General features: G+C 56.2%; 47 protein-coding genes and 2 pseudogenes (2 of these 49 running past the window's edge). 43 read left to right on the top strand and 6 right to left on the bottom strand.

The genetic code is table 11. The features are described from left to right. The 15 genes from thrS to K5554_RS10305 all read left to right on the top strand — a co-directional run. Positions 1 to 605, top strand: the final stretch of a protein-coding gene (gene thrS, locus K5554_RS10375) for a threonine--tRNA ligase (protein ID WP_221038405.1). It extends 1,324 nt beyond the left edge of the window; the window shows 605 of its 1,929 coding nt (coding positions 1,325-1,929); its start codon lies beyond the left edge, outside the window; the stop codon is at positions 603 to 605. Between the two features lie 181 nt (positions 606 to 786). After that, on the top strand, positions 787 to 1,314 hold the full coding sequence (gene infC, locus K5554_RS10370; protein ID WP_370636982.1) for a translation initiation factor IF-3: 528 nt from the start codon (positions 787 to 789) through the stop codon (positions 1,312 to 1,314). Position 1,315: 1 nt separating this feature from the next. Further along, the gene (gene rpmI / locus K5554_RS10365) at positions 1,316 to 1,513 is read left to right on the top strand and encodes a 50S ribosomal protein L35 (protein ID WP_221038404.1); all 198 of its coding nucleotides are present in this window, start codon (positions 1,316 to 1,318) and stop codon (positions 1,511 to 1,513) included. Between the two features lie 28 nt (positions 1,514 to 1,541). After that, positions 1,542 to 1,904 carry a 50S ribosomal protein L20 gene (gene rplT, locus K5554_RS10360; protein ID WP_221038403.1) on the top strand — a complete coding sequence of 121 codons (363 nt, stop codon included), beginning with the start codon at positions 1,542 to 1,544 and terminating at the stop codon, positions 1,902 to 1,904. Between the two features lie 185 nt (positions 1,905 to 2,089). After that, positions 2,090 to 3,442: a TrkH family potassium uptake protein gene (locus tag K5554_RS10355; protein WP_255565372.1), complete on the top strand. Its 1,353-nt coding sequence runs from the start codon at positions 2,090 to 2,092 to the stop codon at positions 3,440 to 3,442. Between the two features lie 12 nt (positions 3,443 to 3,454). Next, a complete protein-coding gene (locus K5554_RS10350; protein ID WP_221038402.1) occupies positions 3,455 to 4,105 on the top strand; it encodes a TrkA family potassium uptake protein in 651 nt (216 codons plus the stop codon). Between the two features lie 6 nt (positions 4,106 to 4,111). Then, positions 4,112 to 4,933 (top strand): RNA methyltransferase, encoded by an 822-nt coding sequence (locus K5554_RS10345; protein ID WP_255565616.1) that lies wholly within the window; start codon positions 4,112 to 4,114, stop codon positions 4,931 to 4,933. Between the two features lie 72 nt (positions 4,934 to 5,005). After that, positions 5,006 to 5,095, top strand: coding sequence for a YqzL family protein (locus K5554_RS14745; RefSeq protein ID WP_221038400.1), 90 nt, complete (start codon positions 5,006 to 5,008; stop codon positions 5,093 to 5,095). Between the two features lie 281 nt (positions 5,096 to 5,376). Further along, complete coding sequence (pheS, locus tag K5554_RS10335; protein ID WP_221038399.1) at positions 5,377 to 6,402, top strand: phenylalanine--tRNA ligase subunit alpha; 1,026 nt, start codon at positions 5,377 to 5,379, stop codon at positions 6,400 to 6,402. A 13-nt stretch (positions 6,403 to 6,415) separates the two neighbouring features. Beyond that, the gene (pheT, locus tag K5554_RS10330) at positions 6,416 to 8,839 is read left to right on the top strand and encodes a phenylalanine--tRNA ligase subunit beta (RefSeq protein ID WP_221038398.1); all 2,424 of its coding nucleotides are present in this window, start codon (positions 6,416 to 6,418) and stop codon (positions 8,837 to 8,839) included. Between the two features lie 88 nt (positions 8,840 to 8,927). Further along, a complete protein-coding gene (locus K5554_RS10325) occupies positions 8,928 to 9,212 on the top strand; it encodes a cell division protein ZapA (protein ID WP_221038397.1) in 285 nt (94 codons plus the stop codon). Next, on the top strand, positions 9,209 to 9,760 hold the full coding sequence (locus K5554_RS10320) for a CvpA family protein (RefSeq protein ID WP_221038396.1): 552 nt from the start codon (positions 9,209 to 9,211) through the stop codon (positions 9,758 to 9,760). The genes K5554_RS10325 and K5554_RS10320 overlap by 4 nt, the downstream gene beginning before the upstream one ends. Before the next feature lie 61 nt (positions 9,761 to 9,821). Continuing rightward, a complete protein-coding gene (gene polX / locus K5554_RS10315; RefSeq protein ID WP_221038395.1) occupies positions 9,822 to 11,564 on the top strand; it encodes a DNA polymerase/3'-5' exonuclease PolX in 1,743 nt (580 codons plus the stop codon). Further along, on the top strand, positions 11,548 to 14,061 hold the full coding sequence (locus K5554_RS10310) for a DUF3656 domain-containing protein (RefSeq protein WP_221038394.1): 2,514 nt from the start codon (positions 11,548 to 11,550) through the stop codon (positions 14,059 to 14,061). Before polX ends, K5554_RS10310 begins: the two co-directional genes overlap by 17 nt. Continuing rightward, the gene (locus tag K5554_RS10305) at positions 14,061 to 16,445 is read left to right on the top strand and encodes an endonuclease MutS2 (protein ID WP_221038393.1); all 2,385 of its coding nucleotides are present in this window, start codon (positions 14,061 to 14,063) and stop codon (positions 16,443 to 16,445) included. The genes K5554_RS10310 and K5554_RS10305 overlap by 1 nt, the downstream gene beginning before the upstream one ends. Before the next feature lie 40 nt (positions 16,446 to 16,485). On the opposite strand, the gene K5554_RS10300 is transcribed toward K5554_RS10305, so the two are convergent. Beyond that, complete coding sequence (locus K5554_RS10300; RefSeq protein ID WP_221038392.1) at positions 16,486 to 18,999, bottom strand: transglycosylase domain-containing protein; 2,514 nt, start codon at positions 18,997 to 18,999, stop codon at positions 16,486 to 16,488. Positions 19,000 to 19,589: 590 nt separating this feature from the next. Between K5554_RS10300 and K5554_RS10295 the strand changes: the two genes are divergently transcribed. From K5554_RS10295 to K5554_RS10235, 13 genes and pseudogenes are all read left to right on the top strand, one after another. Further along, complete coding sequence (locus K5554_RS10295) at positions 19,590 to 20,240, top strand: GntR family transcriptional regulator (RefSeq protein ID WP_221038391.1); 651 nt, start codon at positions 19,590 to 19,592, stop codon at positions 20,238 to 20,240. A 91-nt stretch (positions 20,241 to 20,331) separates the two neighbouring features. Then, entirely contained in the window at positions 20,332 to 22,314 is a 1,983-nt protein-coding gene (locus K5554_RS10290; protein WP_221038390.1) for an aldehyde ferredoxin oxidoreductase family protein, read from the top strand. 28 nt (positions 22,315 to 22,342) lie between these two features. Further along, positions 22,343 to 22,645, top strand: a complete 303-nt coding sequence (locus K5554_RS10285) for a hypothetical protein (RefSeq protein WP_221038389.1) — start codon at positions 22,343 to 22,345, stop codon at positions 22,643 to 22,645. A gap of 61 nt (positions 22,646 to 22,706) precedes the next feature. Beyond that, the gene (locus tag K5554_RS10280) at positions 22,707 to 23,606 is read left to right on the top strand and encodes an NAD(P)-dependent oxidoreductase (RefSeq protein WP_221038388.1); all 900 of its coding nucleotides are present in this window, start codon (positions 22,707 to 22,709) and stop codon (positions 23,604 to 23,606) included. A gap of 48 nt (positions 23,607 to 23,654) precedes the next feature. After that, entirely contained in the window at positions 23,655 to 25,568 is a 1,914-nt protein-coding gene (locus tag K5554_RS10275; protein ID WP_221038387.1) for a TRAP transporter permease, read from the top strand. 57 nt (positions 25,569 to 25,625) lie between these two features. Further along, a complete protein-coding gene (locus K5554_RS10270; protein WP_221038386.1) occupies positions 25,626 to 26,651 on the top strand; it encodes a TAXI family TRAP transporter solute-binding subunit in 1,026 nt (341 codons plus the stop codon). Positions 26,652 to 26,775: 124 nt separating this feature from the next. Further along, a complete protein-coding gene (locus K5554_RS10265) occupies positions 26,776 to 28,113 on the top strand; it encodes a M20/M25/M40 family metallo-hydrolase (RefSeq protein ID WP_221038385.1) in 1,338 nt (445 codons plus the stop codon). Between the two features lie 50 nt (positions 28,114 to 28,163). After that, positions 28,164 to 28,904, top strand: coding sequence for a DUF362 domain-containing protein (locus tag K5554_RS10260; protein ID WP_221038384.1), 741 nt, complete (start codon positions 28,164 to 28,166; stop codon positions 28,902 to 28,904). Positions 28,905 to 28,907: 3 nt separating this feature from the next. Further along, a complete protein-coding gene (locus K5554_RS10255) occupies positions 28,908 to 29,543 on the top strand; it encodes a hypothetical protein (RefSeq protein ID WP_221038383.1) in 636 nt (211 codons plus the stop codon). Positions 29,544 to 29,613: 70 nt separating this feature from the next. Further along, positions 29,614 to 31,608, top strand: a complete 1,995-nt coding sequence (locus tag K5554_RS10250) for an FAD-dependent oxidoreductase (RefSeq protein ID WP_221038382.1) — start codon at positions 29,614 to 29,616, stop codon at positions 31,606 to 31,608. 857 nt (positions 31,609 to 32,465) lie between these two features. Further along, positions 32,466 to 33,149 (top strand): RraA family protein, encoded by a 684-nt coding sequence (locus tag K5554_RS10245; RefSeq protein ID WP_221038381.1) that lies wholly within the window; start codon positions 32,466 to 32,468, stop codon positions 33,147 to 33,149. Further along, positions 33,142 to 34,221, top strand: coding sequence for an Ldh family oxidoreductase (locus tag K5554_RS10240; protein ID WP_221038380.1), 1,080 nt, complete (start codon positions 33,142 to 33,144; stop codon positions 34,219 to 34,221). The genes K5554_RS10245 and K5554_RS10240 overlap by 8 nt, the downstream gene beginning before the upstream one ends. 162 nt (positions 34,222 to 34,383) lie before the next feature. Next, a pseudogene (locus K5554_RS10235) lies at positions 34,384 to 35,492 on the top strand (transposase). Between the two features lie 97 nt (positions 35,493 to 35,589). Here K5554_RS10235 and K5554_RS10230 read toward each other — a convergent pair. Together K5554_RS10230 and K5554_RS10225 are read right to left on the bottom strand one after the other, a co-directional pair. Continuing rightward, entirely contained in the window at positions 35,590 to 35,781 is a 192-nt protein-coding gene (locus K5554_RS10230; RefSeq protein WP_221038379.1) for a nitrilase-related carbon-nitrogen hydrolase, read from the bottom strand. 84 nt (positions 35,782 to 35,865) lie between these two features. Next, positions 35,866 to 36,099: pseudogene (locus tag K5554_RS10225) on the bottom strand (magnesium chelatase); the annotation flags it as partial. Positions 36,100 to 36,309: 210 nt separating this feature from the next. Here K5554_RS10225 and K5554_RS10220 point away from each other — a divergent pair. Together K5554_RS10220 and K5554_RS14740 are read left to right on the top strand one after the other, a co-directional pair. Continuing rightward, complete coding sequence (locus K5554_RS10220) at positions 36,310 to 36,453, top strand: transposase (RefSeq protein ID WP_221038377.1); 144 nt, start codon at positions 36,310 to 36,312, stop codon at positions 36,451 to 36,453. Positions 36,454 to 36,774: 321 nt separating this feature from the next. Beyond that, positions 36,775 to 36,963, top strand: a complete 189-nt coding sequence (locus tag K5554_RS14740) for a transposase (RefSeq protein WP_370636981.1) — start codon at positions 36,775 to 36,777, stop codon at positions 36,961 to 36,963. A gap of 239 nt (positions 36,964 to 37,202) precedes the next feature. Here the strand turns inward: K5554_RS14740 and K5554_RS10210 are convergent, their stop codons facing one another. Then, entirely contained in the window at positions 37,203 to 37,967 is a 765-nt protein-coding gene (locus tag K5554_RS10210; protein WP_221038375.1) for an IclR family transcriptional regulator, read from the bottom strand. Positions 37,968 to 39,780: 1,813 nt separating this feature from the next. Between K5554_RS10210 and K5554_RS14735 the strand changes: the two genes are divergently transcribed. Genes K5554_RS14735 through K5554_RS10185 form a run of 5 tightly spaced genes read left to right on the top strand, consistent with a single transcriptional unit; the run spans position 39,781 to position 44,449 of the window. Next, on the top strand, positions 39,781 to 39,975 hold the full coding sequence (locus K5554_RS14735) for a 4Fe-4S binding protein (RefSeq protein ID WP_221038374.1): 195 nt from the start codon (positions 39,781 to 39,783) through the stop codon (positions 39,973 to 39,975). Positions 39,976 to 39,992: 17 nt separating this feature from the next. Beyond that, positions 39,993 to 41,054, top strand: coding sequence for a 3-methyl-2-oxobutanoate dehydrogenase subunit VorB (gene vorB, locus K5554_RS10200; RefSeq protein WP_221038373.1), 1,062 nt, complete (start codon positions 39,993 to 39,995; stop codon positions 41,052 to 41,054). Beyond that, on the top strand, positions 41,055 to 41,795 hold the full coding sequence (locus K5554_RS10195; protein ID WP_221038372.1) for a thiamine pyrophosphate-dependent enzyme: 741 nt from the start codon (positions 41,055 to 41,057) through the stop codon (positions 41,793 to 41,795). Next, positions 41,795 to 42,325, top strand: a complete 531-nt coding sequence (locus tag K5554_RS10190; RefSeq protein ID WP_221038371.1) for a 2-oxoacid:acceptor oxidoreductase family protein — start codon at positions 41,795 to 41,797, stop codon at positions 42,323 to 42,325. The genes K5554_RS10195 and K5554_RS10190 overlap by 1 nt, the downstream gene beginning before the upstream one ends. Before the next feature lie 18 nt (positions 42,326 to 42,343). After that, positions 42,344 to 44,449, top strand: coding sequence for an acetate--CoA ligase family protein (locus tag K5554_RS10185; protein ID WP_221038370.1), 2,106 nt, complete (start codon positions 42,344 to 42,346; stop codon positions 44,447 to 44,449). 99 nt (positions 44,450 to 44,548) lie between these two features. Here K5554_RS10185 and K5554_RS10180 read toward each other — a convergent pair whose 3' ends face one another. Next, the gene (locus tag K5554_RS10180) at positions 44,549 to 45,190 is read right to left on the bottom strand and encodes a transposase (protein ID WP_221038369.1); all 642 of its coding nucleotides are present in this window, start codon (positions 45,188 to 45,190) and stop codon (positions 44,549 to 44,551) included. A gap of 24 nt (positions 45,191 to 45,214) precedes the next feature. Beyond that, positions 45,215 to 45,442, bottom strand: a complete 228-nt coding sequence (locus K5554_RS10175; RefSeq protein ID WP_221038368.1) for a hypothetical protein — start codon at positions 45,440 to 45,442, stop codon at positions 45,215 to 45,217. A gap of 702 nt (positions 45,443 to 46,144) precedes the next feature. Here K5554_RS10175 and K5554_RS10170 point away from each other — a divergent pair. The 8 genes from K5554_RS10170 to tyrS form a co-directional block, all read left to right on the top strand. Then, positions 46,145 to 47,620 (top strand): L-lactate permease, encoded by a 1,476-nt coding sequence (locus K5554_RS10170; RefSeq protein WP_221038367.1) that lies wholly within the window; start codon positions 46,145 to 46,147, stop codon positions 47,618 to 47,620. A 113-nt stretch (positions 47,621 to 47,733) separates the two neighbouring features. Then, positions 47,734 to 48,798, top strand: coding sequence for an Ldh family oxidoreductase (locus K5554_RS10165; RefSeq protein ID WP_221038366.1), 1,065 nt, complete (start codon positions 47,734 to 47,736; stop codon positions 48,796 to 48,798). An 84-nt stretch (positions 48,799 to 48,882) separates the two neighbouring features. After that, positions 48,883 to 50,157 carry a lactate racemase domain-containing protein gene (locus tag K5554_RS10160; protein WP_221038365.1) on the top strand — a complete coding sequence of 425 codons (1,275 nt, stop codon included), beginning with the start codon at positions 48,883 to 48,885 and terminating at the stop codon, positions 50,155 to 50,157. Positions 50,158 to 50,298: 141 nt separating this feature from the next. Beyond that, a complete protein-coding gene (locus K5554_RS10155) occupies positions 50,299 to 51,309 on the top strand; it encodes a C-terminal binding protein (protein WP_221038364.1) in 1,011 nt (336 codons plus the stop codon). 56 nt (positions 51,310 to 51,365) lie between these two features. Further along, positions 51,366 to 52,526, top strand: a complete 1,161-nt coding sequence (locus tag K5554_RS10150) for a hypothetical protein (RefSeq protein WP_221038363.1) — start codon at positions 51,366 to 51,368, stop codon at positions 52,524 to 52,526. 78 nt (positions 52,527 to 52,604) lie between these two features. Then, positions 52,605 to 54,272 (top strand): dihydroxy-acid dehydratase, encoded by a 1,668-nt coding sequence (ilvD, locus tag K5554_RS10145; protein WP_221038362.1) that lies wholly within the window; start codon positions 52,605 to 52,607, stop codon positions 54,270 to 54,272. 2,130 nt (positions 54,273 to 56,402) lie between these two features. Beyond that, positions 56,403 to 56,780: a hypothetical protein gene (locus tag K5554_RS10140; protein WP_221038361.1), complete on the top strand. Its 378-nt coding sequence runs from the start codon at positions 56,403 to 56,405 to the stop codon at positions 56,778 to 56,780. A gap of 516 nt (positions 56,781 to 57,296) precedes the next feature. Next, positions 57,297 to 57,671, top strand: the start of a protein-coding gene (gene tyrS / locus K5554_RS10135; protein WP_370636876.1) for a tyrosine--tRNA ligase. 882 nt of this gene lie beyond the right edge of the window; only the first 375 of its 1,257 coding nucleotides appear in the window; its start codon is at positions 57,297 to 57,299; the stop codon falls past the right edge of the window.

Below are 57,671 nucleotides of genomic sequence, written 5' to 3'. Positions count from 1 at the left end.
AGGCCTTGGAACAGGCGGGGATGGAGTATAAGGTCAATGAAGGCGACGGCGCTTTCTACGGGCCGAAGATCGATTTCCACCTGCGCGACTGCCTGGGCCGCACCTGGCAGTGTGGCACCATCCAGCTCGACTTCCTTATGCCGGAGCGCTTTAACCTGGAGTACATCGGCGAGGACGGGGACAAGCACCGGCCGGTGATGATTCACCGTACGGTGCTCGGCAGTATTGAACGCTTCATCGGTATCCTCATTGAACACCACGCGGGGGCCTTCCCGACCTGGCTGGCGCCGGTGCAGGCGCGCGTTCTCCCCATCACCGACCGGCAGCTGCCCTATGCCCGGCACGTGGCCGCGGACCTCACGGCGCAGGGCGTGCGCGCCGAGGTGGATGAGCGCAACGAAAAGATCGGCCACAAGATTCGCGACGCCCAGCTGCAGCGGATTCCTTACATGCTGGTGGTGGGCGACAAGGAGATGGCGCAGGATGCGGTAGCCGTACGGCACCGGGAGCGGGGCGACCTGGGGGCCGTGTCGCTCGAACGCTTTACGGCCGGCATCAAGGAGGAAATCGCCGCGCGCAGCGTTGAAGGAGCAAAATGGTGTTGACGGCAGTCAATGCTTATGCTATAGTGAGGGGCGAAGAAGTAGAAGCCATCCGCTTCTCACCCTGCGCGCTGCGGCTGCTACCAGGGTTTGCTGGAACACGGTGTTAGTGTTTTTGGGGCGGGTGGCGGCTCGCCCCTTTTACTTTGCCATGAGTGGGGGAGAATACTGGAGGTGACACGCTATTACTAAAGACCTGCAGGTCAACGAGCAAATTCGCGTCCGTGAAGTGCGCCTTGTGGATGAAACAGGCCAACAGCTAGGAATAATGCTGACGCGGGAAGCGTTACGGTTGGCCCAGGAGAAAGGCCTGGACCTGGTCAAGGTAGCACCGGACGCCAGGCCGCCCGTTTGCCGCATTATGGACTTCGGCCGTTACAAGTATGAGCAGAGCAAGCGGGAGAAAGAGGCGCGCAAGAAGCAAAAGGTCATCACCATCAAAGAAATCCGCCTTCGTCCCACCATCGACGAGCATGACTATGAGGTCAAGCTGCGGAACATGCAGCGCTTTCTTTCTGATGGCGATAAGGTTAAGGTGACCGTGCGCTTCCGGGGTCGTCAGATGACGCATACGGAGGCGGGCCGCCAACTTTTGGCGAGGATGGCTGAACAGCTCAAAGACCTGGGTACAGTGGAGCGAGAGCCGCGCCTGGAAGGAAACCAGATGATCATGATTCTGGCGCCCCGGTCGGAGGAAAAGGGAGGAAAGTAAGATGCCGAAGATGAAGACACGCCGTTCGGCCGCCAAAAGGTTTAAGGTTACCGGCGGCCACAAGGTGAAAAGGGCTAAAGCTTTTCGCAGCCACCTTTTGGAGCACAAGAGCGCCAAGCGCAAGCGGCACCTGAGGGCGCCGGGGCTGGTGAGCAGGGCGGATTACGAGCGCGTGCGCAAGATGCTCCCCTACGCCTGATTTACGCGAATAAAGGAGGCCTTTCGTCATGGCGAGAGTAAAGCGTGGCGTCACCGCCCGGAGGCGTCACAAGAAGATACTAAAGCTGGCCCGCGGCTACCGCGGGGCCAGGAGCCGCTCCTTCCGGCCGGCCAATGAAAGCGTGCTTAAGGCGCTCTTCTACGCCCGGCGCGACCGCAGGGCCAGGAAACGGGAATTCCGGCGCCTTTGGATCGCCCGGATCAACGCAGCGGCGCGGTCGAACGGCATCTCCTACAGCCGGTTGATTAGTGGTTTAAAGCGCGCCGGGGTTGGTGTGAACCGCAAGATGCTGGCCGAGATTGCGATTCACGACGGCCATGCCTTCTCTGACCTGGTGGCTTTGGCTAAGGAGAAGCTTTCGGCCCAATAGAAACAACCCGGGCAGAACGGCCCGGGATTTCTTCTTCTTCAGGAGCTGGACAAAGAAAGCGCCGCCGGCAGCCCCAAAACACGCAGCGCAGTTGCAAGGTGCCAGTGGACATTTACTGCGGCGGCGGTTATAATTCCATCGTGTAGCAGGGCCGGCGGGGCCGGAACACGAGAGGAGCTAGAACGGTGCAGCGTTTCAAACTGGAGCTCGGATCCGGTTGGAGGCTAACCCCTCCCCAGGTCTTGGTGATTGGTTTTGCGGCTGTTATCCTTACCGGGGCCGTTTTGCTAAGCCTGCCGCTTTCTTCCACCGCCGGTAAGCCGACGCCGTTTCTTAACGCGCTTTTCACGGCAACTTCAGCCGTTTGTGTGACCGGGCTCGTGGTGGTGGATACGGCGACGTACTGGAGCCGCTTCGGGCAGGTGGTTATCCTGCTCCTCATCCAGGTGGGCGGACTAGGGTTTATGACCATGTCCACGCTGGCGGCCATCCTTCTCGGGCGGCGGATCATGCTGCACCAGCGCCTGGTGATTCAGGAGGCGCTGAACCAAATCTCCATTGAAGGTGTAGTCAGGCTCACCCGCGCAGTGATTGTGGTTACCGCTATTATCGAGGGTACGGGGGCTGTACTCCTCACCTGGCACTGGTGGGGGCTCTACCCGCCCGGCGAGGCCATTTTCCAAGGGGTCTTTCACGCCATCTCGGCTTTTTGTAACGCCGGCTTCGACCTCAAGGGGGAGTTCCGGAGCCTCACAGGGTACCGCACCGACCTTCTGGTGAACCTGGTGGTTACCAGTTTGATCATCCTGGGGGGCCTGGGCTTCAGCGTCTTGATCGAGTTTATCAACTGGCCCCGGGAAAGGTACCTGTCACTGCACTCCCGAATCGTGGTGAAAACCACCCTCGTTCTCATTGCCTTGGGCACCCTGTTGATTCTGACGATAGAAAGCTACAATCCAGCCACCTTGGCTGGAAGAAGCTGGTTTGAAAAGCTCTTGTGTTCTTACTTTCAGGCGGTGACGCCACGTACGGCCGGGTTTAATACCATCCCCATCGCCGACCTGCGCCCGGCTACATTGTTCTTTATTGTGCTCCTGATGTACATCGGCGCTTCACCCGGCGGCACGGGCGGCGGTATCAAGACCACCACCTTCGTTACCCTCATCTTAACTGTACTTGCCACTGTACGCGGCAAGAGCCGGACAGAGGTCGGAAACCGCTCCCTGCCGGCAGGTCTGGTGCCCAAGAGTTTGGCCATTGCTTTTCTTTCTTTGTCGCTGGTGGTGGGCATAACGATTGCACTGCTTATCAGCGAAGGTAAGGATTTTCTTCTAACCCTGTTTGAGGTGACATCAGCCTTTGGCACCGTGGGGCTTTCCATGGGACTGACCACAGAGCTTTCAGCGGTGGGACGGGCTCTTATCATAGCACTCATGTTTGCCGGTCGCGTAGGTCCCCTGACGATAGCAGTTGCAGTTGCCCAGCGACAGCGTGAGAACCATATTCGCTTTCCGGAAGAAGCAATTATTGTGGGCTAAGAGGTGAGTGGTGTGAAGCGTCAATTTGCGGTGATCGGGCTGGGCCGCTTCGGCTCCAGCGTGGCCCGCACGCTCTTTTCCATGGGTTATGACGTGCTGGCCGTAGACGTCGATGGGGAGCGGGTGCAGGACCTGGCCAAGGATGTTACGCACGCGGTCCAGGGCGATGCACGGGAGGAGGAGACTCTCCGGGCGGTGGGCATCCGGAATTTTGACGTTGTCGTGGTGGCCATCGGCCAGGACATCCAGTCGAGCATTCTCATCACCGTGCTTCTTAAAGAGCTGGGCGTGAAGTGTGTGGTGGCCAAGGCTCAGAACGAACTCCACGCCAAGGTTCTCTACAAGGTGGGGGCCGACAAGGTGGTGTTCCCAGAGCGCGACATGGGCGCGCGCCTGGCGCGGAACATGGTGGCGGCGAACATCCTTGACTACATTCAGCTTTCGCCCGATTACAGCATTGTCGAGGTGGCTACGAGCGAAAACTGGGAGGGAAAGACCTTGCGGGAATTGAACCTCCGGGCCCGTTTCGGCATTAACGTTCTGGCCATTAAGCGCGATAAAAAACTGATCGTCGCCCCGGGCGCGGAAGATTTGCTGCACAAAGGGGATATACTGGTTGTGGTGGGGAGCAACGCCAACATCGATCAACTGGAGCGCGTTTAAGTGGAGATGATAACTTCGCGCCACAACCCGCTGGTGAAAGCGGTGCGGGCCCTTCGAAGCACCAAGCTGAGACGCAGCGAAGGCCGCTTTTTGGTGGAAGGCGTGCGGCTGCTGGAGGAGGCGCTGGCCGCCGGGTTGAACCTGGAGACGGTTTTGGTTTGCCCCGAACTGGCGGTGGGGACGCGGGCACAGGCTCTGCTGACCAGGCTGCGGGAGAGCGGAGTGCGCTGGGTGCCGGTGAGTGCTTCTGTCCTGGCGAGCGTTGCCGAAACGGAAACGCCGCAGGGCCTGGTGGCCGTGGCCTCCCTGCCCGGCCCGCCCTCTGTTTCTGCCCTCCTTGAAGCGACGGATCTGGTCGTCCTGGGCGAGGGAATCCAGGACCCGGGCAACGCCGGGACGCTGATTCGTGCGGCGGAGGCGGCGGGGGCGGGGGGAGTCTGCTTTTCCGCCGGTTCGGTTTACCCCTTCGGCAGCAAGGTGGTGCGCGCCAGCATGGGTTCTCTCTTCCGGCTGCCGGTGATTGCGCTCGGCGATAACGGCAAGGAGTTGGCCGCCTCCTGCCGGGCAGCGGGCTGGGAAGTCGTCGTTACCACACCGGCTGGGGGAACGCCGTTTTGGCAGGTGCCTATGGCGGCGCCGACCCTGGTGGTCCTAGGCAACGAGGGGGCCGGCGTCAGCGCTGAACTTACGGCCCTGGGCAGCCAGCGGGCCTTTATCCCCCTGGCACAGCCGGTGGAGTCGCTTAATGTGGCCGTGGCCGGGGCGGTCATTCTCTTTGAGGCGGTGCGGCAACGCGCGGCCCGGAGGAAAGCGGCTGCAGAGCTGTAGTTGTCAAAGCGGAACCCATGTGCTATAATCTAAACCAGGATTTCCCCAGATTTAAAAAGGGGTGGATAGCGCATGATGGCCGCGGACTTCTTCTGGCGCGTGTTTGAGACTACCGGGTCTGTCATCGCCTATCTAGTCTACCGGAAGCTGATCGTGCAATAACCTTCAGGCGTACAGGTCGGATAAAAGGCAAGGAGGAAGAGAGTAGGTCGGATCGGCCCTTTAGGGAGGGGGAGCCGGAGACTGCAAGCTCCGCCGGGCTTGGTGCGATCGAAGTTCACTTCGGAGCCGCTGGCTGAAAGAAAGTAGGCCGTGCCGGGTGGCCGCGTTACAGGCCGAGAGGGTACAGCCGTGTACCGAAGCAGGGTGGCACCACGGAAGGTGAGCTTTCGTCCCTTAGGGGAAGAAAGCTTTTTTTGTTATCTGGTAAGGAGGGAAGACAAGTGGAAGAAAGATTACGGGCTCTGGCCCAAACCGCCGGCGCGGCGGCGGCGCAAGCGCAGAATCTGGAAGAGCTGGACGAGGTGCGGGTGAGGTTCCTCGGCCGCAAGGGCGAACTTACGCAAATCCTGCGGAGCATGAAGGACGTTCCGCCGGCGGAGCGCCCCCGTTTGGGGCAGCTGGCCAATGAAATCCGTGATGAGCTGGAGCGGAAACTGGCGGAAAGGACGGAGGTCCCTAAGCGCCGGCTCCAGGCTCAACAACTGGAGAAGGAGCGGCTGGACATCACCCTGCCGGGGGTCCGGCCTGCCCTGGGGCACAAGCATCCCCTGACTTGGGTGCTGGAGGAGATCGAGGACATCTTCCTGCGCATGGGCTTCGATGTGGTGGAAGAGCCGGAGGTGGAGTACGACTACTACAACTTTGAGGCCCTGAACATCCCTAAGGATCACCCGGCGCGGGACATGCAGGACACCTTCTATATCACCGACGAGATCCTGCTGCGCACCCACACCTCTCCCTTCCAGGCGCGCACGCTGGAACGCATGGCGCCGGAGGTACCGGTGCGGGTGATCTGTCCGGGACGCTGCTACCGGCGCGACCCGGCCGATGCCACGCACTCACCCATGTTCTATCAAACGGAAGTCTTGGCTGTAGATAAGAACATCAGCTTTGCGCAGCTGAAAGGTACGCTGACCACCTTCGCCCGGGAGATGTTCGGTAAAAACCGGGAGGTGCGCTTCCGGCCCAGTTTCTTTCCCTTTACGGAGCCGAGTGCCGAGGTGGACATCTCCTGCCTGGTGTGCGGCGGCAAGGGATGCAGCTTGTGTAAGGGTACCGGCTGGCTGGAGATCCTGGGCTCGGGCATGGTGCACCCGCGGGAGCTGGAAATAGCGGGCTATGACCCCAGCAGGGTGTCCGGCTTTGCCGTGGGCATGGGTCCGGACCGCATCGCCATGCTGAAATACGGCATCGATGACATCCGCCTCTTTTACGAAGACGACCTGCGCTTCTTACACCAGTTCTAAGGAGGGATCGGCTGTGCGTGTGCCCTATTCCTGGCTGAAGTGCTACGTGGACATTGATCTTACGCCGGAGGAACTAGGGGAGCGGCTCACCATGGCGGGCCTGGCGGTAGATCGGATTGACCGCACCGGGGCCGGCGCCGCCAAGGTCGTGGTTGGACAGGTGAAGGAACTCAAGCGCCACCCTGAAGCCGAGCACCTCTGGGTAGTACAGGCTGATACCGGGGCCGGCGGGCTAAAACAGATTATCACCGGCGCGCAGAACCTGGAGCCGGGCGTGCTCGTGCCGGTGGCCCTGCCAGGCGCCACTCTCCCAGACGGGCAGCGGATTGCGGCCGCCCGTTTCCGCGGCCTCGCGTCGGAGGGCATGCTCTGCTCGGCGCGCGAACTGGGACTGCCGGAAGACAGGCCCGAGGAAGAGGCGGGCATCCTCATCTTGAAGGGGGAGGCGCCGCTGGGCGCCGACATCCACACGGTTTTAGGCCTGGGCGAGACGGTGTTTGACCTGGACATTACACCCAACCGGCCCGACTGTTTGAGCATCATCGGCGTGGCCCGCGAGGTGGCCGCGCTCACCGGCAAGGAGCTGAAACTGCCGCCGGTGGACGTTACCTCTGCCGGTGGGAACATCAACGACCACCTGAAGATTGAGATCGCCGCCCCGGACCTCTGTTTGCGTTATGCAGCGCGCGTCCTTACGAACATCCGGGTGGCGCCTTCGCCGGACTGGATGCAGCAGCGCCTCCTGGCGGCGGGGATGCGTCCCATCAACAACATCGTGGACGTGACCAACTACGTGATGCTGGAGACCGGGCAGCCCCTGCATGCCTTTGATTACACCCGCCTGGCCCAGCGGCAGATCATCGTGCGCCGGGCGCGGCCGAACGAGACCCTTATCACGCTGGACGGGAACGAACGACAACTTACGCCCGAAATGCTGGTGATAGCCGATGCGGAGCGGCCGGAGGGCCTGGCCGGCATCATGGGCGGCCTGCTCTCGGAGATCAGCGAAGAGACGACTACGGTGATGCTGGAGTCCGCCTGCTTTCACAACATCAATATCCGGCGCACGGCGCGGCAACTCGGTATCCGTTCCGAGGCTTCCCTGCGCTTTGAAAAGGGCATCGATCCCAACGGCGTCATCTTCGCACTGGAGCGGGCCTGCCACCTTATCCAGGAGCTGGGAGCAGGGGAGATAGTAGAAGGTATCATCGACCTCTACCCGCAGCCGGTTGCCCCCTGGGAAGTTACCATCCGCCCGGCCCGCATCCGCGAACTGATCGGGGCGCCGGTAACCGACGACTTCATCCGAGCGGCCGTCGAGCGGCTCCAACTGGAAGTAGTGCATGCCGGACCGGAGTACCTTACGGTTAAGGTACCGACCTTCCGTGCGGACCTCAGGCTGGAGGCGGACTTTGTGGAAGAGGTGGCACGGCTTTACGGTTTCGACCGCGTGCCGGCCACCGCCCTCGAAGGGAAGCTGAGCGTGGGCCACAAGCCAGTAGCGCTGACCATCGCGGACCGGGTGAAGGAAATCCTGCGCGGCAGCGGCCTGGACGAGGTTGAAACCTACAGCTTTACTCACCCGGGGAGCGTGGAAAAGCTGCGCCTTTTGCCCGACGACCCGCGGCGGCGTGTTATTCGCCTCCTCTACCCACTGTCGGAGGAACAGTCCGTGCTTCGCACAACCCTTTTGCCCAGTCTCCTGGAAGCGGCGGGGCTCAATCAGCGGCGCAAGCGGGGGCCGGTCAATATTTTTGAAGTGAACAGGGTGTACTGGCCGGGAGAATTACCCCTGACGGAGCTGCCCGCCATGCCGCGGCACCTGGGCGTTGTCCTGGCCGGGGCCCGTGGAGAAGGTAACTGGCAGGAGAAGGCGCCGGAAAACGACTTCTACCGGCTGAAGGGAATCCTGGAGGCCATCGCGCAGGCGTTCCGTGTAACCGGCGAGTTCGTCCCCGGCGCTGAGCCCGTCTACCACCCTGGAAGGCAGGCCGGCTTTGTGGTAAGCGGCGAAAAGGTGGCGTCTCTGGGTGAGATTCACCCGGAGGTGGCCGAGGCTTTCGGCCTGGCCGGCCGCGTCTATGCCCTCGAGCTCAACCTGGATCTCCTCTTGCCCCACGTGGACCTTACGCCGCGCTACCGGCCCTGGCCGCGCTTCCCAGGCGTGGAGCGGGATCTGGCCCTCATGGTGCCCCTGGACGTACCGGCCAAAGAGGTTGCCTCCGTGTTGGCCGCGGCCGGAGGTGCCGACCTCAGCGATCTGAGGCTCTTTGACCTTTACACCGGTGAGCAGATCCCGGCCGGTTACAAGAGCCTGGCTTACTCCCTTACCTTCCAGGCGGCGGATCACACCCTCACCGACGCCGAGGTGGAGCCCCTGATCGCCGGCATCATCGCGGCGGCGGAGCAAAAGCTCAAGGCGAAGGTGCGCCGCTGAGTGGGCAAACGCTGCCCGGCGGCAGGATTTTGCTTCTTCGTGCGGAATAAGAGCTTAGAGACCTATTTTCCGGACGAAGGTGAGATCCATGGCGACAGGTTCAGCTAACCGGGTAACGGTGCGCATCATGGGCGAAGACTATACGGTAAAGGGCAAAGCCAACCCCGAAACCATTCAAAAACTGGGGCAGCATGTGGATGCGGTGATGAGCGAAATCAGGCAGGGCAACCCGTGCCTGAGCACCACCCAGGTGGCCATTTTGGCGGCCATGAACATTGCGTCGGAGCTGTTTCGCGTGAAGGAGGACTACGAGGAACTCCTGGCGCTCTTGCAGGATGAGGAGACAGAGGCCGGTGGGAGCGAAAGGCCGTGAACTGGTTGGACCTCGTTATCTTGCTGATCCTGGGGCTGGAAATGGTGTTGGGCTGGCGCGAAGGCCTGATCGGGGTAAGTGCCAAGCTGGGCGGTTTTGTGCTGGGGCTGTATCTGGCCGCCCGCTACAGCGGGCAGGTAGCCGGGCTTTTGGGTACCTACCTGGTGGGGCCGCCGCTGCTGCTTAGGGTACTGGCTTTCTTGGCTCTCCTACTGGCGGGGCGCTACACTCTTTTGACACTCGGCCTGCTTCTCAAACGGGCCCTGGCGGTCCCCGGCTTGGCCACCCTGGACCGCCTGGCCGGGGCGTGTCTGGGGCTGGCCATCGGGACCGCAGTGGTGATGCTCCTGGTGAGCCTGCTGGCCTGGCTGCCGTGGCCGCAGCTGGCGCAGGCCGTACAGGCTTCCGAGCTCGGCCAGTACTTTTGGTCGGCGGCACCGGTGTTTTCCCGCTTTTTCTGGGGGGACGTGGCGCCGTCGTTAACACCATCCCGTATCATTCCGGGAGGGCAGCAGGCGGGCTGTCCTTCTCTCTTTGCCTCTCGCTAAGGCAAGCGGCGTAAAGTGAGGCCGGGACGGGCATGTTAGGTGAGCAGAAAGGAGGACGCCGGTGAACAACCTGGAGATCTCCTGGGTTTTCCTCGAGATAGCCGACCTTCTGGAGATTCAGGGGGAAAGCCCGTTCAAGGTCCGGGCTTACCGGCAGGCGGCGCACGTTTTGGCCGAACTGGAGGAAGACGTGGCCCACTATGCCCGCGTGGGGCGGTTGACCGAACTGCCAGGCATTGGTGCGGCGCTGGCCGCCAAGATTGAAGAACTCCTTAAGACCGGCTCCCTGGGCTATCTTGAGCGCCTGCGGCGCGAGGTACCGGCCGGCCTGCGCGCCATGCTGGCTCTACCGGGGGTGGGACCGCGCACCGTGCGCACCGTTTTCACCCACCTGGGCGTCTCCAACCTGGACGAGCTGGAGGCGGCGGCGCGCGCTAAGAAACTCCGTGCTTTACCCGGCCTGGGCGTCAAAACAGAATCGGCGATCCAAAAGGGAATCGAGCTCCTGCGTTCGCGCCCGCGCGGCCTGCCGCTGGGCCTGGCTTATCCGGCCGGGGCAGAGCTTCAAGAGATCCTGGCCCAACTACACCCGGTCGAGCGGGTGAGCCTGGCGGGCGAGGTACGGCGGCGGGAAGAGCTGGTGGAGGAGCTGGTGTTTGTGGCGGCGGTGGCCGGCCGGGGCCGGGCGGAGGTCCACCGAACCTTCCAGGCTGCCCCCTACGTGCGCGAAACGCTGGCAGAGGACGCGGAGTCGGTGCGGGTCGTGTTGGGCCTGGGCCTGGAAGCGCGCCTTATCACGGTGCCGCCGGCGGAGTTTCCCACCCAGGTGTGCTATCACACCGGCCCGCCGGCACACTGGACAGCCTTAACCGAGCGGGCGGCGGCGCGCGGGCTGGAGCTTACGCCTGCGGTGCTCAAGGGGCCGGCCGGCCCGGTTGCCCTGGCTACCGAACGGGAACTCTACGCCGCCCTGGGCCTCCAGTACGTGGTGCCGGAGCTCCGGGCCGGTGGGGAGGAGGTTAGGGCGGCAGCCCGGGGCCGACTGCCGGAGCTCATAAAGCTGGAAGACGTGCGGGGGGATCTGCACCTGCACAGCAACTGGAGTGACGGGGCCGAAAACATTGCCGGGCTGGCGCAGGCGGCGGCCGGCTGCGGTTACGCGTACATTGCCGTGACCGACCACTCGCAATCGTTGAGCATCGCCCACGGCCTTTCCCCGGAGCGGCTCAAGGAGCAAGAGAAAGAGATCGCAGCGGTCCGGGCCCGCTTTCCTGAGCTTACGATCTTGTCCGGGATAGAGGTGGACATACTCGCTGACGGCCGGCTGGACCTTCCGGATGAGGTGCTGACGGCGCGCGACATTGTGGTGGCCTCGGTCCACTCCGGCTTTAAACAAGACCGGGACAGCATGACCAGGCGCATCCTTACTGCCCTGGCGCATCCTCACGTGGATGTGCTGGCGCATCCCAGCGGGCGGCTCTTGGGCCGCCGTGACCCGTATGCGGTGGACCTGGAGCAGGTTCTCTCGGCCGCGCAACGCTACGGCAAAATTCTAGAGATTAACGCCTCGCCGGAGCGCCTGGACTTAAGCGCCGGCTGGGCCCGCCGGGCCAAGGAACTCGGGGTGAAGCTGGTCATCAGCACGGATGCTCACGATGCCCGTCGTTTGGCTGACATGGAGTACGGCGTGAGCGTGGCCAGGCGGGCCGGACTGACGCAGGACGATGTGGTGAACACGTGGCCGCTGGCACGGCTGCAGCACTACATCCGCTTAAGGAGAGACCTCGATGGCGAAGATACCTGAGCTCTTGGCCCCGGTGGGAGGACCGGAGGCGCTGCGCGCGGCGGTGGCCAGCGGCGCGTCGGCCGTGTACTTGGGCGGCAAAGCCTTCAACGCCCGCGGGTACGTTACTAACTTCGACCTTAAGGAGCTGGAAGCAGCGATTACCTACGCTCACGTGCGTGGGGTGAAGGTGTATCTCACCTTTAATACCCTGGTGGCAGACAGCGAGCTGGAGGAGGCCGCCGTCTTCTTAACCCGGGTGTATGAGCTGGGTGCGGATGCAATCATCGTGCAGGACATGGGCATCGCCTACCTGGCCCTGCAGTGTGTACCGGACCTGCCGGTGCATGCCAGCACGCAGATGAGCGTCCACAACACACCGGGGGCCCGGCTGTTGAAAGACCTCGGCTTCCAGCGGGTGGTCCTGGCCCGTGAGCTCAGCCTGGACGACATCCGGCAGATCAAGGCCGAGAGCCGGCTGGAAGTGGAGGTCTTCGTGCACGGTGCGCTCTGCGTTTGTTACTCCGGGCAGTGCCTGATGAGCAGCCTCATCGGCGGCCGCAGCGGCAACCGCGGGCGCTGTGCCCAGCCGTGCCGCCTGGAATACGCGCTGGTGGACAAGGACGGACAGGTGGTGGTCGATCCGGAGAAGATCGGCCCGCACCTTCTCAGTCCACGTGACCTTAACACCATACGGTACCTGCCCCGGCTTATTGCGGCAGGAGTGGATTCCTTTAAAATCGAAGGCCGGGCCAAACGCCCCGAATACGTGGCTACGGTGGTGCGCCTTTACCGGCGTGCCCTCGACCTTTACGCCGAGCGCGGCGCCGAAGGGTACGGGGTGAGCCCCGGCACTGAAAGGGAGCTGGCCCAGGCTTTCAACCGCGGTTTTACCTGCGGTTACCTTTTTGGCCGCCCCGGGCGGGAACTGATGAGCTACAAACGTGCCAACAACCGGGGCGTTTTCCTGGGACGGGTGATCAGCAGCCGGGGGCGGCGTGCCCGCCTGCACCTGGCGGCGGAGCTGGCCGTAGGCGACGGCATCGAGGTGTGGGTATCCCGGGGAGGCAGGGTAGGTACCGAAGTCAAGCGGATCCTCCTCGAGGGGCAGCCCACCCAGGTGGGCGGCGCCGGCCAAGTGGTGGAAGTGGAGCTGCCGCAGCGGGTCGCACCCGGCGACCGGGTTTTCAAAACGGCGGATGCCCGCCTGCTTGCCCAGGCACGCGCCAGCTACCAGGTTCCGGCCAGCGGCCAGACCGTCCCCGTACACCTGGCGGCCGTTATTGCCGCCGGCAGACCGGTGGAGGTGAGCCTCAGGGATGCCGAGGGGCACGAGGGCCGGGCCGTCAGCGCAAAGCCGGCCGAAAAGGCGCTCAAGCACCCCCTCAGTGCGGCAAACGCCGGGGAACTACTCCTGCGGTTGGGCAACACCCCTTACCGGGTGGAAGACATCGCCCTCGACGTGGCCCCAGGCACCTTGGTGCCGTTCAGTGAACTGAACAATCTCCGACGGGAGGCGGTGGAGCGGCTGACAGCGGCACGCCTGGCCGCCTACCGGCGTAAACCCGTGGCCGCTGAGCTGTGTCTGCCGGCGCGCTTCAAGCCGGCCGGCTCGAAGCGGACGCGCGTTAAGCCGCGCCTGGCGGTAACGGTGAATTCTTTCGCCAGGGCGGAGGCGGCGCTGGCGGGCGGGGCGGATGTCCTCTATTTCGGCGGCGAAACTTATAACGGCGAGCGCCCGCCGCGGCCGGAGGAGCTGGAGCAGCTGGCCCGGCTGGGAGCGGAGCAGGGACGAGAGATTGTGGCCAGTTCGGCCCGCATTACGGCGGACCCCGAACTAACCGCCTTGGCGCCATATTTCCGGACGGCTGAGCGGCTGGGCCTGCCTGTGCAGGTGGGTAACCTGGGCGCACTGCGCTTGGCCCAGGAGATGGGTGTCCCCGAGCTGTACCTGGATTGGCCCCTCTATACGTTCAATGCCTTAACGCTGGCTCAGTGGGAAAAACTGGGCGCCCGCCGGCTCACCCTTTCTCCGGAGCTCAACCGGGAGCAAATCCGGGACCTGGCGGACACTGGGTTCGAGCTCGAGTGCGTGGTGCAGGGGCAGCTGGAGATGATGGTGTCCGAGTACTGCCTGCCGGGCAGCGTGCTGGGCGGCCTCAGCAGTCAAAACCGCTGCAGCCGGCCCTGCGTGCGCCAGGGCGGGTTTGCCCTGCGTGACCGTAAAGGGGTGCTGTTTCCGCTCGGTTGCGACCAGAGCTGCCGGATGCACATCTTCAACGCCATGGACCTCTGCCTCCTGGCGGAAGTCCCCTTCTTCCAGGAGGCGGGGATCGCCGTTATTCGTATCGAAGGGCGCAACCGGCCGCCAGAATATATAAAGCGCACCACCGCTGCTTACCGGCGCGTACTGGACGCCGATGAACCCGAGAAAGCCGGCGCGCGTGAGCTGCCCGCCCTGGAGAAGCTTAGTCCGGCTGGGGTGACACGCGGACATTTTTACCGGGGGGTCGTTTAGTGCCAGTTGCCACTTTGAAGACCAAGGCCAAGTTGGATTGGGACAAAATAACCGCCGCCCTCGCCGCCCAGGCGGCAACCTCGCTGGGAGCCGAGCTGGCGCTGGCGCTGGAGCCCAGCGCCGACCCGGCCCAGGTGGAGGCGTGGCAGGCGGAGACGGCGGAGGCCGTGCAGTTGGTGGAGCGCGGCCTGGAGGTTCCGCTGGGCGGCCTCAGCGATATCCGCCCGGCCGTAGAACGCTGCCGGCGTGGGGGCACGGTGGGAACAGAGGACCTCTACCGTATCCGGCTTGCCCTGGAAGCGGGCCGCAGGGTGAAGGACTTCTTTACCGAGGTTGAACTGCCGCTGGTCAAAGCGTTGGGGGAGAGTCTGCCCCTTTTTCCAGACCTGGAGAGTACCTTGAAGCGCGCTGTGCCAACGGCCGATGACCTGGCCGACGAAGCCAGCCCGGCGCTGGCCCGCCTGCGCCGGGAAAAAAAGCGGCTCGATAACGAAATCCACACCCGCCTGGAGGACATGGTGCGTTCGCCGGCGGTGCTGAAGTACCTGCAGGAACCTTTGATAACCATGCGGGGCGACCGCTATGTGCTGCCGGTGAAACAGGAGTGGCGCCAGCATGTGCCCGGCGTGGTGCATGACCAGTCGGCCAGCGGCGCCACGCTTTTCGTTGAACCCCTGGCTGTGTTTCAGCTGGGCAACCGGTTGCGCGAGGTGGAGGCGGCCGAACGCCACGAAGTGGAACGACTTCTGGGCGAGCTTTCACGCCTGGTAGGTCAGGCGGCGGCGGGGATAAGCGACCTCATTGACCGGCTGGCCCACCTGGACTTCATCATTGCCAAAGGGCGGTTGGCCGTGCAACAAAAGGCCGTGCGCCCCATCCTCAACCGCAAGGGGCGTTTGGAGATTCGGACAGGCCGGCACCCTCTCTTGGGACCGGAGGCGGTGCCCATCAGCCTGCCCTTGGGCCGGAGCTTTCGCGTTTTGGTGGTGACCGGGCCGAACACAGGCGGCAAAACAGTCACCCTTAAGACCGTAGGGCTCTTCGCCCTCATGCACCAGGCCGGCCTACACCTGCCCGCGGGCCGGGACACCGAGCTGCCTGTTTACGACCGCGTTTTTTGCGACGTCGGCGATGAGCAAAGCATTGAGCAGAGCCTCAGTACCTTCTCCTCGCACATGAAAAACATCGTCGACATTCTGGCCCACACCAGCGGCCGGAGCCTGGTCCTGCTCGACGAGTTGGGTGCCGGCACGGATCCGGCGGAAGGAGCCGCTCTGGCCAAGGCCATCCTGGAACACCTGGTGGAAGTAGGCGCGGCCACGGTAGCCACGACGCACTACAGCGAACTTAAGCTATTCGCCTATAGCCACCCGAATGTGGAAAACGCTTCGGTGGAGTTTGACCCGGTGACCCTTAAGCCCACCTACCGGCTGCTCATCGGTCTACCGGGACGCAGCAACGCCTTTGAAATCGCTGCGCGGCTCGGCCTGCCACGGCCCTTGGTCGACCGGGCCCGTTCCCTGCTTTCCCAAACCGATGTGCGGGCGGATGACCTGATTCGGTCCCTGGAAGAAAAGCGGCTGCGGCTCGAGGAGGCAATCCAGAGCGCGCAGGCGGACCGCAGCGAGGCAGAGCGGGTGAAAAAAGAATGGCTGGCCAAGCAGGAAGCGTTTAACGCTAAGAAGGAGGAACTGTTGCGCCGCGCCAAAAGCGAGGCGGTAAGCACCATCAACTACGCGCGGCGGGAAGCGGAGCGCATCATCCGCGAACTTAGAAGCGCTTCTTCGGAGCTGATTGAAAAGGACCGCACCCTGGCGGCAGAACAGGCCCGCCGGGATTTAAGCCAGGCGCAGGAACGCGTGTACCGGAACCTGAACCTGGACGATGAGGACAAGGCCCCGGACGCAGAGCCCGCGGTACCGGCCGCCGAGCTTAAGCCGGGCCAAACCGTGTTCATCCCGCACCTGAACCTAAACGGTACCCTGCTCGGCAGCCCCGACGCCGCCGGCAACGTCCTGGTCCAGGTGGGCATGCTCAAGGTGGAGCTCAAAACCAGTGAACTACGACCGCGGCACGAAGCGAAAGCCCGCCGTGAGAAAGACGCCGTGGGAGCCCTGGCTGCCAGTAAGGCCCAGGCCATCTCACCCGAACTTGACCTGCGGGGCCTTACGGTGGACGAGGCGGAATACCTGGTGGAGAAGTACCTGGATGATGCGCGCCTGGCCGGACTCGAGCGGGTGAGAATCATCCATGGCAAAGGAACAGGGGCTTTGCGCCAGGCCATTCAAGCTATTCTGGCCCGCAACCCCCACGTGGAGAAGTTTGCCCTGGCTGACTACCGCGAAGGTGGCACAGGCGTCACGGTGGCGTTCCTGAGGAAATAAGGCGTCGGAAGCCCGAAGCGCCTTGAGAAAAAAGCCCACGCTAACGTGGGCTTTCTTGCAAGAGCTGCTTGGTTACAGCAGCCGAGTTTGGCGCCGGTACGGGCTGGGCCGGTGGCTTACGAACGTTACCGGGGTCCTGCCGGCCTAGTTGATCCGGGCTTGGCGGCGGAGAGAGGTTTTCGTCCGGATTTGCAGGTGGCTGGCCAGGCTCCGAAGGGCTTTGCGGCGGCTGGTCGCCCGGACCGTGCAGGTGGCACGGGGTTTTCGGTTCTGTTCCGGGGGCAAAAGCTTTTAGTTGCGGGTTCGGACAGTAGGGTGTGGCCAGCTCGCCGGTCTCGGGACAAACGGGTACTTCCACCGGAGCCGTCGTATGCATGGTACAGGTGGTCGTCGGCACCTCTAACGCGGCATCGGCCGGTTTCCGGCCGTCACTGCGTTGGGCATAGGGTTCCTTGCGCTTGATAAACACCTTGGTCACCGGGTGCGGGCAGAACTCACTGGCCAGCTGGCCGGTTTCCGAGCACACGGTGGCGGTAACGTGGACGTCGCAGGCCGTTGTAGGTTCGGTGCCCTGGATGAAAAGCTCGGTTACCAGATCTTCCGGCGGACAAATGTTGCTTGGCAGCAGCCCGGATTTACTGCAGACGGTAACGCTCACCAGCCCGCCGGGGCGAGTGAAGTCATGTGCCGGCGTGCCGGCGAGGGCGCTCTGCATAAAACTTCCCCAGATCCGGGCGGGAAGCCCGCTGCCGATGCCGTAACGACTAAGGTAGGTGCGCTGCCCCTGGGGTTTGGCATCCGAACCTATCCAGACAGCTGCGGACAAATCCGGCGTGTAGCCCACAAACCAAACGTCGTTGTTTTCAGAGGTGGTACCGGTCTTGCCGGCGGCCGGCCGGCCGATGGCTGCCGAGCTGCCGGTGCCGTGCGTGATTACTCCCTTGAGCATGTCTGTCATCAGGTAGCTGACCTGCGGTGACAGGACCTGCGAGCGGCTGACCTGAGCCTGCCAGAGAATATTGCCGTTCACGTCTTTTACCAGGGTGACCGGGTGGGGTTCAACCCGCAGGCCGCCATTCGCCAGTACCGCGTAAGCGCTGGCCATCTCCAGGGGGGAGGCACCGTTGGTCATCCCGCCCAGGGCGAGGGCCAGCTGGCGGTCGTTTCGGGGGCCGCTTTTCACCAGCGTAGTGATGCCCATCTTCTCCGCGGTGGCCACCACCTGATCTACTCCTACCTGCTGCATGAGCTTTACGGCCATGACATTGATGGAATTTGCAATCCCGACCCGCAGCGTGGTGAGCCCGCGGTACTTGTGGTTGTAGTTATCCGGCCAGATTTTGCCCTTGTACATCATGGGAGCGTCATCCAGCACGGAACCCGGTGACCAGCCTTGGGCCAGGGCGGTGGTGTAGACAAAGGGCTTGAAGGAAGAACCCGGCTGACGCAGGGCCTGTACCGCCCGGTTAAACTTGGTGCTGGCATAGTCGCGCCCACCCACTAGCGCACGTACTTCGCCTGAGCCAGGATCTACCGCCACGAGAGCCCCCTGGGGCTGAAGGATCCCGTTGGCGTCCTTTTCGCCGGCTGGAAGCCGGGCCGCCAGGGCCTTTTCGGCCGCCTTTTGCATCTCTGGATCGATGGTGGTGTAAATTTGCAGCCCGCCGCGGTAGATGGCGTCGTATACCGCCTTCTCTGAACCAAGCTGCGGCGATAGAGTGTCGACCAGGTAACTGATCACATAATCGATGAAGTAGGGCGCCGGCTGCTGGTTGCTCTTCGGTTGCGCAATTTTAAGCGGGGCCGAGCGCGCTGCTTCGGCTTCCGCGGCCGTGATAAAACCCGCCCGGACCATGTTGTCGAGAACAACCGCCTGCCGTTCCTTGGCCGCCGGCAGATTGTCGAAAGGCGAGTAGCGGGTCGGGTTCTTGGTAAGACCGGCCAGGAGGGCCCCTTCGGCCAGTGTCAGCTCTGAAACATCCTTGCCGAAGTAGGTGCGGCTCGCCGCCTGCACGCCATAGGCGCCGTTACCGAAATAGATTTCATTGAGGTACATAGCGAGAATCTGATCTTTGGTGAAACGCCGTTCTACCTGAAGCGCCAGCAGAGCTTCCTGGACCTTGCGCGTTAAGGTACGCTCCGGGGTCAAGAAGGCATTTTTTACCAGCTGCTGGGTGATGGTGCTGCCGCCCTCAAAGGACTGGTGTGTCAGGATCCGCCAGGCCGCGCGGGCGATGGCCTTGGGATCGACGCCATAGTGCTGGCGGAAGCGGACGTCCTCGGTGGCGATAAAGGCTTCCTGCAGGTGGCGGGGAACCTTTTTCAGGTCGACCGGCAGGCGGTTTTCCTCGGCATGCAGGCGGGTAAAGAGTTTGCCGCTACGGTCGTAAACCGTAGAAGTCATGCTGGGTTTCTCCAAAACAGAAGGGTCAAAGCGGGGCATGCCGCGCACACAGCCGACGAGAAAAGCGGCCAGCACCCCGGCCAGGACCAGCAGAATCAAGCTGGTAAGTAGAAAGGGAACTCTGAGCGTCCCTCTGGCTCCTTTAGCCATGAATATCCTCCTTAAGGCAGACACTTTCACTGAAAAAAGGGGCGCGGTACACCGATTGCACTATATTGTTCGACAGCCGGTGGCGATCTCCTGCCCAGCTTAGGCATTGGTTCCGGCGACCAGCCCCCGTGGGCCCCCCCGGGCCATTTTCTTAGACATGGCTCAGCCGTGGAATGGGTAGAGTAAAATCATCGTAGTTGGTGGCCTCTCGGGAGTATCGGGAGAAAGAGGGAGACCCCATGCACCCCTAAGGGTGCGCAGAAGATTCACACAGGTGTTCTTTGCGTAGAAATAGCTTCTACGCGTTTTCCCATGTCTTCTCGTATTTTCGAGGGAACAGATGGTTGGCTTAGTCCGGAATACACAGACAGCATTGGAGGGTCACGCTCATAAAAAGATGTCTAACATCTCTTATGAAGATATTTTATGAAAATATAAAGGAAAAACCTCTGGATGCAGAAGGATTTACAAAGAGCGTGGCGAATACAGTATCAAAACCAAAATGGTATGCCAAAATGTCCGCCATGTGGGATGCTAGTATGTATGCCTGAGCTTTTGGCCTCAACCCTATATTACGGAGAGGATCAGCGATGGAAATGCAAGGGAAATATTTGGTAGATGAAGTGACCCGCAAGTTGCGTGACCAGATCATAAAGGGCGAGTTAAGACCCGGGCAAAGGATCGTCGAACGGGAAATTGCCGAAAAGATTGGTGTTAGCCGGACTCCTGTTCGTGAGGCAGTTCGCCGGCTTGAAAGCGAGGGTCTGCTTACCATTAATCCTAATAAAGGAGCGGTGGTAACTAGTTTAAATTTGGATGACATGAAGGAAGTATACTTGATGAGGTCTGTCCTTGAGGGACTGGCTGCCAGAGCTGCTGCGGACTATGTTACGGACGAGGATTTAGCGGAATTGCATGAAATACAGGACGCAATTCGGGAAGCAGTCCAGGCCCACAGATACAGCCTGCTCAACGAAATTAACACGAGCTTTCACTTCCGTCTTTACGATATTTCACCATGGACCCGGTTGAACCAAGTTATCAAGAGCCTTTGGGCAGATGTAAAGAGGATGAGGGCTACGACGCTTTCTTGGCCTGGGCGGGCAGAATATGTTGTTGAGGAACATGAGCACATATTAAAGCTGTTGAAGGATAAAAATGGACAGGCGGTGGAGGAAGCTATTCGTACTCATGTTATGAATGCCTTAAAAACCTTGGAGGACGCTGGAGTTCAAATTTAACGGTCTCTAAGGAGGGATAATCCACAGCAAAGGAGGTGTTTGCAGTCCTCCATTGCTGGTACCGCCTCGCGGCATGGGTGTCTAATTTAGTATGCTGTTTATTGGTGCGGTGAGGCATTCAATTGTATATCTAAAAAAGTCGAAAATGAATTGGTCCGCTGTAAATTGTGGAGGTCTGTCCAAAAACTATATTACGGGGAGGATGAGAGAAGCAATGTATGGGAATTTTGGGACGGTTTTGTTTGTGAACCTAAATTCAAGAAGGATTGAGTCCGAAAACTTTGCGCCTAATATCTATCGTGATTACTTGGGTGGTTATGGTCTGGCTGTAAAAATGCTTTACGAGCGAATGCCGGCCGGAGTTGATCCATTGGGGCCGGATAACATTCTTGGTTTTACCACAGGTACCCTAGTGGGTACGCCTGCACCTTCTGGCTTGCGGTTTACGGTAAGTGCCAAATCGCCACTTACCGGTACGTGGGGGGATTCGAACTGCGGTGGCTACTTTGGACCAGCCCTAAGATCAGCAGGACTCGACGGAATATTTATAAGAGGAAGTTCAGAGCAGCCCGTTTATTTGTTCATCGATGATGGAAGGGCAGAGTTACGGGATGCTGGGCATTTATGGGGCAAGGATACAACTGAAACAGAAGACCTCCTTAAGCAAGAACTGGGGCATGATGTCCAGGTTGCCTGCATTGGCCCCGCTGGGGAACAGCTTTCTATGATTGCAGCTATCATTCATGATAAAGGACGCGCGGCCGGTCGGTCAGGTTTAGGCGCGGTCATGGGCTCTAAAAAACTGAAAGCGGTTGTAGTACGTGGCTCCCAGGAAGTTCCCATGGCTGACAAGGGAAGGGCCAAAGAACTGCGTAGAAAGTGGGTAAAGGCGCTCTTGGCTAAGCCCAGCGCACAGAAGTTTCGGAAATATGGGACCATTGACCATGTTGCAAGTTCCACGTTCAGCAATGACGCCCCTGTTCGCAACTGGGTCGGTGTCGGTGTGCGCGATTTTCCTCAGGCCGAACTTATAAGTGATGATAGAATCCTAGCCTACGAAGTGAAAAAATATGCGTGCTGGCAGTGCCCCCTGGCCTGCAGCGGCTATTATACGGTAAGAGAGGGACCTTATGCTGTCCAAAACGCACACAAGCCCGAGTATGAAACCTGTGGGATGTTTGGTCCTAATCTTCTAAACGACGATATTGAGTCTATTATCAAGATCAATGACATTTGCAACCGGGCTGGGGTTGATACGATTTCCGCAGGCGCCACGATAGGCTTTGCCATTGAATGCTTTGAAAAAGGCTTGATCAGGGCCGAGGACCTGGACGGAATAGAGCCGACCTGGGGCAATCATGCTGCTATTATGCAGCTCACAGAAAGGCTTTGCTTCCGGCAGGGAAAAGCCGGAGAACTTCTCGCAGATGGGACTCGAGCCGCTGCCAACAAGATAGGTCATGGTTCGGAAAAATGGGCGGTTCACGTCGGAGGGCAGGAACTGCCTGCCCATGATCCGCGCTACGGTCCAGGTTGGGGCACATATTATGTTGTCGACGCTACGCCTGGAAGGCATACTCAGGGCGGCCAGAACAGCTATGAGAACGGCAAAGGAATCGAAGGCTTAGCTCTGCCAAAGCTTCAGAAATACAGACCAGAGAATAGAGGAGAAGTTGCGGTACGAACTCACAATATCTTTCACGCCTTGCACTCGCTGGGGTTGTGTAGGCAGGTGCTGCTGCGGATGAATATCAATGCTTGGCTGGAGTTTTTGGAAGCCGTGACAGGGGAGGCTTACACTCTTGAGTTACTCGAAAAGATCGGGGCCCGAATTGGTGCCATGCGGCAGGCTTTCAACCTACGGGAAGGGATACCTGTGACCAAAATCACCATTCCAGCTCGGGCGTATACCGACCCCCTTGATGGCGGTCCTCTGCAGGGTGTGGTGCTGGATATCGAGACTCAGATAAAGGAGTACTACGAATATCAGGGCTGGGAACCGGAGACGGGCAGACCTACCCGTTCCCGGCTCAAGGAACTGGGTTTAGAAGCCCTTATCCGCGATCTGTATTAACGGATACTCTGGTGAGAAGGGGCACGGGATGGGAACTAATCTAAAAAGCTATATCTACCTCAGGGTGCCACCTGATGTAGCTGCAAGGGTAGGGGCAAGCAAGATGGCTGTTCCAATCGGTCGGCACAAGAACTTTCACGACGTATTGGCGGAACTTGCTGTGCAGAGCGACCCTTTTTTCCGGGAATTCATTGCGGGAAGGGGCAGCACCGAAGAGGGACCATTCATGCTGGTTTTGAACGGGAAATCAGTATCTTATGAAGAGCTTGTCCAGGCACCTGCTTACCCGGGAGACGAAGTAATTTTCGTTGCTCCCATTCTCGGAGGATAAAGCCTTGTAGAAGAATACCACTAACCGTGAGCGATAAACAAAGGGGGCTACTTTCTTAACCATGGACATGCTCAAAGAAAAGATTGGTTTTGTGGGTCTAGGGCTCATGGGCAACGCTATGGCACGCAATCTGGTACAAGCTGGTTTTGAAATGACGGTCTATGACATCAATCCCGAGGCTGTCCAGCGCTTAGTCGACGCGGGAGCGGTAGCGGCACGCAATCTTGTAGAGCTTGGCCGGAACTGTACGATATTTATAACTTCCTTACCCGGCTCGCCACAGGTTGAAGAGGTTATTTTAGGCGAAAATGGACTTGCGAAAGCGGCTGCAACAGGATCGCTGTTTATCGACATGAGCAGTTCGCTTCCTTCAAGCACACGGGCGATCGCAGGTGAACTAGATAAGGCTGGCATGATGATGGTCGATGCACCAGTCAGCGGTGGGCCGGCCAAGGCTGCTACCGGCCAATTGAGTATCATGGTCGGTGGCGAAGACAAGGCCGTCGAAAGGGCTTACCCGATCCTCGAAGTGCTAGGGAAAGAGATTATTCACGTGGGCGCGATCAGCGCGGGCCATACGATGAAAGCGGTAAACAACCTCGTCTTCGGTGTTACGCTAGCAGGTGTCGCCGAAGCCTTCGTGCTGGGAGTTAAGGCCGGCCTCTCGGTTGAGAAGATGGTGGAGGTGATCAGTTGCAGTTCAGGCCGGTGTTATACCGTAGATACCAAAATCCCCAATATTGTTATGCCCAGACACTTCCGGCCTGGCTTTACTACGAACCTTCTTCACAAAGACCTGGAAAACGCGATAACCTTGGGCAAACAATTTGGACTGCCTATGCCGGTCAGCAACGTCGTCCAGCAGATGTATGCCTTCTCCCAGGCGAAGGGCTATGGTGACCTGGACAACACGGCTTTGATCAAGATTTATGAGGAGATGGTGGGGGTCGAGGTTAAGTAGACCGATAAATACCCGGCCGACCAGCGACATGGAAGGGGTTGACGGAAAGTGGTGAATCCCGAACCCGTTACTCAAGCGGTTAGCGAAGAGCCGGATAAAAGGGTACTCGCAAGCTTTTGGAGACCACTGTTGCGCTTCATCGCCATCGCTATGTCAGTGTACCACTTAAGTACAGCCGTGTTTGGCATACCGGAAGCCCTTATCTACAAACCTATCCACCTCACCTTTGCTCTGGTTTTGGGGTTCATAATCTACCCGGCGACCAAGAAGGCGGCCAAGAAAGTACCGTTCTATGACATTGTTTTCGCGTTAGTCGCGGTCGCCTCGTTGTTTTACATTTTGTCTAATTACGAAAGGATTTCCTGGCGGTTGCTTTACACAGATCCCCTGCTGCCGGCAGAGTACTTCTTCGGGGCTGTGATGCTCGTCCTTGTGCTTGAGCTGACCAGGCGGACAATGGGCTGGCCCCTGGTAATCGTGGCTCTCGCGTTTACACTGCACACCATCTTTGGGCAGTATTTTCCAGGAATCCTCCGGCACACAGGCGTACCCTTCAGGATGTTTGTCGAGCATATGTACCTCACGACAGAAGGCTTATGGGGGATGCCGGTAGGAGTATCCGCTACTTACGTGTTCCTCTTCATCCTTTTCGGCTGTTTTCTTGAGGTCACGGGGGTTGGTAATTTCTTCATCAAGTTGGCGACTACGCTGACTAGCCGTTCCCGCGGCGGCCCGGCCAAGGCAGCTGTCCTGGCTAGCGGCTTGTTTGGCAGTATTTCCGGAAGCGCCGTGGCCAATGTTTACGGCACGGGAATATTTACAATCCCGCTTATGAAGAAAATCGGGTTCCCACCGAACTTCGCGGGAGCGGTAGAAGCGGTAGCCAGTTCAGGTGGCGCTATCATGCCTCCGGTAATGGGTTCAGCTGCGTTCCTTATGGCCGATTTCCTTGGGATTCCGTACATTCAAATTGCCAAGGCCTCGCTCGTTCCGGCGCTCCTGTACTACATTTGCCTCTGGTTCATAATCGATAAGAAAGCTACGGTTCTCGGTATTGGCTGCGGGGACGTCAACGGAAGCAACGCTTCCCAAATTCTACGGGATGCTTATCTCCTACTGCCTCTGGTAACTATCATGGTGCTTTTGATCAAGGGATTCACTCCGTTTTATGCAGCGTTCTGGACCATCTGTTCAACTATCTTGATTGGCCTGTTTAAGAAGGAGACCCGGCTGACTGTAAAAGGATTATTCGACGCCTTGGCCGACGGAGGCCAAAAAGCGGTCTCCATCGCTTCTGCGATGGCCTGTGCCTCCATTGTGGTCGGAGCGATCAATTTAACAGGTTTAGGGCTTAAGATTACGTCCGTGGTTTTGCAAGTCGCCGGCGGTAACGTGTTGGTTGTTCTCTTTCTAATAATGGTGATCACCCTGGTTCTTGGCATGGGGCTCCCGACCCCTGCCGCGTACCTGATTGCCGCCATCTTTGGGCCGTCTGCCTTAACCTCGCTTGGCGTTGCACCTCTGGCTGCACACCTTTTCATCTTCTACTACGCTGCTTTATCAACCATTACGCCGCCGGTTGCGATGGCGGCTTATGCCGGTGCCGACATAGCAAAAGCAGACGCGAACCGCACGGGCTTCACCGCCATGCGGCTAGGGCTCGCAGCGTACATCATTCCCTGGTTCTTCGTCTTTTCCCCCGCTCTAATGCTACAAGGCTCTACTTTGACCATAGTTGAAGCGATAATCAGTGGTTTGTTGGGGATTTACGCCCTGGCTTCCGGCGTCGAGGGTATCATGGTTGCCTGCTTGGGATGGGTTGAGCGTACAGCCTTAATAGCTGCCGCATTGGCTCTGATTAAACCTGGTTTGCTCACTGATCTCTTTGGTTTAGCTGTCTTTGCAGTTATCTACTTCATTCAGCAAGCTAGAAAGGCTAAAGGGGTGGTGGCGGAGAGTTAACTAGTGCGACAGAGTTTCTTGGCTAGTAAGGAAACGCATTAAGTGGAGGGAAACGGAATGCGAGTTGGAAGAGTTCTTTTGGTTATCGCCCTTTGCTTGCTGCTGCTTGCTGGCTGTACTAAGGCCCCAGCTACTGGTGCTGTGGAGGACCAGAAAAAGACGGAACCTTCTGGAGCGTCGAGCGGCTCAACAGCGCTAAAGATGGCCGTAGGCGGCGCCGGGGGTGGCTGGTATATCGCGGGCGCAGCTATGGGGGCCCAGTGGGAAAAGAGCCTGAAAGGCGTTACTACCACCTTGGTGCCCGGAGGGGGAGTGGCCAATCCTACACGTGTCAATAACCACCAGGAAGACATCGGCTTTACCTACACGACCAACGCTGTCGGCGCGACGAAGGGTCTGCCCCCATACACCCAAAAAGCCGAGAATCTCCGTGGAATGATCAACCTTAACATTAAGCAGTTTTTCCACTTTATGGTGCTGGCCGACAAGAATATTACTTCCTTTGAACAACTGGCCCAGAACAAAATCGGTCTTAAGATCTCCCCTGGTCCGCGTGGCTCTGGTTCGGAAGCAACTACGGCGCTAGTACTCAAAGAGTATGGCTTAAACTACGAAAATTTAAAGAAGTGGGGCGGATTCGTCGAGTTTAGTAGCCCGGGCGATGCAGTTGACAAGATCCGCGATGGGCACCTCGACACTTATGCTTGCCTGACTACGGCGGGTGATCCATCGACCACGGACCTTGCTGTTTCGCGCAAGATGGTCTTCCTGGAACTGAATGAAAAGGTACGGGATGCGATGGTGAGCCAGTATGGCTACAGTAAGGGGGCCATTCCGGCTGGGAAATACGAAGGGCAAGACGAGGAGATTCCTACAGTCTACGACGGCGTGTTGCTTGTGGTTAACAAAGACGTGCCTGAGGATCTTGTGTATAATCTTGTAAAAACCTTGTGCGAAAACGCAGAAGAACTGAAAAAGGTGCACGCCATCTTTAAAGACTTCGATCCCAAGGTGGCGCCGCAGATGCCATTGCAACTTCACCCAGGCGCTGAGAAGTACTACAAGGAGAAAGGGTTACTCTAAAGAGCGGCGTAAGGCAGGGGCGCATGGCACGGGCATGAGGGGCCAACTCCATGCGCCCTCTGTTGAGAAGGGCTTCGCCAACCCCGGCATGCACGGCCTGCGAAATCGCGGGAGGCCTCAGCAAATGTCTTATTCGATCACTGATTACATTGCTCGCCATAAAGAGCAAATGCTTGCAGAACTGAAGCAGCTGTGTTCGTACCCGACCATAGCTGACGGCCAGGAAGAGGCTTTCACTGAATGCGAGAGTTTTCTCGTACAATACCTGAACAATTTGGGCTTTCAAGTGCGGCTCCTTCCCACGCAGGGGAGAAAAGTTCTGTATGCGGAACTTCACGGCCGGCAAGACCGCTCCCTCCTCTTTTATAACCACTATGATGTTGTTGACCCAGGTTGCGATTCTGAGTGGGATGTTCCGCCTTTTAGTCCCGCTATCGTCGCTGGTAAACTGTACGGGCGCGGCACGTCCGACCACAAGGGAAGCCTCCTCGCGCGCCTTCATGCGGTACGGGCGCTTCTCGCGGTGGAAGGGACTCTTCCGGTTACCGTGAAGTTTCTCATTGAGGGGGAAGAAGAGTTAGGCAGCCCACACCTTAGAGAAGTGGCGCTAGAGAATCGCTCCATGCTGCAAGCCGAAGGCTGCCTTTACCCAGGCTGGCGGCGGGACGAAAAGGACCGTCCGCGCATCAATGCGGGCTCGCGGGGGAGTTTCGTGGTGCGGCTGTCTTGTGCTACGGCCAATAGGAACCTCCACGAGGCCTACGCTCCAGTTGTTCCTAACGCTTTGACGCGAGTTATCCAGGCGCTTGGCACGCTTTTCAACGAGGAGCAACAGGTTACAGTCCAAGGATTCTGCGACGGTGTTCACCGAGACAATCTTACAGAGCGGGCAATTAAGGAAATTCCTTTTGACGACGCGTATTACCGGCGTGAGCTAAAGGTAGCACGTTTACTGGGCGGGGTGAACGGAGAAAGGGCTGTCAGCCGTAACTTGCTAGAGCCAACATTATCCGTTTTCTCTGTGAGGGCTTCCGCGGAAAAGAAGGATGTTCTGCCGACCCGGGCTGAGGCATGGTTGCGCTTTCAACTCGTGCCCGACCAAGAGCCGCTTAAAGTTTACAAGTGCTTCAAAGAGCATTTAGTCAAGCATGGCTTCGGCGACTTGGCCGTATCCATAGAGGGCCCAATTACTAATCCCAGCCGTACGCCTCTTGACAGCAAACTGATCGCCGATGTGTTGTCTGCAGGCGAGAAAGTTTACGGCACGCGGCCTGTACTCGTCCCCGTTTCCTCCGGTTCAGGGCCGAAGGACGTTTTTATTCAGGAGTTGGGGATTCCCACGGTTGCAGATGTGGGTGTCGGCTATAGTAAATCTAATGATCATGGTCCCAATGAACATATAAGGATCCAGGATTACTGGCTCAATGTTGCTCACATCGCGGAGATTATCTGGCGTTTCTAGTCTTGCAGCAGCTTGTGCTTAAGAACCAAACAGTCTGAGGAGGGGACAAAATGCATATCGACGTGGACAAATGCATCGGGTGCGGGTTGTGTATACCTTATTGTCCGGTTGGGGCAATTAGTCTAGAAAACAACAAGGCCCATATCGATTACGACAAGTGCCTGGAGTGCGGTACGTGCGGGCGGACGCGTGTGGTGCGCTGTCCCAAAGGCGCCATCATCGAGGAAGAGAGTGTCTACCAGTGGCCGCGTTCAATCAGGAAATACTTCAGTGACCCTATGGCGTATCACCCCGAGACCAGGGTACCGGGTCGGGGGACAGAAGAGGTCAAGACAAACGACGTGACTGGACGAGTAAGAAAGGGGATGGTTGGTATCGCTGTTGAGATGGGCAGACCATGTCTAGGAACGACGTTCACTGATGTGGAGAAGGTAACCAAGGCGCTAGTAGAGGCTGGCGTAACAAAGTTTGAGAAGGACAATCCTTTGACTTATCTTATGGTTGAACCGGAGAAGGGAACTTTCAGCGATGAAGCCAAGCAGGCCCGCGTTGTGTCTTGTATAATCGAGTTCACCATTCCAGCCAACAGCCTAGGGAAGACCTTGACCACACTGAAAAAGGTAGCTCGGGAAATTGAAACCGTTTTTTCCCTAGATCTCATCTCCCGCTGTGAAGAGGAAGAAGACGGTATTGAGGTTCCTGTCACGCGGCAGCTGGAAGCCATGGGTTTTACTGTGAGGCCAAATGCGAAAATCAACCTTGGCTTAGGTCGTCCGCTGAAGGAGGTCTAAATTGTGACGCATTCGCTACATAGACTTGGGAGCCCCGAATCGCTCAAAAACGACTTTGTGCTCCTCGTGACGCCCGCTGTCGGCATCAATAACGTGGGCAGCCAAGAGAAACTGCGGGAAATATTAGACTACATCTTTGAACTGGGGCCGACTAATATCGGATCATATGAAACTGGAACTATCTTTTCTGGAGCAACCCTTGAGGAGATCAAAGCGAAATTAAGCGAAACCCCGCGGGTACGAGTTTGCTTCTCCAGTTCAGAAAAGGTCAAGAAGCTGGTTCAGTTCATCAAAGAGAAAGATTATGGGTTATCTGTGACCATTAGCGGACTAATAACAGAGATCAACGATATAGCTCGATCGCTGGACATTAAGCCTCACTCAATCAATCTTTCTCTTGGCATTTACGGCAAAACGGCTGATCTTCCTGGGCCGGAGGTTTTAGAGTTCGTCACGATGTGTGGTCACGGGATGATCTCCCGAGAACTGGTTGAGAGGCTGATCGCCGACGTAAAAGCTGGTCGACGCACTCCAGAAAACGCAGCTAAAGAAATGGCCCGGCCTTGCGTCTGCGGCATCTTTAACACTGACAGGGCGATCCAGCTGCTCCAAAAGTACGCTCCGACCTCTATCAAATAAATTAGGGGTTATAGTGCTAGTACCCAAACTTTCTTCCTAGGTTATAGCGAAAGTCGAGGGAGTGAGGAACATGATCAAACAATTTCCCAACCTGTTCTTACCTGGGAGGATAGGTAACGTCGAGGTTAAGAATAGGGTCATCATGGCACCCATGGGCGTGCTTGGCCTCACCAACGCTGATGGCAGTCTAGGAACGCGTGCTTTGGATTATTATTTAGAGCGGGCCAAAAGTGGAGTCGGCCTCATCATTACCAGCGTCCACAAGGTGGAAAACGACGTAGAAACGTTGGTGGACAGCTTTCCCCGAATCTCACGCTCCGCTCTCGGTCCACTGGCCGAACTGGCTGAAGCGGTTCACGCATTTGGTTGCAAGATATTTGTACAGCTCACGGCCGGCCGTGGACGTGTCGGCCATCGGCCTCAACTACTAAGCCACCCTGTATCAGCTTCCGCTATTCCAAACTACTGGACCCCAGAGGAAACATGTAGAGAACTGAGCTGCAGTGAAATTGAGAGGATAATTAAGGCTTTCGGAGAAGCCGCCCGAGTCTTGGCCGAGGCAGGTATTGACGGCATTGAGCTCCACGGGCACGAAGGCTATCTCTTTGACCAGTTTACCACCTCTATCTGGAATCGCCGTACCGATAAGTATGGGGGGGACCTGTCTGGACGCCTGCGCTTTCCTATTGAGGTTCTTGAAGAAATCAAGCGCAGGGTCGGGGCTGGCTTTCCTGTCCAGTATCGGTTCGGCCTCAAACACTACATCAAGGGTTTCAACTTAGGTGCACTGCCTGGGGAAGAATATGTTGAAGCCGGTCGTGATGTAGAAGAAGGTTTGCAGATGGCTGAGATGCTTGCAAAGGCTGGCTTTGACGCCCTTCATGTCGATGCCGGTTGTTATGACAGTTGGTACTGGCCCCACCCGCCCGGATACCAAAAGCATGGCTGCATGGTGGATATGGCTGCCGAAGTCAAGAAGGTGGTAAAGATCCCGGTAATAGCTGTAGGGCGGCTCGACTTGCCCGAACTAGCGGAACAGGTGATTGCTGAAGGTAAGGCTGACTTCGTCGCCCTCGGCCGAGGGCTACTGGCCGATCCCGCTTGGGTAAGAAAAGTACAAAGGGGCGAGCTGGATCGTATACGGCCCTGCATTGGCTGCCACAATGGCTGCATGGGGCGTATGTTCATCAGGAGGCCGCTTTCCTGTGCCGTCAACCCCGCTACCGGGCGCGAAAGGTCTTACGCCCTTTCGCCCGCTGCGTCGTCCAAGAACGTGATGGTCATCGGTGGGGGAGTTGCCGGTATGGAAGCAGCCCGCGTGGCTGCCCTGAGAGGTCACAAGGTCTCTCTCTTTGAGAAGAACGATTACCTTGGCGGTCACCTCGTAGAAGCATCAGTTCCAACCTTCAAACAAGATGAAGCCCGACTTCTAAACTGGTACCCAACTGAGTTAAACGCTCTCAAAGTAGAAATACATTTAAACACCAAGGTATCAATAGGTCTAGTTAGGGAAAAGAGCCCAGACGCAGTTATTATTGCGACTGGATCAACACCGATTACACTAAACTTCCCAGGGGTGGATTCGAAAAAGGTTATAAGTGCCACAGACCTTTTGCTAGGGAAGAAACAGGCAGGGAAGAGAGTAGTGGTCGTGGGCGGTGGTCTTATAGGGTGTGAAACGGCCCTATGGCTAGCGCAACAAGATAAGGCTGTGACTCTTGTGGAAATGTTGAGTGACCTCATGATTGCTGGCCCCATGGTTCCACACATGAATAGGACCATGCTTCTTGACTTGCTAAGGTTCAACAACGTGAATGTCCGAACTAACTCGAGCCTGTTGGCAGTCACAAACGAAGGCGCTGTAATTATCGACAGATCTTTCAACCAGGGTGTTCTTCAGGCGGACACCGTAGTTCTAGCAGCAGGGTTGAGGTCAGACCAGGAGTTATACTTCGCACTGAGGGACGATAACCTCCTAGACGTTTACCTCATCGGCGATGCCCGTAAGCCTCGCAATATCATGAGTGCTATCTGGGACGCGTATGAAGTGGCTCGTGCAATCTAGTGTCTTAGCGGTGGTCCAGCGGGCAGAGGAAGAGAGAAGTTATCTGCTGCTGAAGAGCCTAGCCCAATGTGTGTCTTTTGCACAGAGCGGAAGAAAGAAACGTTGTGCCGCAATTTCCTGAGGTAAGGAGCCCGAGGGTTGTCATGCAATGCTTTGGACGAGGTAGTGATTGGGCGTGAAGTCAGTACGACGACCCAGCGGTAAGGGGTCGGCCCGGTAGCCTTCGCTTTGAGGGGGAAGCTGATATGTCAATAGGCACGACCTAGAAGGTGTAGTGCGTTCCCGTCAAGGCTAGTATACAAATCCATAGATCTGTTCAAGCATCTGGGCTAGAAGCGTTTGGGCTTCGCTTACTGCGAGTGATTCTAGTAGGAGGAGGCTAACTGTGCAGCCCTGGTACTGCTGCCTCAAGGCTTTGTGGTAGTTGCTTTGATCTGAAAGGTTGATCGAGTACGGAAATATGGGACTGAACGACGAGCTGCACGGCGGCCAGTTTAAAAGCATGCGTGACCCCAATGCCCAGGCGCGGACCCTTTAATGAAGCACAAACGGAATTCAACGGTTCCATTCGGGCTGTGCCAAGACTATGATCATCTGTTTTCTGAATACGGCAAAACGCCCCTATGACCAGACTGGCGGCCGAGGACAGGTCTGTGGGGCACCCCCTGCTGGCTCTCTTTGATCTGTAACGCATGAGCAGGTCATGCCGTAACATGTGAATTTTATCCAGCTGACGCTAATCACAGGAGGCCTATAGCCTCCCTTGTTAAGAACTTAAGCAAAGAACTACCAGAACAAATCAAAGACTAGCGTCTGGAGAGGTTGATTTGTGTTTTGTGGGGGAGGAGGGTCTTGTTATGAATAACATCGGATTCCGGGTGTTTATGTCAATCCAACGACTACCGCGAGAAGTTATTGACAGCTTCAAAGAGCTCTCAACTCCTAACTTGGCTGACTGTATGAACAGATTCTATGCGATGAACCCGTCAGTACGTAACTATGGCAAGCCTGGTATAAAGCTTGTGGGAAGCGCGTTGACAGTTAAGGCTGCGCCGGGCGACAATATCATGATACACAAGGCTATAGATATCGCTGAGGAAGGAGATGTGATTGTCATAGCGACAGGCGGTGATATCCGCCACTCGATGTTAGGAGAGATCATGTGTCGTCTCGCTGCCAGGAAAGGGGTGCGAGGCTTCGTTCTTGATGGTGCCATTCGCGATGTATACGCAATTCGTGAAATGGGCTTTCCTGTCTTTGCGGCTGGTAGCACACCCGGAGGACCATACAAAAACGGTCCGGGAGAGATCAATGTCCCTGTATGCTGCGGGGGTGTTGTCGTGAATCCTGGAGATGTAACTGTAGGGGACGATGATGGCATAGTGGTTGTACCAAGGGGTGAGGCCAAGGAAGTATTGAAACAGGCCAAGGCTTTAGCGGCCAAGGAAAGACAAATGATAGAAGATATAGCGCGGGATTGTGTCGACAGGTCCTGGGTTGACAAGCTTCTGAAGGAAAGGGGATGCGCCATAGTTGAATAATAGAGAACCTCTGCGCATTCCGGCCTCAATTCTTAGGAGTTACGCAGAAGCTGTTCTAATTGCCTCCGGGGCTGTACCCGAAGATGCTGAAATAGTAGCAGACAATCTAATTGATGCCAGCTTAAGTGGGATAGATTCCCACGGTATTTCCCGTTTAGGTATCTACTGCAAACGGCTAAAATTAGGTTTAGTGGCACACCGAACAGAGGTAAAAGTAATCAGGGATGCGGGAATTGCGGCACTTTTGAGTGGGGGGAATGGCTCCGGGCCGGTGGTGGGGGTAAGGGCTATGGATCTAGCCATCGCTAAGGCTAAAAAGTTCGGATTAGGAATCGTAGGAGTAAGGGATTCAAATCATTGCGGTGCGCTGGCCTATTATACCTCGCGTGCGGTTACGCAAAACCTGATCGGTTTCGCCACTACCAACGCGCCGTCTACTATGCCCCCTTGGGGGGCACGCGTAGCTTACTTCGGTACCAATCCTTTGTCCTACGCCATACCTACTGGAGACCCGGAACGGCCAATCGTTTTCGACATAGCTACCAGTACAGTAGCACGAGGGAAGATCATTCTGGCTGCGAAAGCGAATAAACCTATCCCAGAGGGTTGGGCCCTTGACAAAGATGGCTATCCTACTACTGATCCTAAAGAAGCATTGGAGGGTTTGGTCCTTCCCCTGGGTGGAGCTAAGGGATCAGGGCTAGCTTTGTTGGTGGAGATTCTGTCTGGAGTTATGACGGGTGCTGCAGTCGGACCGCAGATAGGTTCTTTATACGATGATTTTCAAAAGCCACAAGGGGTAGGGCACTTTTTTGCTGCTATGCAGGTTGGGCTCCTTGTTTCTGAACGAGATTTCTATTGTCGGATTAACGAATTATCCAAACGCCTTGTAGCGTTGCCGCCTGCCCTTGGGCATGAAGAGGTGCTCCTTCCAGGTGAACCAGAAAGGCGTATCAAAAGAGAACGCATGGACAAAGGTATCCCTCTTACAACTGAGATTATGAAAGAGTTAATCGCTGTTGGACAAAGTTGCGGTCAATGCCAGAGCCTACGGTCTTACCAATTAACATAAGGAGCCGTTCAAACCTACCTTTCATTATCATGGTTACACCCCCGCTCTTGGGGGTATAATAGAACAGATTTTAATCCGAATCTGACAGTCTATAGCATTAGGAATGGGAGTGGGCTCCTGGCTGCGTGTACGGCCACTGGATTTGCCGTCCTGCGTACACTCATGGAAGCTGAAGTAACCCAGGTCTGCGGCCCTAAGGGGAAGCATCGCACAAACCGCAAGGCCGTACGTCATGGTACGGAACGCGGCAGGATCGTCCTGGGGGGCCATGAGGTTCACATCACACGGCCGCGGTGTCGAACCGCCGACGGCCTGGAGATACAGATCGAAACCTATACCATGTTCCAAGCAGCAGGACATGCTCACCTTGGCGATGGTGGAACGGATGCTCTATGGGTTATCCACTCGGCACTATAAGCACGGGCTGGAGCCCATGGATAGCCAGCTTGAGAGCACAGGCATTTCCAAGAGCAGCATCAGCCGCCATTTCATCGAGTGCACCCGGCGCGCCCTGGCCGAGCTCTTGGCACGGCGCCTGGACCAGGCAAGGTTTTCCGGTCCTGATGATCGACGGAGTAGTGGTGGCACAGCATACGGTGGTGGTTGCTCTTGGGATTGATACAAGCACATCCTTGGGTTGTGGGAGGGCGCCACGGAAAACAAGGTCGTCTGCCAGACCTTGCTGCCGGACCTCGTGGAAAGGGGTTTACAGAGCAAAGAGGGCACATCGACGGGAGCAAAGCCCTGGCGACAGTCGTGAAGGATGCCTTTGGGGATCGGGCCTTTATCCAGCGCTGTCGTGTTCACAAGAAGCGGAACGTCATGGAGCACCTGCCTGAAAGCGAGCAGTCCTGGGTGGCGCGGAAGATGGAGGAGGTCTGGCACGATCCTAACCCCGACTGTGCTCTGGAAAGTCTCAAAGTCCTGGCCACGTGGCTGGACAAAGATTACCCTGGGGCCGTACGGAGTCTGCGGGAAGGTCTCGAGGAGACCCTGACCGCGGGCCGCCTCCATCTTCCGCAAAAGCTCTATGTCAGCCTGAGCTCCACCAACATCATTGAGTGCGCTAATGACAAGGTCCAGGTGACTTTGCCGCAACCGTGAAGAGGTGGCGGCATAGGGAACAAATCCTTCGCTGGATGGCGGCGGCCTACCTGGAGGCCGAACAGGGCTTTCACCGCATCAAGGGATACCAGGAGCTGGTCATCCTGGAGGAGGCGATGCGGAAGGAACTCTTCCCAGAACGATCCACAGTCGCCCAAGGAGCCTAAAAATCACGAAAAACGGCCGTCCCGAGAATCCACGGAGAGCAGGACAACGCCTCTTTCAAATTCTGTCACCGTTTTTCAGGGGCCTCTAGTTAACTTCTCACGGCAGGTCGCAGGTCAGAATTGCTTCTGATGCCTCGTTCCCTAGCGCCACCAGCGCGCCTTCAGGGTCGACAATTAAGCTGTTTCCTAGGCTTATAAGGCTAATATGGCTGCCTATGGCGTTTGCCAATAGGACGTGGAAGTGGTTTTCCACAGCTCTGGCTATTGGTAGAGCGCGATTCTTGTCCATTTTCCACCGTGCTTCCCGGGGATGGTAGTAATAGGGCGAAAGGATGAATAGTCGAGATTTCGTTATGCGTTACTGGATCGATCATTAAGCTTCAATCGCCCGGTCCAGGGCGCGGTACTGCAGGGCCTCCGCCACGTGTTCCACCGCGATACGTTCGCTGCCCGCCAGGTCGGCAATGGTGCGGGCAACCTTGAGGATCCGGCTGTGGGCGCGGGCTGAAAGCCCGAGCGCGGCATAAGCGTTCCGGAGCAGGTCCTGGCCGCCTTTATCCAGGCGGCAGAAGCGCGTGAGCTGCGCTGGTGTCATCTCCGCATTGGTGCGGGTGGCGTCTCCCTACCCGATAGTGACTACTCTTCCCACGCGCAGCTTCTGGCTGCCGAGATCGAACGAGGCAAGAAATTCCTTTCGGCCGTTGAGGGCTTACTGCTGAGCCTGTGGCGATGGACCGAGCAATTTATAAAGCCAGGGTGTAGCCAGCTTCAGCGATCCCGAAGCTTGCTGGGGTTTTAAGAAGAAGACGAACCGTTCTTGGGTTACAAGGTTCATGCCGCCTGCGACGAGACAGGCATCGTTACCGCCGTGGAAGTCACCCTGGGCAACGAAGCAGAACTTGCACCCGCCAAGGAAATGGTGGATGACTTGGAGAAGAAGGGGCTGAAGGCCCCCGGTTAGCTGCCGACAAGGGTTACGATGACTCCACGTTTCGGGCGGAGTTGGTAAAGAGCAACACCAAACCTTACATTCCTAATCGCACGAAGCAAGACAGGCTTAAGGAACAGGGCTTAGAGTACAACCCAAAATCAAAGGTTCTCCGCTGCAAAGCGGGTAAGAAAGCCATCGGCAGCACTCCCCACAAGAACGGCGGGTTAATCTACTACTTCTCGGAAAAAAACTGCGGTGCCTGTCCATATCGCGACTCCTGCCTGAGTGAAACCTAGACGCGGAAAAAAGCCCTAAGTAAAACCGGAAGTCCTTGCTAACCGCGCGCGAGGCATCAAGAAAGCAATGCGCATCCAGAGAACGATAGAGAGGGTATTCGGTGAAGCCAAGACCTGGCACGGCATGGCGCGAGCCCGTTATCGCGGTCGCTTCCGCGTACCTATCCAGGTCTTTTTACCTTTATCTGCTTACGTCAAGAAGATGGCACGAAGGATAGCTTGTCAACCGGTTCCGGCGGCCTAAATGTAGTAACAAACGATTCTAATCCAGTAATATCAAGGAGAATTGGAAAGGGCTTGAGCAACTAGATACACGCCAACTACCACTATATGGCAAACCTCACGGTAGGGGAACGTCAAGGGGTAACGGGTTTTTCAGAGATCTCGTTAGAGTAACAGGGACGATTTGGATCGGAACAGCCATGATTTAGCACGTAACAAGGGAAAAAGGCCCCTGCGAGCCTGTGGCTTAGAAGGGCCTTGTCAGTTTACCTTAATTCTGTAGGAACCAGAAATGTACTGAGCACTAGACACAACATCGTTCTTTATTGCCTCTAGATTAGCAAAGAGTTCCTGCCGAGGTCCAGAGACACTGATCGCTGCGACGCATTCGCCCATTGGATTCATAATCGGCGCAGCAATGCATGCAAGTCCAGGTATAGATTCTTCAGCGTCGATCGCATAACCTAGCATGCGGACTTTTTCAAGTTCTGCCAGGAGGCGTTCCGGATCAGTGATCGTATTGGGGGTCCTCGAAGAGAGTACACCTGGCTCATAGATCCATTGAAGGTCAGCCGCGTTCATGTGCGCCAAAAGTACCTTGCCCTGCGCAGTGCAGTGAGCTTGGCCAACAAAGCCTAAGCGGGGGAAAATCATGTAAGGCTTGTCAGGGGATTCCGACAAGATAAAAATAATTGTGTTATTTGTAGCATGTACTCCAACTAAGACTGATTGATTCCAACGTTGACGCAGCTTGCGCGCTTCTACTTCCACGATTGGATCCAACTTTTTCTTATAAAAGTCAAGGCCAAGGACAAAGGGCCTCCAGCCCAACTCCAAGGCTTTGGTATTCTTATTACGCGAAACAAAACCATGTTTTTCTAAAGTATTAATGGTGGCGTAAAGGGTGGTACGAGGCATCTCGAAAGCCCTGCTCAAGCTCTGAATTGTCAAAGGCTCTTTTGACTCTCCAATAAGGCACAGGATTTCTAGCGCCCGATCCAAGGAGTGGATTACGTCCTTTGCCATTTTCTTGTTCCCTCTTTGTGCAGGAAAGTAATAAACCCTGAGAATATACAAGGAGACCGTACTTTAATACACATTACACATAATAACACACAGAGCCACAACTGTCCAATCTCCCCGGGGTAATGGGTTAGAGTTAAGACTTAGTAGTTAAGACTTAGTAGTCATCCATGCCGCTAAATAGCGGCACAACGAAGGATGAAAATGGTATTTTCGAAGGAGAGTCCCATGAAAAAGTCCTTACAGTAGCGTATCTCTTATCGTCCTGGGCTTTTTCGATCCTGGTTCCTTATTTACCTTTGCCTCTTGATCTTGGTTCATGGTCAATTCCCTGCCTCTAAGCTCAGCGTCGCTATCCTCCTATAGTTATAGTAAACTTTCAGAAATTCCCTCTTCCTTGGTAGGACTGACTTTCTGGGTCGGTCCTCTTTTAATTTCCCTCCAAGAAAGGAATCTATCGCTGCTCATGTCCCCGCCGTCACCCTGACTCTGATGCTACCTGGGTTGGGATAGGTACCGTGAGGTTATTATTGCAGCTATTCCCTTTATGGGTTAACTGCCGCAGCTAGCCCCTATGAACTGCCGGTGTTGATTTCTTTGGCTCAGGCTTGCTACCAGGATGCAGTACTGAGGGTAGTGCCTTTGGTCGAGTTCAAAGGACTTTACTCCCATCTGGCGCTGGCCAAACTGCTCTGGGGTTCGCCCACGACACGCATGACTTCTGCCACCTGCATTACGCTTGGGGTATGCAACCATGTCGATCTTAATCCTCACGCTCAGGCCCAGCGGAGGTGATTGAATATGGTATCCCACGTTGCCTCGCTGGTCGTCCAATAGGCTGCAACGGCTTTGACAAAGACCGTTCCCGCTTGAAGTAGTGCTGCCCTAGGGCAACCGGCGGCAGATGGGTCAAGCAGCGGGTAAATTGCTCTACGCCTTGTACCTTTTTCCCTCAGTCGTACGGTTTATACTAAACCCCACGACGACCAGCGTCTGTTTACTCCTGCATCCCGTAACTCTCCCGCCTGGAACAAGGTCTATGCGCGGGAACGCTCTTTTAAGCGCGCTAAGGTGGGTTACGAACTCGAACGCTGCCTAGTGAAAAGTAAGCAGGCTTGTTTCTGGCGTAGCTAACTGGTGGGTATGAACCAGCAACTGGATCCTGGGTGAATGACGCTCAGCAATGGTGCTTTAACACCTGGGTGGAGGCCCTTCTGGGCCACCCTTTGGCCGCCTAGTGAATACTGGCAACTAATACCACACCCTTCTCAAGGCCCCTCTCTTGGGGGTTAGGTTTATTATGCCTTTGTTGAGGCTGCTGATCATGCCCTATCGTGACATCGTTCATTTACTGCAAAAGTACCCAGATACTCTTTGGGGCTTATGGGGATTTTCCGAGGGCCTACAGAAACACCAGTCCTGCTTCTCGAATCCTTGCACTCAACGTAATACATCCAAGAGCGGGTTATATAGGTGAAAGAGGCTGTTTGGGATGAAGACATTACTATGGCGTAACGGAGAAAGCGGCTCCAAGGCTAGGAAGCGATGCCTTGTTGTTTCTCCGCCACATATAACATAAAGTGCATTGATAATATAGATAATGAACTTATCGTCGGTATAGACGACAATATGTCACCAAAGGCAGGATTAGTTACACTCATGTAGAATAATAAGAATAGATAAGTAAATACTGAGATGCTTCAGTGTTCCTATCTGCGATGCACATGTGGTTTGCTGGCTTCTCTTCCATGAAGGAGGTGAGGTAAGTTACTGAGGGTCACAGTAGGAGAGGTTGTACCGGAAAGGGGGGTGAACTATGGCTGTTAATTTGAATACCGAAAGGTGCAAAGAATGCCGGTACTGCATCGAAGCGTGCCCGCAAGAGGCTTTAAGTTTGTCTGAGAATCTTAACAAGATGGGCTATCGGGTAGTTAAATTAGATGAGAAAAAGTGCGTAAGTTGTGGTATTTGCTACACCGTCTGTCCAGAGTTGGTATTTGAGATTAAATAGAGGGGGAGGAACCTGTTTTGCCAAGGCAACTTATGAAAGGCAACGAAGCACTGGCCGAAGCGGCAATTCGTGCCGGTTGCCAAGTTTTCTGTGGTTATCCCATAACCCCTTCAAGCGAAATTCTCGAGTACATGTCCTGGCGACTTCCCGAAGTTGGGGGGCACTTTATCCAGGCTGAATCGGAAGTGTCTGCTATTTCTATGATCTACGGTGCAGCAAGTGCTGGGTTCCGTGCTCTGACAGCGTCTTCCGGGCCTGGTGTTAGCCTCAAACAGGAAGGTATCTCCTATATTGCTGCCGCTGAATTGCCGGCGGTGATCGTCGATGTTCAACGCTACGGTAGTGGACTAGGACTGATTTCCCCCGGGCAGGGAGACTATTTTCAAGCCACTAAAGGCGGTGGGCACGGAGACTACAGACTGCTGGTGCTTGCCCCTGCTTCTATCCAAGAAATGGTTGACCTCGTTGGCTTGGCTTTTGACAAAGCGGAAGAATACCGCAACCCTGCTATGATCCTCAGTGACGGGGCCCTGGGTCAAATGATGGAGCCGGTAGAGCTACCTCCTATGACCGAGCACAACCCCGATAAACCCTGGGCACTACGCGGCAAGGGGAAAGGTAAACCCAAGGTGATTCATACGCCGGTTTACTGGGACCCGGACAACTATGACCGCAATCTGCGAACCAAGTATGCGACTATCGCGGAAAAAGAACAGCGGTACGAGGCTGTTATGTTGGACGATGCGGATATCGTCCTAATAGCTTATGGGATATCTGCCCGGGCTTGTAAGCAAGCGGTTAGCATGGGTCAGAAAAAGGGCGTTAAAGTCGGTCTTCTCCGGCCCATTACCCTTTGGCCCTTCCCAGCAAGAGCCGTTGCCGCTGCGGCTCAAAGCGCGAAGGCGTTCCTTTCTGTAGAGATGAGTGGCCTGGGACAAATGGTGGAAGATGTGCGCCTGGCTGTTAACGGCAAGACCCCTGTTTATTCACTGCCATGCGGGAAGGATGCCCCTACGGCCAACGGGATCCTCAAAATGGTAGAGGGTATTTCGGATGGCTCCATTAAGGAGGTGCTCTAGGTGCCACGGACGTTCGAAGCTCCGAAAACCTTAGTGGCCCCAAGCCGCTTTTGCCCCGGTTGCGGCCACGGGATTATCAACCGACTGGTAGCCGAAGTCTTGGAAGAACTAGGGCTTGAAGAAAAAACTATCGGGGTTCAGGCCGTGGGCTGTGCCTGCCTCATGCGAACCACTTTTCTTGTCGACTGGATACAGGCTCCCCACGGCCGCGCGCCAGCGACGGCCACGGCTATCAAACGGGTACGGCCGGAGAATACCGTTTTCACTTACCAAGGTGACGGTGACCTCGCTGCTATAGGTACCGCTGAAATAATTCACGCTGCTGCCCGCAATGAAAGATTCACCACTATTTTTGTCAACAACGGTGTGTTCGGGATGACTGGGGGCCAGATGGCGCCTACCACACTGCCTGGACAGAAAACGGCTTCTTCTCCGAAGGGACGAGACCCAGATCTGACTGGTATGCCTCTGAAGATATCGGAGATGCTGGCGGTGCTTCCTGTGGCTTACATCGCACGCGGTGGCGTGTTTAGCCCAACGGAAATCCGTAAGACTAAGGGCTATATCCGTAATGCCTTCGAAGCTCAACTCAACCGCGAGGGCTTTTCAATGGTAGAGGTGTTGTCCCCGTGCCCGACAAACTGGCACTTAAGCCCTCGGGATTCTCTCAAAAGGCTCGAGACTGAAGTGGTCCCTTACTACCCCATGGGTGAGCTCGTCAAGAGAGGGGGTTCCAAGTAATGCATGAGATAGTATTTGCCGGCTTTGGCGGCCAGGGCATCCTAGCAGGAGGAGTTATTCTTGCTCAAGCGGCCATGCTGGAAGGACAACACGTCTCCTGGATGCCGTCTTATGGTGCTGAGCAGCGGGGTGGGACGGCCAACTGCACAGTAAAACTGGGCGAAGAGGAAATAGGCAGCCCCTTTTTTGAAAGTCCAGACATCCTCGTCGCCATGAACGAGCCGTCACTGGACAAATTTAAGGACCTTATTAGAGCCGATGGGCTTATCATTGCCAACAGTTCCCTGATTCCGGAAGATAAGTTAAAGAATGACCCAAGGATTGTATCAGTTCCCGTTACAGACGCTGCCAGGGAAGTTGGGGACGTCCGGGCAGCAAACGTAGTTATGCTCGGCGCCCTGCTCAGTAAGGTGCCGATGGTGAGTGACCAGGCTCTGTTGGAAGGAATCAAGGAGTATTTTGGCCAGAAAGGCGAAAAGGTCTTCCTTCTAAATACAGAGGCCTACAAGAAAGGTACCCAGTTAGTCTAGCAAAAGGGAGAGAACAGCATGGATCTGGGGAGCTTGTTACGGCCGAAAACAGTTGCTGTAGTTGGAGCTACGGAAAAACCCGGCTTCGGGGCCAATGCCTGCAAGAACCTTTTGGACTCTAACCTAGGCGAGCGTTTGTATTTTGTGAATCCACGCCGGACAGAGGTTATGGGGAAGAAATGCTTTGCCAGCATTTCCGCAATCCCTGAACCAGTGGACCTGGTAGTTATTTGTACTCCCCGGGACACCGTAAACGCCATTTTAGAAGAAGCAGCCGCACATGATTGCCGGGCGGCGGTGGTTTATGCCAGCGGCTACCGCGAAATGGGCGGTGATGGCGTCCGGGCTGAACAGGAATTGCAGGAGGTAGCGCAAAAACATGGCATAGCTCTCTGTGGCCCTAACTGCGGCGGATTTGTCAACAATGTTGACCAGGTTTGGGCCTTCGGGCTTCCTTTCTACGGGCTTAGCCGCCAGAGTGGCAGCATCGGCCTTATTGCGCAGAGCGGGCAGATCTGCTTACAGCTGATGAATGTTAGCTATATGGGGTATTCGTATGTGATTTCCAGCGGGAACAATACAATCATTGATGCTGTTGACTACCTGGATTTTCTTATTGAGGACGAACAGACCAAAGTAATTGCCCTGTATTTAGAGGGGGTTCGGGAACCTAATCGGTTCGCGCAGGCCCTGGCCAAGGCGGCCCGCTGCCGTAAGCCGGTGGTAGTGCTCAAAACCGGGGTCTCTGATAAAGGACGCCAAATCGCTGCTGCCCACACAGGCTCGCTGGCTGGGTCAGATGCAGCCTTTAATGCGGTCTTTAAGAAGTTTGGGGTAATCCGTGTTAACGATGTTGAGCAATTGTTGACCACGAGTCTGCTATTTAGCAAGCTCAAGGAGCCGCCGAAGAACCCCGGCTTAGCCATCCTTAACCTGTCCGGCGGAGAAACCGCCATTTCCGCTGACCTCTGCCATTTGAACGGTATCAAACTGCCCGACTTCGCCGAGGACACCAAGGCGACGCTGAAAGAAGTGCTGCCGGAATACGCGACACCGAACAACCCTCTGGATATGACTGCTACAGTGGCTTACGATTCCCAGGCCTATCGGAAAACATTGCGGACAATTATGGCTGATCCGAGCATCGGGATGTTGGTCCTGGGCGTTAATGTCCCGGAAACGCTTACTCCCCAGAACCAAATAATACACACCGGTGTGTGTGACGGCGTTGTGAATGTGACCCAGGATCTAGGCAGCAAGCCAATAGTCGTAATTCCTTCCTTGAGCGGTCACCGGGATCCTGGCCTGCGCCAGAAATATGATGCTGCTGGCGTGCCGATCCTGCCCAGTCCGCACTATGGTTTTACGGCCCTCAAACAGCTCACCGATTTTCTGAATTATAACCCCGATGAGGTAACGTTGGAAGTGGCTGCTTTTTCGAGCGGGGTGGCCAAGAGTAGTGGTAGTCTGACTACTCTTTCCGAGCACGAAAGCAAGTTACTGTTGCAGAAGTACGGAGTGCCAGTCTCACATGAATGCATTGCCACGAACGAGAAGGAACTGGTCCATGCCGCTGCAACCATCGGCTACCCAGTTGTCCTCAAAATTGATTCACCCGATACGCCGCACAAGACCGACATCGGCGGAGTTAAGCTCAACATTACTAATGAAGATGAGCTCTTGGCCGGCTACAAGGAGATTATCGCTAGTGTTAAGCGCCACAAGCCCGATGCCCGGATTAACGGCGTGCTGGTCCAAGAGATGTTGGCCAAAGGACTGGAAGCAATTGTGGGCGTTTCCCGGGACGACCAGTTCGGCCCCATGGTATTGGTGGGCCTCGGTGGTGTGTTCGTTGAGGTTTTCAAAGACGTCGCTCTCTACCCTGTACCCTTAACCAAGCTTGAAGCATTGCGCATGATCGACTCTCTGCGGGCTGCCCCTTTGTTCAAAGGGTATCGTGGAAGCGAACTGCTCGATGTGGATGCTCTGGCCAAGGTCATTGTTGCTGTTGGAAGATTGGCCGCTGAAAGAAAACACGAAATCCGTGAACTCGATCTTAATCCGGTGTTTGTCTATCCGAAGGGTAAAGGCGTGAAAGTGGCAGACGCCTTGATAGTTATCTAAGGTGCGGAGCCAAACAAAGCTGGGAATGGACTGGTAAACATTGTAGACTGTTGCGCAGCTCTCTACAGAGTAGGGGCAAAGAAGTAATGCGGTAATATGTCAAGCACAGAAAACATGTTCGAGAGGGGTCGGTTGCGGCAAGAAGGCAATATTCATGATCCCGGCGGTAAAGACACGGCCCAGGCCGGGCACCGAAAGAAGCGGATTGCTGACCGCAGTAAGTTCCCGCTCGATTTGCTTGTCCACCGCCTTGATCTGCTTCTCTACGAAGCGGATGCGGGCCAGGCTGGAGGCCAAGATGGCATTCACCGGCTGCTTGAGCTTGTCCGGCAGGCGATACGAGTTCTGAGCGACCCGCTTCAGCTCCTTGGTCAAACGCCCGGGATCCTCAAAGTGATTCCGGCTCTTTTCTGCAATGAAGCGGGCCAGCTCGTCCACCGACTGGGCAGCAATCTCTTCCACGGAGAAGAACTCAGTTATAACGGCCGTTGAGGCGGCACCGAAGGGGTTCGAGAAAGGCGGCTGCTGAACGAGTCCACTGCACTTGAGAAAGAGGTAAGAGAGAAAGTAGTTCTTCTCCCGGACCACCTGTGTAACCAGGTGGTACCGATAGCGGGTGAGGCGCTGCAGGGGTAGGTAACGGTCGTCAGGCGTAAAGGGATGGGGGAGTCGGCCCAGCCGCAGGCGATCGAGGATGGCTAAAGCGTCTACCGAGTCGTCTTTCCCGCCGTCGGTTGCCATAGCTTTCTTGAACTTGGCGATGAGTTAAGGGTTGAGCAGGTACACCTGGGGATTAAGGTCCTTCAGGAGTTGGTGGCTGCTGAGGACCCAGGCCAGGTGCCAGCTGTAAAGAGAGGTGGCTTCCAGGCCGATGATGAGGGAATCACAACCGAGCTTGGAGGCGGTTTGGCTGAAAGACTGCGCCAAGGTCTGAACTCCGTAAGCGTCGTTGGCCACGCTGGCGTCGGGAGCTACCTTCTCCTTTCCAATCACCCAGGCTGACGCGGTTGACTCGGAGGCCGACATCGATTCCGGCATAAAGCGGGTTGGGCATCATGAGCACCTCCTTTCGCGCAGAGTCGGCCAACTTTGAAGGGACCCCCGTGGGGCCGGCGCACTTCCAACCTCGCCAACAGAATGCACCTGGGGGTGGGGGTGCAGATCCTGAGTTGCTGCGCTCAGGAATCACCTTACCAGGGGCTCAAAATGCGGTCAGGAATCCCGCGCCGGTACCGGGGAAGCAGACTAAATCAAGCGGTGCTGGCCCAACTCAGCTGGGATCATCGCCCGCAAGGAGGAGTAGGAATTATCCTCCAAAGTGTAGCCTAAGCTAACTACTTTGCCGCGGGGGTCCCAAACCATTCTTTGGGAAGATAGGGGCTGTGGATATGCCGCGCCTCTGGACTCTGGGGATAACCCGCTGGGCGGAAGGCCTGCCTGCACTGCTTCTCCCCAGCGAGTGTTCGGCTGCGAGGATAACAGCTTCGCCGGGGTTATCCCCAGGGGTCCACAGGCGCTTGGACAACGCTTCGGCTCCGCCTCGCGTTGCCCACATCTCCACAGCCCCGGCGGCGGTGATCTAAACACTCTTCTTATTGGGGCTTTAGGGAAGGAAAGGGAAACAGCTCTTCTGCTACAAGCTCCTAGTCCGCCGTAAAGGTCGGTCCAAGAACTATATTACGAGGGGGAATCACGGTGGTAGGATTAGCATTGTTGGCGGTTATACCTATTGCTATAGTTTTTCTAGGTATGCTCGTGTTTCACAAGCCGGCGATGATTCTAGGCCCATTGGGTCTGGTCGTCGGTACATTGCTAGCTATGTTCGTGTTTCATGGGGCACCTGACAGAATCCAATTCGCTTTTACGGACGGCGGACTGGAGTCGCTGCGCGTGATCTTCATGTTGTGGGCTGCCTTCACCATACTGGATACGGTGAAGGGATCTGGAGCCATGGAAGTTATCAAAGATGCAATAAAGAAGGTCACCCGGGACAAGCGCATCCTATTGGTCATAATCGCCATGGGGTTTGGTTCCTTCCTGGAAGGTGCTGCCGGCTCAGGGAGTCCGGCAGCGGTCGCTGCCCCAATGCTCATTGGTTTAGGCTACCAGCCCATCGTCGCGGCTACTGCTGCCTTGATATGCAACAGCTTTATCGTCTGCTGGGGGGCGGCAGGTGCGACATTGAACTTCGGAGCTTCAGTGGTTAAGGGAATTATCACCTCGGAAGAAATCAACTTTTGGTTGGGCCGGGCCGTTCCTGTACTTGGCTTTACTCTACCATTCATTTTGATCTGGGCGGTGTTCGGCCGTAAAGGGTTACGCGGGTTAATCCCAAACCTGCTTGTTGCTGGCCTGAGTTTTGGTGCCGCTGTCATGTTCGCTTCTACGTTCCTCGGCCCAGAAGTTGTCGGCATGACTACCGGTTTGGTGACAATGATCATGGTGGGGGTTTCTGCCCGCTGGTTTACAAAGTCCGTTCCCGAAGAGTATCTCCTGGCAGGGTCCAACGTGGATCTATCCCGGATAAACATGCCGTTGTGGCGGGCCATGTCGCCGTACCTGCTAGTCTTAATCATGCTTCCCTTGGTACGCAACACCGTTCCCTACAAGACTTTGACGCAATATGGCTATTTGACATGGATCGCAGTTGTCCTTTGGATCTGCTGCATAGCCGGCAGTCTCCTCCTCGGGGTCAAGACTGGTGAACTGAGCTGCTACGCGCGAAGGACGTTCCGCCGGATGATACCTTCCTTTATAGCGTTGGGAAGTCTCTTGACTCTGGCCCGGGTCATGCGCTTTAGCGGGATGATGGAGGCTCTGGCAGTTGCTTTGGGCACAGCCGTTGGCCGGACGTATCCTTTCGCAGCACTGGCCATCGGGACGCTGGGCGCCTATATTGCCGGGACGTCTGCAACGTCCAACCTCATGTTCAACGGCTTGCACGTTACAGCTGCCAAACACGTGGGCTTAGTTCCTCTCCAGCCAGTCATCATGCAGCACCTCGGGTCGGCCATCGGCAACATGATCTGTACCCACAACATCGTGGCCGTGGCGGCAACAGTTGGATTGCTAGGCCAAGAGGGAGATATCCTGCGGAAAGTACTGAAGCCCTTTATAGTCGTGTTCCTGACCACAGCGGTGATCGGCTATTTAATTACCTTGACTATTTGAGTGTCGCTTTAGAGTCCTGGCGGCTTCTTCAACAGCCGCGTTCTTACAGCCAGATATGAAGAAGGGCCAAGCGCGCCAAGAGATATCAGAAGTTTGGGAAAGGGGTCTATAACGTGATAGTTGTCAGCGAAGAAAAACTTAGGAATTTAGCATTCAGGTTGCTGTGCGCTTTAGGGATCCCTACCGAAGACGCGTCTGTAGGTGCCGACGTGCTTCTCGCCTCCGACCTCAGGGGGGTTGACTCTCATGGGGTGGCTCGATTGCAACTCTATTATCGCCGCTTAAGGAAAGACCTCATTAACCGTACGCCAACACTCAAGGTAATCCAAGACTCTGGCAGCGCAGTAGTGCTCGATGCTGACAACGGTCTTGGCATTTGTACAGCACCTAGGGCTATGAAACTCTGCATAGAAAGGGCTAAAGAACATGGCATAGCCTCTGTTGCTACCCGCAACACCAACCATTTTGGCATTGCTGGCTACTATGCCCTGATGGCAACCGAAGAAAACATGATTGGTCTGGTTGCTGCCAACACAACTCCATTTATGGCTCCTTTTGGCGGCAGTGAACGGTTATTGGGCACCAACCCAATAGCTATTGGGGTTCCCGGAGAGCAATTTCCCATCGTCCTGGATATGGCAACAAGCATCGTAGCTGTTGGCAAACTGCAGATCGCCATCCGCAAGCAGGAAAGGATTCCCTTGGGGTGGCTGCTTGACAAGGAAGGTAAGCCGACGGATAACCCGAAGGCCCTCTGGGAGGGAGGATCCCTCCTCCCCATGGCGGGCCCGAAAGGCTATGGGCTGGCTGTTATGGTCGACCTCTTGGCCGCGTTACTGGCAGGAGCAGCCGTGGGGCGAGATATTGGCGACCTGATGATTGACGACCGTCCCGAGCGCATTGGGCACTTTATGCTGGCAATGGACGTGGGTAGATTCCAGGATGTAGAGCGATTCAAGGAAGCTGTAGACGCCTACATTGCGATGATAAAGAGATCCAGGCCCGCTGAAGGGGTGAACGAGATCTTCCTGCCGGGCGAGATCGAGATATTGAAAGCCAAAGAGCGCAAGGAGAAGGGAATTCCACTCAACCCGGTGGTTGCGCAGAATTTGCTGGAGTTCGCTCGCACCTTGGGGATTGCCAGCGGGTTTGATACCTTTGAAGACTTGATAAAGTAGCGGGGCTGTACAAGGGCGGGGCGGCTTCCTGGAGACGCCGCTCTCCTTCTCCTGATTTTGCCGCGGTCAAATGGAGGTAGTGGAATGGCGATCATCTACGGCGGATTCGACGTTGAATTTCCACGGATGGTCAAGGTACGTCAACGGTTCCGGTCTGACAGGATAGCAAATGTCCGGCAAGTGATTTTGCAGGAGTTAGACTGCGAAGAGATACGCGGCCGTTTTCGCCAAGGGCAGCGCATAGCCGTTGCTGTTGGCAGCAGGGGTATCGCCAGCATAGCGGAGATCACCAAAACCGTAATTGACAAACTCAAGGGGTTAGGTACTCATCCCTTTATTATCCCAGCCATGGGTAGTCATGGCGGTGCCAATCCGGATGGGCAAAAGGAGGTGTTGATGAGCTACGGCATCACGGAAGCGACGATGGGGGCGCCGATTGAAGCCAGCATGGAGGTGATTCAGCTTGGCACTACCGCCAGCGGCACGCCGGTCTTTTTCAGCAAGCCTGCTTACGAGGCGGACGGCGTGGTGGTGGTGAACAGGGTTAAGAACCATACTAATTTCCGTGGGCCTGTAGAGAGCGGCCTTATGAAGATGCTGGTGATAGGCCTGGGTAAGCACAAAGGGGCAACGTACGTTCACAAACAGGGCTTCGAGCGTTTCGCGCAACTCATTCCTGAAGTTGGGCGAGCGATCATCGAACGCGCCCCCATTACCTGCGGCTTGGCCCTGGTAGAGAACGGCTATCACGAGCAGATGCTCATTCGGGCGGTTACTCCGGATAAGTTCGAAGCTACGGATATGGAACTGTTGGATATTGCCCATGCGGCCATGCCGCGGATTTTATTCGACGCCATCGACGTGCTCATCGTTGAGAAGATCGGGAAGAACATCAGCGGAAGTGGAATGGACCCTAACGTTACCGGCAGATTTTCTGAACCCTTTATGATGGCCTTGCGGCCTGAGCCGCGGGTACAGAAAGTAGTAGTGCTGGGGCTAACCAAGGAGTCACACGGGAACGCCATCGGCTTGGGCTCGGCCGATGTTACCACGACCAGCGTAATTGCCCAAATCGATAAAGAGAAGACGTACGCCAATGCCATTACTTCGACCATCCTGCGCGGTGGGGCGATACCGATGGCACTGGACAACGACCTGCAGGCTATTGCTGTGGCCCTAAAGACGTGTAATCGTATCGAGCCGTCGGAGGCAAAAGTCGTACGTATTAGAACAACAGCCAACTTGGACGAGATTGAAATTTCCGAGAGCCTTTTGCCGGAAGCGGAAGCGAATGACAACATCGAGATTAGCGGGCAATTACGGCCCATGGCCTTTATCGATGACGGTCGGCTGCTTTAAGATAGTGTGCTTGCCTGAGTGGGTGGAGACGCTTGGGGTGCATTTGCAGGCTCCGTTACGGGCGTGTGGCCACTGGGTGCGGCAGATTGCGTATTGGTGGTCTATACACAAAACGAGATATCTACACAGGGGGAAGTTAAGATGGCGGAAAAGAAAAAGGTTGTCGTGGCGGCGGGAGCAAACTTTACGGGTCGGGAGCTCATCAAGAATTATCTCCTTACGGAGTACCCTGACGCGATCGTAAACTTTGTGGACATTCTTCCGGAGAAGGAATTCATACAGGCTGCCCAAGGGGCAGAGGTGGTTCTTTCCCAGCACCAAAAGATGTCGGAGCGCATTTACGAGGCCTTGCCTGAGCTGCGCGCTTTTTGCGCCATTGGTATTGGCTTTAACGCGGCTGATGTCCCGGCGGCCACGCGGCACGGCGTTATTGTCACAAACGTACCCGACTACTGTACGGACGAGGTTGCCAGCCATACCGTCGCGCTCATCCTGGCCATGCAACGTGGCCTTTACAAGCAGGTGCCATGGATCAAAGATGGCCACTGGGACATTAAAGCCATCATCCCAAGACGTCGGTTCAAAGACAGTACGGTAGGGTTGTTTGGTTTCGGCGGCATAGCCCGCAACGTTGCGCGTAAACTGAGCGGCTTTGAGGTAAACATCATTGCCTGCGACCCCTACGTATCCCCGGAACAAGCTGCCGAATACAATGCGCAAATGGTTGAGTGGGGCGAACTCATAGAACATTCAGACATTCTGTCATTGCACGCGCCCTTGCTCCCATCGACAAAAGGAAAACTCAACGAAGAGGCCTTACGGAGAATGAAACCGCATGCGTACGTCGTGAACTGCGCCCGCGGCGAGCTTATTGACCGCGAGGCCTTGTACAAGGCCTTGACGGAAAACTGGATTGCCGGCGCGGCGTTGGACGTTGTCTACAACGAACCGGTTCCCGACGAATTCGATAAGAAATTGATTGCGCTACCGAATGTTTGGGCCACCGGTCATTCTGCTTTCTATTCAGTGGAAGCCTACGATGAACTCATGCGTAAGGCGGCCAATGAGGCAGGGAGGGCTTTGCGGGGCGAAAAGCCCAGATGCTGTGTTAACAAGGATGTGTTAGCACATATTAAATGGTTTGCTGAGTAGTTTCTCAATTGTCAAAAGGTAACACGGTTGGAACAGCCAGTTTGGAGGGGAGTGTGGTGATAGTGTTGAAGAAGTGGGGCGGACCGGCGCTGGCTGTAGCCATGGTTTGGTTCACCACTCACTTTGGAGGCGGGTTCGCTTCCGGCAGGCAAATTGTTGAGTTTTATGTACAGTTCGGCTGGTATGCTGTTTTCTTCCCGTTAGTAGCCCAGGCGATAACCGCTTTAATCTTTTACTACCTCTTATGCTTTACCATCGTTTACAAAACTTACGACTACGCAAGTTGGGCGCATAAGTTCTATCACCCTTACGACAAAGTATTGGCGCCGATTTATGAGATCCGTTACCTTGCAGGCATGTTCATCGTTACCGCTGTCGTCTTTGCGACTGCAGCTGCAACATTAGCAAAGTTGTCGGGATTACCTTATGTTTCCTGCGCAGTTATATCTGCAGCGACAGTTTTCCTGCTAACAATTTATGGATCAGAAGTTGTCAGGTCTGCTGCCAATGCCTTCGCAGCGGTAATAGTTGTTGGCCTCCTCATCTTGTACGGTTCCAATATCCTCGCTAATCTAGATGGTATTGCTGGTGTTCTGGCCGCCCGCCCGGCACCGCGCGGCTTTTGGCTGCCCTTCTGGGAAGCTGTTTCCTACGCCAGCTATCAAGCGGGAGTTGGAACTTGGTGTGCAGTAGCTGAGGTCATTAAGACCAAGGAAGAAGCCAAAAGAGCGGCGATCTTGGGCTTTCTGGCCAATGGGGTTCTGTTACAACTGGCTACACTGGGCATCTTGGGTCACTATCCGCAGATTCTGGAGGAAGTAGTGCCGACGCTTTACATGGTAGAACACGGAGTTGGCGGAAACCTCGGCAAGTTACTAGTGTCGCTACTTATTATCATCGGGGCTCTCTCTACGGCGGTCAACGTAGTCTACGGAGCCACCAAGAGGTTGGTGCTCATTCTTACCAAGGGGAAAGCCACAGACCGCAAGAGCAACATGCTTGCCTCGGCCCTTTATGTTGCGATCAGCTGGGGGCTTGCGCTGTTTGGCCTAATCCCGCTCGTCTCTAAAGGTTACAATCTCATGGGCTATACAACCATTCCGTTAGTAGTAATGCCGTTCCTGTATTGGGGCATCAGGCACAGCAACAGATCGCTTTCTCTTAACGACAGACAACTGGATGTGGTGGTCAAGGGACAACCGTCCATACGCTGTTGAGAAGGGAACATAAATCCTTAAGGGGCGGAGTATGCCCCCTCTCTGCCGGCCTAATGTCCAGGAAGGAGGACAAGATTGATGTTCTGGCGAAGTAAAGAGATACTAAAGTTCCCTGAAAGGGCTGGTACGCGTGCCCTGTTAAAGTCCATGGGCTATACTGATTACGATTTGGAGAGACCGTTGATCGGCATCGCTAACTCTTGGAGTACGATTGTTCCCGGCCATTACAACCTGCGCCAGGTTGCTGCCGCTGTCAGGGACGGTATTCGCCAGGCTGGCGGCACACCGGTGGAGTTTGGCGTAATTGGGGTTTGCGACGGAATCGCCAATGGGCACATCGGCATGCATTATGTTCTACCCACGCGTGACCTCATTGCACACAGTATCGAGATGATGGTGCAAGCCCATCGCCTTGATGGTGTAGTTCTCTTGGGCTCTTGTGACAAGATCGTACCAGGTATGCTCATGGCAGCGGCCCGCCTCAACGTCCCTGCCATACTCGTTCCCGGGGGTAACATGCAAGGCGGCCCTTACTTTGACGGCCGAAAGTCTGATGTTACGACGTTAAGCGAGGCCCTTGGAGTGCTTAAAGCGGGGAAAATCTCGGAAGAACAGCTTGCGGGCTTGGAGGAAGCAGTTGCCCCGGGATGTGGCTCATGTGCCTTTCTTGGTACCGCAAACACTATGTGTTGTCTGGCTGAAGCTATGGGTATGACTCTCCCGTTTGCAGGTACAGCCCCGGCTACTTCTGCTGCCCGCATGCGACTGGCACAAGAATCGGGTCGCGCTATCGTCAACTTGATAAAGAAAGGCATTACGGCCCGCCAAATCATGACCCGTGGGTCTCTTATGAATGCGATCAAGGTTAGCATGGCTATGGGCGGGTCAACGAACTCTGTTCTTCACATTCCGGCTATAGCTTACGAAGCGGAACTGAATATATCTGTTGACGCCTTTGACACGCTAAGCAGAACAACTCCCCAGATAGCCAGGATATATCCAGCAGGCCCAGCAAATATCTTAGATTTCCACGAAGCCGGAGGGGTGCCGGCTGTAATGAGGGAGATTTCATCCCTGCTCGAATTGGATGTAATGACGGTGACAAGTAAGACCGTTGGACAAAACATTGAGGCTGCGAAGACTATAAACCGAGATATCATTAGATCCCTAGAGAACCCATTTAATAGGGAAGGTGGTCTAGCTATTCTCCGTGGGAACTTGGCACCCAATACAGCTGTAACCAAGCCAGCAGCTATTCACCCTTCTATGTGGACCTTTGCAGGTTGCGCTAAGGTGTTTGACTCTGAAGAAGCAGCAAACGAGGCTATTCTAAACGGGAAAATACACGAAGGTGACGTGGTGGTCATTCGATATGAGGGGCCAAAAGGCGGGCCTGGTATGCGAGAAATGTACAGAGCGATGAAAATCCTGTACGGGCTAGGTCTGGCTTTGAAGACGGCTCTCATAACTGATGGCAGGTTTTCTGGAACCAATAACGGCTGTTTTGTTGGTCATATATCTCCCGAAGCAGCAGAAGGTGGACCGCTGGCTGCTGTCCGCGACGGTGACATAATCACGATAGATATTCCTAATCGCAACCTCAGAGTTCACTTGGAAGAAAAAGAGATACAGCAACGTTTGGCAGCCTGGCAAAAACCAGAACCCCAAATTAAAGAGGGCTACCTAGCCCTCTACAGTCGTCTTGCTGAATCCGCCAATGAAGGAGCGATCATTAGATACCGCTAGGCCAGGGCACAGGTAGATCTGTCTAGTCGCTGGGCAGGCTCCAACACGGTTTTTCTTAATGCGCTGGGCATGGGTGTGGTGCTATGGTTGAGTAACTCTGGGACGGGGAAGACCGATTTGGCCAATTGCGGCACGTACCAGATCTGCTATTCTGGGTACACCACCCGGGTTTACATTACTGGCTAACTGGTGACCGACTTGGCGGAAGCCAGCCAGCAAGGCTGGCTCAGCGCCCTGCAAACGAGGCTGATGAGGGCTGAGTCATTCACTCATGAGATGTCTACATCAGCTTCGGACAGGCCAGTGCGGAATTGCTTCTCCAGGTAAGCTCCAACCGTACGAACGCGGAAGCGTGCTGATCAACACCAATCCGGACTTTTCCCATTGGAGGGATCTGTTCGAAGACGCCACCCTGCCTGCTGTCCTGGTGACCGCTTGCCTTATCGCGTTATCATGCTCGATATGAATGGGGGAATCGTACCGGCCAAAGCAGACCCAGGCACAACGGAAAGAGGTGTAACGAGCATACGTATGCCCTGCTCCCTTCCCGGGGGGTGGAAAATGCAGTGCGGATTGGCGCTGTGCGTGATGTTGGCGATGGACCTGGGCAGGATAACGAAAAAGCAGGCCGATAGGCGGCGAACGGGAACAGCAGACATTCCACCTACTCGGTGTCTGCTTGCCTGCACAGCCATAAAAATCGAAAGGCCGATGGGGAGATAACTCTCCTCATCGGCTGCGCCCGGCATGGGGCGCTGTCTGTAATGGAAAGTCCGTGCGGCCGATGGGCGACGGCTTGTGAGATGAAAGGGGCGGGTTGCTACCAGCGTCCCTAACATCATTTTGTATGAATTACAATATTACCAAATCGGCTCTTGCCGACTGGCGGAAATGCATAGCAATCGCGCCAGTACAGATCTAGGAGAGTCTCACGGCAAGAGTTAGTAGACCTCACAGCTGATGCTGCCAATAACGGCCGTCTACTTCAATGTGGCGACGGTCGAACAGTTTGGTGAGCAGCATCACGAGCACAGCTTGCACCAGGCACGCGCGTCCCGCGCTCATGTCACCCCCAACGCTCATAGCCCACACTGTGAGTTTGGGTTGCTTTGCCTGGGTCAAGCTTGGGGTGCCCATGCTGCCTGGTACATATGTCGTGGTTCAGGCAGCTCTCTCCGGAAGCGAGGCCTATAACGGCTGGATGGTATTTGCTCTCCGTGGACTGGCCGCGCTTTTTAGCCTGGCAACCGTGAGCAATGTGGTGCTAGCCCTAACTCGACCGTAAGCCAAAGATGAAAGGAAGGTGAGCGCCGTGGATGGCCCCCAGTGGGAAAAAGGAGAGAGAGCACTCGGTATTCCTGCTGGGTACGATGTCTCTGAGCGGAGGTCTGTGGCTGGGAAATCCCAGAACTGTCAGGCATGCTGTTAGCGGGGAGAGGGAACCGTGCCCTGCTGTTGGTCCCTGCTCCTGGCCGGTTTTCCGGCTGGCTGGGTAGCAGGAGGCCGTGTTCCGAAGACATTTCTACCACTAGGGCTGGCTATGGCCAGGGCCTTTCTGGTGCCCATGCTGGCCTGGTTCGTGGGTTCCTGCCCTGGAGCAATGTTTCTATGTTCACCTCCTTTCGCTTTCACCCCTGTAGGTGCGGCGAAAGGAGCTTTTTTGCCCACAAGAGGGACGGCAAAAGAAAGAAGGTGATTGTATGTCAAGGCTCATTGTCCCGCGGCCGGAGGATTCGGGCTGCGAGAGACCAGAACTGGTCGGTTCCGATAGGGAAGTCCTGTACTCGTTCAGCGGCGGGGAACCCGTCGAGCTTTTGCTTGGCGGACGCTGGATGCGATTTCGATGGGCTCGTGGTTGGTATGTCACTGATGGGGGCAGAGCAGTTCCGTTCCGTTGCGGGCGGAGGCGCGCAAAGTTCACGGTTCTTGGCCGGCGGGGTGTACGCCCGTGCCGGTCTTTTTTCGCGTAAGTTAATCGCATAAGAAGCATTTTACGAAATAAAACCCCCGGGATCTTTCGCATAAGGCTCGTTTTTAGGGGGCTAACGGACAAAAATTGTTTCGCATAAGATATTGGCAAATACTAGTAGCAGGGGTGGGGTTCAGGATTAGAAAGACGAAGCCGATAGGGTGGCGATCAAGCTGCAGCGGGCCGCCGCCCGGCAGGCCGAAATCCGCATCTTTGTGGTCTACGAAGGCAAAGAGGACGTCGGAACCAAGAAGAAGCCGCGGCGCGTGCTCAAGGAAAAGCACCAGGTCGCCGGTCTCGTAAGCGGCAAGGTGATCTGGGCAGAAGCTAGTGCCGCCTTTGGAGAAGTCTGGGATAGTATCGTCGCGCGGCGGATGAAGCGCCGCGGAGCCCGCTGGGGGCTTAAGGGAGGCGACTACGAGTCCCGCCTTCTGACGCTGCAGGAAGAGGGAGCCTTCGAAAACCTCTTGAAGCATACTCGGCCCCTGGACACCGAGAGGATTACCAACCTGACCCAACGGATGACCGACCGGAACTAAGCAACTAGCAAGAAGGGCAAAGAGGAAGGGGAGTGGCTTAAGGCGATCGTTCCAGCCCTCAGCGGCCCCTCGGCCGACGAGGCCTGGATGAAGCACGTGCTTCGGCCGCTGGTGGAAGCCGGTTACGTTGCCTGATATGTTCCCATCCATCAATCTCGGGATTTGGGTGCAATCTTGCCTACTAGGTCTTGACACTAACCGTGGAATGCGGAACGTTGCCAAGCCCTTTTGGGCTGTGGTATAATAAAGACTATAAATTGCAGGGCGAGGATGGGGACACGGGTTTACCGGCTACTGGACAGAGAGCTGGCGGTGGCTGCAAGCCAGCCAGACCGGTAAGCGAAGCTACACCCCGGAGCGGGCGGTGAAAAATGGGTGCACCGGGAGATGACCGGGGCAACCCAACAAGCCGCTCCGGTCACCCGCCGTTATCGGGAAGAGCTGGCCCTTACGGCCAAGTAGGGTGGTACCGCGCGAAGCAAGTCTTCTCGTCCCTTGGGACGGAGGGCTTTTTTTATGTCACCGCTGTTTACTGTAGAGGAAGGAGAAGTGATTATGGACCTGGAAGGACAAATGGAAGTCTTTCTGCGCGGCACGGCCGAGGTGATTTCGCCGGAAGAGCTCAAGGAGAAGCTGGTCCGCGCAGACAGAGAGGGGCGGCCGCTCAGAATCAAGCTGGGAGTCGACCCCTCCGCACCGGACATTCACCTGGGCCATACGGTGCCGCTGCGCAAGATGCGCCAGCTGCAGGAGCTGGGCCACCAGATTATTTTTCTCGTGGGGGATTTTACCGGACGCATCGGCGATCCCACCGGCCGCTCCGAGACGCGCAAACAGCTGAGTGAAGAGCAGATCAAGGAGAATGCCAAGAGCTACACGGCGCAGGTCTTT

Source organism: Gelria sp. Kuro-4 (assembly GCF_019668485.1).
In the GTDB taxonomy this organism is placed as follows: domain Bacteria; phylum Bacillota; class DTU030; order DUMP01; family DUMP01; genus DUMP01.
The sequence above is the reverse complement of the archived record's forward strand: the minus strand, read 5'-3'. Positions and strand labels throughout refer to the sequence as shown.

What these genes read in the sequence shown, in the direction of transcription:
- rpmI (WP_221038404.1), top strand. Translation starts at nt 1,316, where the DNA reads ATGCCGAAGATGAAGACACGCCGTTCGGCCGCCAAAAGGTTTAAGGTT.
- rplT (WP_221038403.1), top strand. Translation starts at nt 1,542, where the DNA reads ATGGCGAGAGTAAAGCGTGGCGTCACCGCCCGGAGGCGTCACAAGAAG.
- K5554_RS10345 (WP_255565616.1), top strand. Translation starts at nt 4,112, where the DNA reads ATGATAACTTCGCGCCACAACCCGCTGGTGAAAGCGGTGCGGGCCCTT.
- K5554_RS14745 (WP_221038400.1), top strand. Translation starts at nt 5,006, where the DNA reads ATGATGGCCGCGGACTTCTTCTGGCGCGTGTTTGAGACTACCGGGTCT.
- K5554_RS10325 (WP_221038397.1), top strand. Translation starts at nt 8,928, where the DNA reads ATGGCGACAGGTTCAGCTAACCGGGTAACGGTGCGCATCATGGGCGAA.
- K5554_RS10310 (WP_221038394.1), top strand. Translation starts at nt 11,548, where the DNA reads ATGGCGAAGATACCTGAGCTCTTGGCCCCGGTGGGAGGACCGGAGGCG.
- K5554_RS10300 (WP_221038392.1), bottom strand. Translation starts at nt 18,999, where the DNA reads ATGGCTAAAGGAGCCAGAGGGACGCTCAGAGTTCCCTTTCTACTTACC.
- K5554_RS10295 (WP_221038391.1), top strand. Translation starts at nt 19,590, where the DNA reads ATGGAAATGCAAGGGAAATATTTGGTAGATGAAGTGACCCGCAAGTTG.
- K5554_RS10290 (WP_221038390.1), top strand. Translation starts at nt 20,332, where the DNA reads ATGCTGTTTATTGGTGCGGTGAGGCATTCAATTGTATATCTAAAAAAG.
- K5554_RS10285 (WP_221038389.1), top strand. Translation starts at nt 22,343, where the DNA reads ATGGGAACTAATCTAAAAAGCTATATCTACCTCAGGGTGCCACCTGAT.
- K5554_RS10280 (WP_221038388.1), top strand. Translation starts at nt 22,707, where the DNA reads ATGGACATGCTCAAAGAAAAGATTGGTTTTGTGGGTCTAGGGCTCATG.
- K5554_RS10270 (WP_221038386.1), top strand. Translation starts at nt 25,626, where the DNA reads ATGCGAGTTGGAAGAGTTCTTTTGGTTATCGCCCTTTGCTTGCTGCTG.
- K5554_RS10265 (WP_221038385.1), top strand. Translation starts at nt 26,776, where the DNA reads ATGTCTTATTCGATCACTGATTACATTGCTCGCCATAAAGAGCAAATG.
- K5554_RS10260 (WP_221038384.1), top strand. Translation starts at nt 28,164, where the DNA reads ATGCATATCGACGTGGACAAATGCATCGGGTGCGGGTTGTGTATACCT.
- K5554_RS10250 (WP_221038382.1), top strand. Translation starts at nt 29,614, where the DNA reads ATGATCAAACAATTTCCCAACCTGTTCTTACCTGGGAGGATAGGTAAC.
- K5554_RS10245 (WP_221038381.1), top strand. Translation starts at nt 32,466, where the DNA reads ATGAATAACATCGGATTCCGGGTGTTTATGTCAATCCAACGACTACCG.
- K5554_RS10230 (WP_221038379.1), bottom strand. Translation starts at nt 35,781, where the DNA reads ATGGACAAGAATCGCGCTCTACCAATAGCCAGAGCTGTGGAAAACCAC.
- K5554_RS10210 (WP_221038375.1), bottom strand. Translation starts at nt 37,967, where the DNA reads ATGGCAAAGGACGTAATCCACTCCTTGGATCGGGCGCTAGAAATCCTG.
- K5554_RS14735 (WP_221038374.1), top strand. Translation starts at nt 39,781, where the DNA reads ATGGCTGTTAATTTGAATACCGAAAGGTGCAAAGAATGCCGGTACTGC.
- K5554_RS10190 (WP_221038371.1), top strand. Translation starts at nt 41,795, where the DNA reads ATGCATGAGATAGTATTTGCCGGCTTTGGCGGCCAGGGCATCCTAGCA.
- K5554_RS10185 (WP_221038370.1), top strand. Translation starts at nt 42,344, where the DNA reads ATGGATCTGGGGAGCTTGTTACGGCCGAAAACAGTTGCTGTAGTTGGA.
- K5554_RS10180 (WP_221038369.1), bottom strand. Translation starts at nt 45,190, where the DNA reads ATGGCAACCGACGGCGGGAAAGACGACTCGGTAGACGCTTTAGCCATC.
- K5554_RS10160 (WP_221038365.1), top strand. Translation starts at nt 48,883, where the DNA reads ATGGCGATCATCTACGGCGGATTCGACGTTGAATTTCCACGGATGGTC.
- K5554_RS10155 (WP_221038364.1), top strand. Translation starts at nt 50,299, where the DNA reads ATGGCGGAAAAGAAAAAGGTTGTCGTGGCGGCGGGAGCAAACTTTACG.
- ilvD (WP_221038362.1), top strand. Translation starts at nt 52,605, where the DNA reads ATGTTCTGGCGAAGTAAAGAGATACTAAAGTTCCCTGAAAGGGCTGGT.